The sequence below is a fragment of the Pseudomonas sp. GM50 genome, assembly GCF_000282375.1.
In the GTDB taxonomy this organism is placed as follows: domain Bacteria; phylum Pseudomonadota; class Gammaproteobacteria; order Pseudomonadales; family Pseudomonadaceae; genus Aquipseudomonas.
This window is the reverse complement of record NZ_AKJK01000060.1, coordinates 1-57,671: the sequence shown is the minus strand read 5'-3', so window position 1 is coordinate 57,671 and position 57,671 is coordinate 1. Positions and strand designations below refer to the sequence as shown.

41 protein-coding genes (1 of these 41 running past the window's edge) are annotated in these 57,671 nt (G+C 59.6%); 23 read left to right on the top strand and 18 right to left on the bottom strand.

Going from position 1 to position 57,671, the window contains the following annotated elements:
* Window positions 1-519, bottom strand: the 5' portion of a protein-coding gene (purU, locus tag PMI30_RS14400; protein ID WP_007903852.1) for a formyltetrahydrofolate deformylase. 330 nt of this gene lie to the left of the window's left edge; only the first 519 of its 849 coding nucleotides appear in the window; the start codon lies at window positions 517-519; its stop codon lies off the left edge, out of view.
* A gap of 326 nt (window positions 520-845) precedes the next feature.
* On the opposite strand from purU, the gene mvaT reads away from it, so the two are divergent.
* Window positions 846-1,223 carry a histone-like nucleoid-structuring protein MvaT gene (gene mvaT, locus PMI30_RS14405; protein ID WP_007903853.1) on the top strand — a complete coding sequence of 126 codons (378 nt, stop codon included), beginning with the start codon at window positions 846-848 and terminating at the stop codon, window positions 1,221-1,223.
* Between the two features lie 98 nt (window positions 1,224-1,321).
* On the opposite strand, the gene sbcB is transcribed toward mvaT, so the two are convergent.
* Window positions 1,322-2,752, bottom strand: a complete 1,431-nt coding sequence (sbcB, locus tag PMI30_RS14410) for an exodeoxyribonuclease I (protein WP_008010078.1) — start codon at window positions 2,750-2,752, stop codon at window positions 1,322-1,324.
* 182 nt (window positions 2,753-2,934) lie between these two features.
* Here sbcB and PMI30_RS14415 point away from each other — a divergent pair, with 182 nt between their 5' ends.
* From PMI30_RS14415 to PMI30_RS14450, 8 genes are all read left to right on the top strand, one after another.
* Window positions 2,935-3,660 (top strand): RDD family protein, encoded by a 726-nt coding sequence (locus PMI30_RS14415; RefSeq protein ID WP_008010076.1) that lies wholly within the window; start codon window positions 2,935-2,937, stop codon window positions 3,658-3,660.
* Window positions 3,657-4,634 (top strand): stage II sporulation protein M, encoded by a 978-nt coding sequence (locus tag PMI30_RS14420; RefSeq protein WP_008010075.1) that lies wholly within the window; start codon window positions 3,657-3,659, stop codon window positions 4,632-4,634. The genes PMI30_RS14415 and PMI30_RS14420 overlap by 4 nt, the downstream gene beginning before the upstream one ends.
* Window positions 4,621-6,162 (top strand): DUF4129 domain-containing protein, encoded by a 1,542-nt coding sequence (locus PMI30_RS14425; RefSeq protein WP_008010073.1) that lies wholly within the window; start codon window positions 4,621-4,623, stop codon window positions 6,160-6,162. The genes PMI30_RS14420 and PMI30_RS14425 overlap by 14 nt, the downstream gene beginning before the upstream one ends.
* The gene (locus tag PMI30_RS14430; protein ID WP_008010072.1) at window positions 6,159-7,322 is read left to right on the top strand and encodes a DUF4350 domain-containing protein; all 1,164 of its coding nucleotides are present in this window, start codon (window positions 6,159-6,161) and stop codon (window positions 7,320-7,322) included. The genes PMI30_RS14425 and PMI30_RS14430 overlap by 4 nt, the downstream gene beginning before the upstream one ends.
* Entirely contained in the window at window positions 7,319-8,317 is a 999-nt protein-coding gene (locus PMI30_RS14435; protein WP_008010068.1) for an AAA family ATPase, read from the top strand. Before PMI30_RS14430 ends, PMI30_RS14435 begins: the two co-directional genes overlap by 4 nt.
* A gap of 192 nt (window positions 8,318-8,509) precedes the next feature.
* Window positions 8,510-9,841 (top strand): DUF58 domain-containing protein, encoded by a 1,332-nt coding sequence (locus tag PMI30_RS14440; RefSeq protein WP_008010067.1) that lies wholly within the window; start codon window positions 8,510-8,512, stop codon window positions 9,839-9,841.
* Window positions 9,842-9,978: 137 nt separating this feature from the next.
* Window positions 9,979-10,227 carry a hypothetical protein gene (locus tag PMI30_RS14445; RefSeq protein WP_008010065.1) on the top strand — a complete coding sequence of 83 codons (249 nt, stop codon included), beginning with the start codon at window positions 9,979-9,981 and terminating at the stop codon, window positions 10,225-10,227.
* Between the two features lie 299 nt (window positions 10,228-10,526).
* Window positions 10,527-10,913 (top strand): DUF6124 family protein, encoded by a 387-nt coding sequence (locus tag PMI30_RS14450; RefSeq protein ID WP_008010064.1) that lies wholly within the window; start codon window positions 10,527-10,529, stop codon window positions 10,911-10,913.
* Between the two features lie 146 nt (window positions 10,914-11,059).
* Here the strand turns inward: PMI30_RS14450 and PMI30_RS14455 are convergent, their stop codons facing one another.
* Both PMI30_RS14455 and PMI30_RS14460 read right to left on the bottom strand, forming a co-directional pair.
* Entirely contained in the window at window positions 11,060-11,419 is a 360-nt protein-coding gene (locus tag PMI30_RS14455; protein ID WP_008010061.1) for a PilZ domain-containing protein, read from the bottom strand.
* A gap of 240 nt (window positions 11,420-11,659) precedes the next feature.
* Window positions 11,660-12,043: a tetratricopeptide repeat protein gene (locus PMI30_RS14460; RefSeq protein ID WP_007898326.1), complete on the bottom strand. Its 384-nt coding sequence runs from the start codon at window positions 12,041-12,043 to the stop codon at window positions 11,660-11,662.
* Between the two features lie 191 nt (window positions 12,044-12,234).
* On the opposite strand from PMI30_RS14460, the gene pyk reads away from it, so the two are divergent.
* Window positions 12,235-13,686 carry a pyruvate kinase gene (pyk, locus tag PMI30_RS14465; RefSeq protein WP_008010060.1) on the top strand — a complete coding sequence of 484 codons (1,452 nt, stop codon included), beginning with the start codon at window positions 12,235-12,237 and terminating at the stop codon, window positions 13,684-13,686.
* Window positions 13,687-13,893: 207 nt separating this feature from the next.
* Here pyk and PMI30_RS14470 read toward each other — a convergent pair whose 3' ends face one another.
* The 3 genes from PMI30_RS14470 to PMI30_RS14480 all read right to left on the bottom strand — a co-directional run bounded on the left by PMI30_RS14470 (window position 13,894) and on the right by PMI30_RS14480 (window position 16,873).
* The gene (locus PMI30_RS14470) at window positions 13,894-14,643 is read right to left on the bottom strand and encodes an enoyl-CoA hydratase-related protein (RefSeq protein ID WP_008010058.1); all 750 of its coding nucleotides are present in this window, start codon (window positions 14,641-14,643) and stop codon (window positions 13,894-13,896) included.
* Between the two features lie 195 nt (window positions 14,644-14,838).
* Complete coding sequence (locus PMI30_RS14475; protein WP_008010055.1) at window positions 14,839-15,774, bottom strand: iron-sulfur-binding ferredoxin reductase; 936 nt, start codon at window positions 15,772-15,774, stop codon at window positions 14,839-14,841.
* Window positions 15,767-16,873 (bottom strand): GGDEF domain-containing protein, encoded by a 1,107-nt coding sequence (locus PMI30_RS14480; protein ID WP_032835480.1) that lies wholly within the window; start codon window positions 16,871-16,873, stop codon window positions 15,767-15,769. The genes PMI30_RS14475 and PMI30_RS14480 overlap by 8 nt, the downstream gene beginning before the upstream one ends.
* A gap of 476 nt (window positions 16,874-17,349) precedes the next feature.
* Between PMI30_RS14480 and PMI30_RS14485 the strand changes: the two genes are divergently transcribed.
* The 9 genes from PMI30_RS14485 (at window position 17,350) to PMI30_RS14515 (ending at window position 42,816) form a co-directional block, all read left to right on the top strand.
* Window positions 17,350-18,873, top strand: a complete 1,524-nt coding sequence (locus PMI30_RS14485) for a fumarate hydratase (protein WP_007898341.1) — start codon at window positions 17,350-17,352, stop codon at window positions 18,871-18,873.
* A 354-nt stretch (window positions 18,874-19,227) separates the two neighbouring features.
* Entirely contained in the window at window positions 19,228-22,845 is a 3,618-nt protein-coding gene (locus PMI30_RS14490) for a Tc toxin subunit A (protein WP_008010051.1), read from the top strand.
* On the top strand, window positions 22,842-27,692 hold the full coding sequence (locus tag PMI30_RS14495; protein ID WP_008010049.1) for a neuraminidase-like domain-containing protein: 4,851 nt from the start codon (window positions 22,842-22,844) through the stop codon (window positions 27,690-27,692). The genes PMI30_RS14490 and PMI30_RS14495 overlap by 4 nt, the downstream gene beginning before the upstream one ends.
* Window positions 27,689-32,287: a SpvB/TcaC N-terminal domain-containing protein gene (locus PMI30_RS14500; protein WP_008010047.1), complete on the top strand. Its 4,599-nt coding sequence runs from the start codon at window positions 27,689-27,691 to the stop codon at window positions 32,285-32,287. The genes PMI30_RS14495 and PMI30_RS14500 overlap by 4 nt, the downstream gene beginning before the upstream one ends.
* On the top strand, window positions 32,284-35,085 hold the full coding sequence (locus tag PMI30_RS0129720; protein ID WP_008010045.1) for an RHS repeat-associated core domain-containing protein: 2,802 nt from the start codon (window positions 32,284-32,286) through the stop codon (window positions 35,083-35,085). The genes PMI30_RS14500 and PMI30_RS0129720 overlap by 4 nt, the downstream gene beginning before the upstream one ends.
* A 64-nt stretch (window positions 35,086-35,149) precedes the next feature.
* Complete coding sequence (locus tag PMI30_RS0129715) at window positions 35,150-38,047, top strand: RHS repeat-associated core domain-containing protein (RefSeq protein WP_008010044.1); 2,898 nt, start codon at window positions 35,150-35,152, stop codon at window positions 38,045-38,047.
* Window positions 38,048-38,123: 76 nt separating this feature from the next.
* A complete protein-coding gene (locus PMI30_RS14505; protein WP_032835478.1) occupies window positions 38,124-39,884 on the top strand; it encodes a sensor histidine kinase in 1,761 nt (586 codons plus the stop codon).
* Window positions 39,884-41,218 carry a sigma-54-dependent transcriptional regulator gene (locus PMI30_RS14510; protein ID WP_008010039.1) on the top strand — a complete coding sequence of 445 codons (1,335 nt, stop codon included), beginning with the start codon at window positions 39,884-39,886 and terminating at the stop codon, window positions 41,216-41,218. The genes PMI30_RS14505 and PMI30_RS14510 overlap by 1 nt, the downstream gene beginning before the upstream one ends.
* Before the next feature lie 278 nt (window positions 41,219-41,496).
* A complete protein-coding gene (locus PMI30_RS14515) occupies window positions 41,497-42,816 on the top strand; it encodes an MFS transporter (RefSeq protein WP_008010037.1) in 1,320 nt (439 codons plus the stop codon).
* 117 nt (window positions 42,817-42,933) lie between these two features.
* On the opposite strand, the gene PMI30_RS14520 is transcribed toward PMI30_RS14515, so the two are convergent.
* Complete coding sequence (locus tag PMI30_RS14520; protein WP_008010035.1) at window positions 42,934-43,689, bottom strand: COG4705 family protein; 756 nt, start codon at window positions 43,687-43,689, stop codon at window positions 42,934-42,936.
* 215 nt (window positions 43,690-43,904) lie between these two features.
* On the opposite strand from PMI30_RS14520, the gene PMI30_RS14525 reads away from it, so the two are divergent.
* Window positions 43,905-44,108 carry a hypothetical protein gene (locus PMI30_RS14525; protein WP_008010033.1) on the top strand — a complete coding sequence of 68 codons (204 nt, stop codon included), beginning with the start codon at window positions 43,905-43,907 and terminating at the stop codon, window positions 44,106-44,108.
* 223 nt (window positions 44,109-44,331) lie between these two features.
* Complete coding sequence (locus tag PMI30_RS14530; RefSeq protein ID WP_008010031.1) at window positions 44,332-44,961, top strand: flavin reductase family protein; 630 nt, start codon at window positions 44,332-44,334, stop codon at window positions 44,959-44,961.
* Here PMI30_RS14530 and PMI30_RS14535 read toward each other — a convergent pair whose 3' ends face one another.
* Window positions 44,962-45,192, bottom strand: coding sequence for a hypothetical protein (locus tag PMI30_RS14535; RefSeq protein WP_008010028.1), 231 nt, complete (start codon window positions 45,190-45,192; stop codon window positions 44,962-44,964). It lies immediately after the preceding gene.
* Window positions 45,193-45,233: 41 nt separating this feature from the next.
* Entirely contained in the window at window positions 45,234-45,587 is a 354-nt protein-coding gene (locus tag PMI30_RS14540) for a putative quinol monooxygenase (protein ID WP_008010026.1), read from the bottom strand.
* A gap of 427 nt (window positions 45,588-46,014) precedes the next feature.
* On the opposite strand from PMI30_RS14540, the gene PMI30_RS14545 reads away from it, so the two are divergent.
* A complete protein-coding gene (locus PMI30_RS14545; RefSeq protein WP_007898362.1) occupies window positions 46,015-46,944 on the top strand; it encodes an AraC family transcriptional regulator in 930 nt (309 codons plus the stop codon).
* 127 nt (window positions 46,945-47,071) lie between these two features.
* Here the strand turns inward: PMI30_RS14545 and PMI30_RS14550 are convergent, their stop codons facing one another.
* From PMI30_RS14550 to PMI30_RS14575, 6 genes are all read right to left on the bottom strand, one after another.
* Complete coding sequence (locus PMI30_RS14550) at window positions 47,072-48,127, bottom strand: ABC transporter ATP-binding protein (RefSeq protein WP_008010024.1); 1,056 nt, start codon at window positions 48,125-48,127, stop codon at window positions 47,072-47,074.
* A 17-nt stretch (window positions 48,128-48,144) separates the two neighbouring features.
* A complete protein-coding gene (locus tag PMI30_RS14555) occupies window positions 48,145-48,993 on the bottom strand; it encodes an ABC transporter permease (protein ID WP_008010021.1) in 849 nt (282 codons plus the stop codon).
* Window positions 48,990-49,898 (bottom strand): ABC transporter permease, encoded by a 909-nt coding sequence (locus PMI30_RS14560; protein ID WP_008010019.1) that lies wholly within the window; start codon window positions 49,896-49,898, stop codon window positions 48,990-48,992. Before PMI30_RS14560 ends, PMI30_RS14555 begins: the two co-directional genes overlap by 4 nt.
* Window positions 49,899-50,166: 268 nt before the next feature.
* Entirely contained in the window at window positions 50,167-51,270 is a 1,104-nt protein-coding gene (locus PMI30_RS14565) for an ABC transporter substrate-binding protein (protein WP_008010017.1), read from the bottom strand.
* 218 nt (window positions 51,271-51,488) lie between these two features.
* Complete coding sequence (locus PMI30_RS14570; RefSeq protein ID WP_008010015.1) at window positions 51,489-52,937, bottom strand: aldehyde dehydrogenase family protein; 1,449 nt, start codon at window positions 52,935-52,937, stop codon at window positions 51,489-51,491.
* Window positions 52,934-54,571 carry a 5-guanidino-2-oxopentanoate decarboxylase gene (locus tag PMI30_RS14575; RefSeq protein WP_008010013.1) on the bottom strand — a complete coding sequence of 546 codons (1,638 nt, stop codon included), beginning with the start codon at window positions 54,569-54,571 and terminating at the stop codon, window positions 52,934-52,936. Before PMI30_RS14575 ends, PMI30_RS14570 begins: the two co-directional genes overlap by 4 nt.
* Window positions 54,572-54,730: 159 nt before the next feature.
* On the opposite strand from PMI30_RS14575, the gene PMI30_RS14580 reads away from it, so the two are divergent.
* The gene (locus PMI30_RS14580) at window positions 54,731-55,612 is read left to right on the top strand and encodes a LysR substrate-binding domain-containing protein (RefSeq protein ID WP_008010011.1); all 882 of its coding nucleotides are present in this window, start codon (window positions 54,731-54,733) and stop codon (window positions 55,610-55,612) included.
* Window positions 55,613-55,726: 114 nt separating this feature from the next.
* Here PMI30_RS14580 and PMI30_RS14585 read toward each other — a convergent pair whose 3' ends face one another.
* Entirely contained in the window at window positions 55,727-56,341 is a 615-nt protein-coding gene (locus tag PMI30_RS14585) for an NAD(P)-dependent oxidoreductase (protein WP_008010008.1), read from the bottom strand.
* A 249-nt stretch (window positions 56,342-56,590) separates the two neighbouring features.
* Window positions 56,591-57,472, bottom strand: a complete 882-nt coding sequence (locus PMI30_RS14590; protein ID WP_008010007.1) for an MBL fold metallo-hydrolase — start codon at window positions 57,470-57,472, stop codon at window positions 56,591-56,593.
* Between the last annotated feature and the right edge of the window lie 199 nt (window positions 57,473-57,671).

The following is a 57,671-nucleotide window of genomic DNA, read 5'->3' as shown; positions in this document are numbered from 1 at the left end:
CTGCATGTAACGGGCAAGTACCACCACTTCGGCCTCGTGCTGTTTAACCAGACGCGAGACTTCGGCGAAGGCCGGCTCCTTGTTCTGTGGATTGACCGGGACATGGTAGTAAGGAATACCGTGCCACTCGACCATGCTGCGCAAATCATCATGGTTGGAAATCACGCAGGCGATTTCACAGTCCAGTTCATCGCTGTGCCAGCGGTGCAGCAAGTCGGCCAGGCAGTGGGATTCGCGGCTGGCCATCAACACCACACGTTTCTTCTGCTCGGTGTCGGTGATGCGCCAGTCCATCGAAAACTCTTCGGCAATCGGTGCAAACGCTTCGCGAAAGGCTTCGATACCGAAAGGCAGCGAATCGGCACGAATTTCGTGACGCATGAAGAACCAGCCACTGAGATTATCCGAGTGATGGCTCGCTTCAGTGATCCAGCCGTTATGTGACGCCAGAAAGTTACTGACTTTAGCAACGATGCCGACGCGGTCCGGGCAAGCAATCACCAGCCGAAAAGTGCGCATGAGGGGGAAACTCCAGAACTTCGCAAAGGCCGCTATTCTAGCGATTGTGCAGCAAAACTGCAGTATTGATGACGTATGGCTTTGCCCGCAGGGCCGGTACAGGTTCTGCAAGCACCTGGCTGCCCCACGCGATGGTGTTCTTTGGGCAATCTTCAAGAGGTCAACTGTGAATATTTGTGACGCTATTTAACTGTCCCTCCAATGTGTGTCCTGTTCCGCAACTAATTTAAATAAAACTCCGGTTAAATGTTTACTTGATGAAACACCCTGACTATTATTGTCGCACTGTCACCCTGTCATCCAGCGCCCAACATAAGGTAGTCCCCATGTCCTTGATCAACGAATATCGCGCCACCGAAGAAGCTATCAAAGAGCTGCAAGCCCGTTTGAAGAATCTGTCCCAAGACGACAAACTGCAAACCGAGCTGGAATTCGAAGGCAAACTGCGCACCCTGATGGGCGAATACTCCAAATCCCTGCGTGACATCATCGCGCTGTTGGATCCAGAGTCCAAAACCAAGGCTCCACGTGGCGGCGCAGTAAAAACTACCGGCACCAAGCGTGCTCGCAAAGTTAAACAATACAAAAACCCGCACAACGGCGAAGTCATCGAAACCAAAGGTGGCAACCACAAGACTCTGAAAGAGTGGAAAGCCAAGTGGGGCGGTGACGTGGTTGAAAGCTGGGCTACCCTGCTGGGCTAAGCCGCAAGCGTGTCGCAGACTGATCCGCGACCAAAAGAACGCCAGCAAATGCTGGCGTTTTTTTATGCCTGGAATTCAAGCGCAGCTTATTCTCGTTTTCAAAGACTCAAACGTTTGCGTAATGCCTGGACATGATTCTGCCATTCATCCAGAACCTCTCGCTGAAACGATGTAGCACTAGTCATCAATTGAGCAGCCACCTCCAGAAAACTATCCAGCGTATTTGGCGCGCCCCACTCAGGTGCACACAAACGTTTCTGACAGAATATTCGCCAGCGTTCTTGCTCTTCCAGGCTCAACGTATCGGGAAAGTTGCGTGCACGATAACGAAACAATAATTCAGGCAAACGCTCATCATCGAAAGGCCACTGTTCTTGTGCTAATTGCGCAGGGTCGGCGGCTCTGACTTGCTCACATAGACGCCGGTCCCGATCACCGATAAAACCGTCGTATAACTGTTGCTCGGGGTCTTGGCTCGGAGAAAAATCGTCGCGGGCGTAAATGTCTGACACTTTATCTCGCCAAACTTGTTGTGCGTCACTTAGCCGCAGCGCCCGCTCCTGATAAAGCGCCATGTCCAGCCCCAAACGTTGCTGATCCAAAGGACGAAGTACCGATAACGGCGCCACTACCGGGCACTTGTTGATGTGTATGAGCTTGAGCGGCACCGGCAGTTCACCTTCGGCCAAGTCATCGCGCCGGGTATAAAGCCGCTGACGCAAGGTTTCGGCATCCAGGTCGAGCAACCCCTGAGGGTCCAGGTGCAGGTCACAGACAATCAGCGCGTTGCGATTACGGGGATGCCAGGCCAACGGCAGCACCACACCCACATAGTGGCGGGCCGCCGAAAAGCGCCCGGAAATATGCACCATCGGTTGCAACAGCCGAATTTGATCCATCACCTTTTGTTTGCTGCGCAATTGAAACAGCCAGTCATACAACTTCGGCTGTTTTTCCCGAATCAGACGCGCCAGGGCGATGGTGGCGCGAACATCCGACAGCGCCTCGTGTGCATGCCCGTGATCGATGCCATTGGCGGCCGTCAGACGTTCGAGTTTGAGTGTCACCCGCCCTTCGTCGTCCTTGGGCCAGACGAGGCCATCGGGACGCAAGGCATAAGCTGCGCGCACCACATCGATCAAATCCCAACGGCTGTTGCCGCCCTGCCACTCTCGTGCATAAGGATCGAAAAAGTTTCGATACAGGCTGTAGCGGGTCATCTCGTCGTCAAAACGCAGCGTGTTGTAGCCGGCCCCACAGGTGCCGGGCGCCGCGAGCTGGGCATGAACCCGTGTCATGAAATCGGCTTCGCTCAAACCTAGCTCGGCCAGACGCCCGGGCGTAATACCGGTAATCGCGCACGCCGCCGGATGAGGCAGGATGTCGTCACTGGGCTGGCAATAAAGGTTGACCGGTTCGTCTATTTCATTGAGATCGAAGTCGGTGCGAATCCCCGCCACTTGCAGCGGGCGGTCGCAACGGGGGTTGATGCCAGTGGTTTCATAGTCGTACCAGAAGATCGAGGTCACGGGTTGTTCCTGAACTGAAGACCGGCGAAGTCTAGGCGCACACATACCGCCCCGACCAGAATCTTGTCATTCAATCATCTCTGGCCACTCACTGTGCAATACATAGTTATGTCGTTTTCCCCCAAGAGGCTGCTAGCATCGAACGGAGATCGAATCCGGACCAGGCCACATCAAGGTTGCCCATGCTCGAGACCACAGCACTGCAAAGGAACGCGACGCTGGCCCCGCCACTGGACACGCGGTATCACGTCGAAACGCCCGAAGGCATCGACTTGCCGCTGCGCCCGGCCGGGTTGATGGTACGTGCGCTGGCGTTCGCCATCGACCTGGGCCTGCGCGGGGTGATTGTGGGCCTGCTGTTTATTGTGTTGGCGTTCCTGGGGAAACTGGGCGCCGGGCTGGGTTCTATTCTGCTGTTCGTGGTGAGCTGGTGGTACATGGTGCTGTTCGAAGTGCTCAATCAGGGCCGCTCACCGGGCAAGCAGTGGATGGGGTTGCGCGTCGTTCATGACGATGGCACGCCGATCGGCTGGTCCGCGTCCTTGCTGCGCAACCTGCTGCGGTTTGTCGACATGTTGCCGTTCGGCTACTTTCTCGGGGCGATCAGTTGCCTGCAACACCCCTCCTTCAAACGCCTCGGCGACCTGGCCGCCGGTACGCTGGTGATCTACCGCGAACAACCGCTCACCCGACCGCAACTGCCCGACGTCCCACCGCGGCGCGCGGCCTTCGCGCTGACGCTGACCGAGCAACGCGCCATCCTCGGGTTTGCCGAGCGCCAGGGTGAACTCTCCGAGGCGCGGGCCAACGAGCTCGCCTCGATACTCGCGCAACCGTTGCAGGTATCGACGCCACAGGCGAGGGCCGAACTCAATGGCATCGCCCGTGGACTGTTGGGCCCCACATGAAGCAAAGCCTTTTCGAAAGTCGCCACAGCGCCGAATGGGAGCAGTTTGCACTCATGCTTGAACGGCTGGAACGAGGCCGGAGCGCCTCAGGAGTCGCCAGTTTCCCCAGCGACTATCGACGGCTCTGCCAACACCTGGCCTTGGCTCAGGAGCGCGGCTACAGCAGTTTCCTGATCGATTCATTGCAGCAACAGGTCCTGCGCGGGCATCAACAGCTTTATCGGCATCGCAGTCGACTGGGTGCCAACGTACTGAGTTTCATCCTCGCCGATTTCCCGCGGCTGGTGCGTGAACAGTGGCGTTTCGTGCTTGCCGCCAGCCTGATGTTTTTTGCCAGCCTGATCGGCTTCGCGTTGCTGGTGTATCTGTTCCCCGACCTGGTCTACAACCTGATCCCGGCCGAGCAGGTCAGTGAGATGCAAAGTATGTACGACCCGGTCGCCGGCCACCTGGGACGTTCGGCCGAACGGGCGGCCAGTGAAGACTGGGTAATGTTCGGTTACTACATCATGCACAACATCGGCATCGCTTTTCAGACCTTCGCCAGCGGTTTGCTGTTTGGCCTGGGCAGCGCGTTTTTCCTGTTCTTCAACGGTTTGATGATTGGTGCGGTGGCCGGGCACCTGACGCACATCGGCTATGGGCAAACCTTCTGGTCGTTCGTGATCGGCCATGGCGCCTTCGAACTGAGTGCCATTGCCCTGGCCGGCGCCGCCGGCCTGCAACTGGGCTGGGCGTTGATCGCGCCGGGACGTTTGCCCCGCGCCGAGGCCTTGCGACTGGCGGCGCGCAAGAGCGTGTTGCTGATTTGTGGGGTCATGCTGTTTCTGCTGATTGCGGCGTTTATCGAAGCCTACTGGTCGTCGCGGACCGGGCTCGCGCCGCTGACCAAATACCTGGTCGGCGCGGTGCTCTGGTTGTTGGTGGCGACTTATCTGCTGTTTGCCGGACGGACTCGCCATGCGCCTGAGTGATGCCAGTGTGGTGATCCGCCCGCGCACGACCTGGGAAGCCATGGACCTGGGAGTGTTGCTGAGTCAGCGTCATCGACGCCTGTTGATGACCAGTTGGGCCATCATGACCTTGCCGATCTTCGCCCTGCTCACCTTGCTGCTGTGGGATTCACCCTCCCTCGCCGTGTTCCTGTTCTGGTGGCTCAAGCCGGCGTTCGATCGGCTGCCGCTGTACATCCTGTCCAAAGCCATGTTTGGCGAAACGCCCACGCTGAAACAGGCCCTGCGCCAATGGCCGCGCTTGCTCAAGCCACAATTGCTGGCCAGCCTGACCTGGCGCCGCCTGAGCCTGAGCCGCAGTTTTCTGATGCCGGTGGTGCAACTCGAAGGTCTGGCGGACGAAGCACGCCAACAACGTTTGCGCGTACTGCTGCAACGCAACGCGGGTGCCGCCCAGTGGCTGACGATCATCGGCGTACATCTGGAAACCGCGCTGTGGATCGGCTTGATGGTGCTGTTCTACATGCTCTTGCCGCAACAGGTCGAACTCGACTGGGGCTGGCAGACCTTGATTACCGCCGCCACCCAGGACTGGCGCTGGCTGGAACACCTGACCAATACCTTTTACGTTCTGGTGCTGATTGTCTGGGAACCGATTTATGTGGCCTGCGGTTTCAGCCTTTATCTGAACCGGCGCACGCGGCTGGAAGCCTGGGATATCGAACTGGTCTTTCGCCGATTGCGCCAGCGCATGACCAGCTCGGTCGTCACGCTGCTGCTGGCCGCGATCCTGTTGGTGCCGACGGTGCAAAGCGTCTGGGCCGCCGAACCGGTTATCTCACCGGACTCTGCGCGCCTGCTCGACCAGCCACTGACCAGCAAGGCATCCCGGGACAGCATCAAGGCCATCCTCGATCAACCACCCTTCAAGAATAAGGAAACGGTCACGCGCTATCGTTTTGGCGAAGACAAACCCGCCCCCGATACTGCGGGCGATGGTCAAACGCCCGCTTGGCTGAAGGCGTTGTTCAGCTTGCTGGACAGCCAACGTTTCGGCGTATTGGCCAACCTGATCGAAGTGTTGCTGTGGAGCACAGTGATCGGCGTCATTGGGCTGTTGATCTGGCGTTACCGCGACTGGCTGCGGGCCTTTGTCAGCCGCCGCCCCACATTAAATCGCAAAGTCGCGCGGTTACCGCAGCAGGCGTTCGGCCTGGACCTCAGCCGCGAAACCCTGCCCGCCGACATCGCCGCCAGCGCCGAAAGCCTCTGGCAGACCCATCCCCGTGAAGCCCTCGGGTTGCTCTATCGCGCCCTGCTCAGCCACTTGCTGCACGACTTCAACATGGCGCTCAAACCCGCCGACACCGAAGGCGAAGTTCTTCAGCGCGTCGAACAACTGCGACAACCGGCCTTGCTGGCCTTCAGTAAAAACCTCACCGGGCACTGGCAAAACATGGCGTATGGGCATCGATTGCCCCCCGCGCATTTGCAACAGGAACTCTGTGACGGCTGGCGCACGTTGTTCGGCCCGGGAGCGGTCCGTTGAACCGGCGTTTGTGGCTTTCGGTCGGTGCGTTCATCGCTCTGCTGGTGGGCGCACTGAGTGTTTACCTGTACTTCAAGGCCATACCCTATCCAGCAGAAATTGATCACGGTCCATCGCCCGAAGCCCAGGCCAACCCCTATCTGGCGGCCGAGCACTTTCTGCGCAAACAGGGCCTGACCGTCAGCCACGCCAACAGCCTCGATATCCTGCCGACCCTTGAACCCCATCAACACAGTCTGTTGTTGCTCGGCGACCGCTCGAACATGTCGCCGCGACAGGTGGATCAGGTGTTGAACTGGACTCGGGCCGGTGGACGTCTTTTATTCGTCGCCGAAGCCCTGTGGGATGAGAAGACCGGCCAGAGCAATGACCTGCTGCTCGACCGGGTGCAGGTGCACCAGTTCCTGAGCAAAGACCTCAAGGACCCGCCACCCGATCTCCTCGATGACCCCTACCCCAAACTGACCAAGCTCTACCTGGAAAACGAGGAGGCGCCGGCCTACGCCGGCTTCGATACCGCGTTCCACCTCGACGACCCGAAAAACCTCGCCCAGGCCTGGGCCAACAGCGGCAAGGCCACGCACATGATGCAGCTCAGTCACGGGCTGGGTTCGATCACCGTGGTCACCGACGCCGACCTCTGGAAAACCCCGGCCATCGACCAGTACGACAACGCCTGGCTGCTGTGGTACCTGACGGCCGACACCGACGTGACCCTGCTGTTCAATACCGATCACGACAGCTTGCTGACCTTGCTGTGGCGCTACTTTCCACAAGCCCTGGTGGCCCTGATCGCCTTGATCATTTTCGGGTGCTGGCATGTTGGCGTACGTAACGGCCCGTTGCTGGAGCCGGCCACGAGAGCCCGCCGCCAGCTTCAGGAACACCTGCGTGCCAGTGCCGATTTCATGCTCCGTCACAACGGTCAGCACAGCCTGTTGCAAGCCTTGCAACAAGACATCCTGCGTCGTGTCCGTCACCGTCATCCCGGTTTTGAACAACTCGGCGTTGCCGAACAATGGCTGGTGCTCGCACGCCTGACTGGCCAACCCACACGCGCCATCAGCCAGGCCATGAGCCCGCGACCGAAGCAGCGCCTGCCCAGCGCTGAATTCAGCCGTCAGGTCGCCCACCTGCAAACCTTGAGGAACGCCTTATGAGTGAGATTGAGCCCGGCACACAGACCCACGCCGCCCAGCAGCGCCAGCGCGCCAGCCAGTTGGCCCAAGCGGTAAGGACGGAACTGCAGAAAGCCGTGATCGGCCAGAACATCGTGATCGACGATGTGCTCACCGCCCTGATCGCCGGCGGCCATGTGCTGCTCGAAGGCGTGCCGGGGTTGGGCAAGACGTTGTTGGTGCGTGCCCTCGCTCGCTGCTTCGGCGGTGAATACGCACGCATCCAGTTCACCCCGGACCTGATGCCCAGCGATGTCACCGGGCACGCGGTGTACGACTTGCAAACCGAGCAATTCAAACTGCGCAAAGGGCCGTTGTTCACCAACCTGCTGCTGGCCGACGAGATCAACCGCGCCCCGGCGAAAACCCAGGCGGCGTTGCTCGAAGCCATGCAGGAACGCCAAGTCACCCTCGAAGGCCGCGCCCTGCCCATCGCGCAACCGTTCATGGTACTCGCCACGCAAAACCCCATCGAACAGGAAGGCACTTACCCGTTGCCGGAAGCCGAGCTCGACCGCTTCATGCTCAAGGTGCGCATGGACTACCCCGATGCCGAGCAGGAACTGGACATGGTGCGCCAGGTCAGCCGTTCGACCCGTGCCGACATGCTTGATGTGCAACCGTTGCGCACCGTGTTGCAAGCCAAGGACGTGCTGGCCTTGCAGCGCATTGCCAGTGATCTGCCCTTGGACGATCAGGTACTCGATTACGCCGTGCGCCTGGCCCGCACCACTCGTACCTGGCCGGGGTTGACCCTCGGCGCCGGGCCACGCGCATCAATCGCCCTGGTACGTTGCGCCCGCGCCCGGGCCTTGTTGCGCGGCGGCGAATTTGTGATTCCCGATGACATCAAAGGCTGCGCGCTGGCCGTTCTGCGTCACCGTGTGCGAATTGCCCCGGAGCTGGACATCGAAGGGCTGGAAGTGGATCAGGTGCTCAAGCAACTGCTCGATCAAGTGCCGGCGCCGCGGCTGTGACCGATCCGTGGCGAGGGGGCTTGCCCCCGTTGGGTTGCGAAGCAGCCCCAAAAGCAGTCAACGCGTACTGTCAGTGAGAACGCGTCTATCCGTTTTACGACTGCTTCGCAGCCGAACGCGGGCAAGCCCGCTCGCCACAGAGGTACTGTGCCAAATGGTTGAATGTAGCCCTTATCAAGGAGTCGCGACGCCATGAAACCCACGCGCCTGCTACTGATCTGGCTCGCAGTCCTGCTGGCCATCGGCATCGTGCTGGGCGCATTGCGGGCATTGGACATCGAGGTTCCATCGAGCCTGTTGTCGATCAACTGGGGATTGCTGTTAGCGCTGCTGGCCCTGGCGACACTCGACGCCATCCGCCTAAAACGCCAGCCCTCGCCTCGCGTGCAACGGCAAATGCCCGGCAGCCTGGCGCTCGGTCGATGGGGCGAAGTGCGACTGGAGGTCGAGCACGATTTTGCTCAACCGCTGAACGTACACATCTTCGACCATGTGCCGCACGGCCTGGACTTCGAACACCTTCCATTGTCCGTCGAACTGCAACCCGGCCAACAGAGCCAGATCGGCTATCGCCTGCGCCCACTCAAGCGCGGCCACTTCACCTTAGACCACTGCGAAATCAGCCTGCCGAGCCCAATGGGCCTATGGTCAGGCAAACGTTTACTGAACGTAGTCGACAACACCCGCGTCTACCCCGACTTCGCCCGCCTCTACGGCGGCCAACTGCTGGCGGTGGATAACTGGCTCAGCCAGCTCGGCGTGCGCCAACGCCAGAGACGCGGTCTGGGTCTGGAATTTCATCAACTGCGCGAATTCCGCGAGGGCGACAGCCTGCGTCAGATCGACTGGAAAGCTACGGCACGCCAGCGCACACCGATTGCCCGTGAGTATGAGGACGAGCGTGATCAGCAGATCATTTTCATGCTTGATTGTGGGCGGCGCATGCGCAGCCAGGACGGCGAACTTTCGCATTTCGATCACGCGCTCAATGCCTGCCTGTTGCTCAGCTACGTCGCGCTACGCCAGGGCGATGCAGTGGGCCTGAGCACCTTCGCCAGCCATCAGCCGCGCTACCTAGCCCCGGTCAAAGGCACTGGTCAACTCAACGTGTTACTCAACAGCGTTTACGATCTCGACAGCACACAATGCCCCGCCGACTATCTGGTCGCCGCCAACCAGTTGTTGGCCAGACAAAAACGCCGGGCACTGGTGGTGCTGGTGACCAACCTGAGGGATGAAGACGACGAAGAATTGCTTACCGCCGTCAAACGGCTGAGCCGTCAGCATCGGGTGTTGGTGGGCAGCCTGCGCGAAGAGGTGCTCGACAGTCTGCGGCACGCGCCGGTACAAACATTGCCCGAGGCGCTGGCCTATTGCGGGATAGTGGATTATATGAATGTACGGGCAGAGCTCCATGAGCAGTTGAGTGCTCATGGTGTTCCGGTGCTGGATGCTCGGCCCTCAGAACTGGGGGCCGAGATGGTGACGCGGTATATGGGATGGAAAAAAGCTGGAACGATGTAATGGCCAATCCCATACAAAATAGTCATGTCACGATATGAATATGATGTGCGAGCACGTATGACTAGCTCCCACCCCAGAGTAATTACGAGAAGCAGTCCCACCCACCAATCTGATAGCTCTATCACAAGGAATCAATCATGGACGATGCAAAACTATTCGCTTCAGTGCTAACGCAGATCAATGAGAACCAACTGGCATTGTGTGCCGCTGTAGAGGAGCTATCGAATTGGGTGGCGCAGCAAGGGGCTGCCGAAACAGCGGATAACATCCGATGCGCCTTACAAACGCTAGATGTAAACCAAGATTTTATCTCTTTGGCACTTATTTCTATCTCCACCGATTTTAATAATTCACAGATCCCCAAAAAGCCTGATCTTAATGACTAGCTAACCTTCAACATTTGTAGATTCTCCTAGGCATTACCCGATGTTCCTGATCGTGTAGTAACGAGGGGCAATAAGCTATGCCATGTAAAAACTGACGTTAATGGCCGGTAATCTGCTTGTTGTCCTCTCCCATCAGGCTTCGCGAATAACTGCGCTAATGACTACAGAATGAAGCGCATCTGCCTACAAATATCAGCGACCAGTCTGATTGTGGGTGATGTCCGTCCCGACATAAGGTTCTCCTATCGCCGCCCTTTCGTTATTTCCGAATCGGTGGCAGCCCCAACAAGGAGTTAACCGTGATAACGCCCCGACCCAACCCACTCAAAACCACCTCCAGTTCGCCCTACAGCACCCTCGACTCGAAAAAACTCCACGAAGCTGCCGACAGGGCCCTCGATCACTATCTCAAACGGGAAAACACTAAACCGTGCTTTGCCGAAGAACGCACCACCGAGGAACGATCCATGAAAATGTTCACCGTCGTACCCGATGCAAACCCCGAAGCCCTCATCATCCAGACCTACGAAACCTTTTCCTCGGTCAGCATTCTGTTGCTCGATCTGGCAGAAAGCCTGGACGACAAGCAGCGGCATCTGGCGATGGCGATTTATCAGATGAGTGAGATGGGGTTGATGCTGGCGGAGCGGTCGCTGGATATCGAGCGGGCGATCAGCCCGGCCTGACCTTTAGATGTCGGGTGTCTGTACTGACGCCATCGCGAGCAAGCCCGCTCCCACAGGGATCTTCGGTGACCACACAATAGGTGAACACCGCCGAAACTGTGGGAGCGGGCTTGCTCGCGATGGCGATTATGACGCCGCCGCAGCCTTCAGGCCGAGGCAGGCAACGGCTGAAAACTGAAGTACTGTTTCAACGCCCCGACCAATTGCCCATATTCCGGCGGTGCCCGTTGCAGGCTGAAGCCGGCGTCGTAGTGGTGGGGGGTTGCGTCCTCGTGACACCACAGACAGCAGGCGTTGAGGTCGATGACCTGCTGACAATGGCCATCCATGGGGATTTTCAGGCGCAGATTAAAGTCGGCGCCCACCATCATCGGCAACTGGCTGATCAACATCAGCCCGTCCTCGGACAAATTGCCCAGAAAGCCAATGGGCTTGTCGGTGACGCTGTTGAACACTTTGAGAAAATACGGCAGTTGATGCCGCTCGATCCGGCGGTCAGTGAACATGCTGATTTCGCTACGCAAGGCCCTTAAGCAGGGCCGCACTAATGCTTCGGAACGGGCCTGCTCTATTGCTTTATAGGCATAAGCCGCGCTCTCCCCGATCCTGGTGCGACAGTCCGTCCATCCGCTGTCACTTACTGCTGCCGATCACAGGTGTTACCTCGATTAGAAACAAGGTTCTAAACCGATTTATTCGACTATAGCTCACCGCCGCCGGTCAGCCAGCCTTTGAATACCCTTCAATCAGAACCGGGTCGGGCTCACGACCGCCGCGCTACGGGTCGGGTAATGCCCCAGGCTCTGCAAGGTTTCCAGGCGGGCACGGGCGCGGTAGGCGTATTCGCTTTGCGGGTACGAGGCGATGATGAACTGGTAAGTCTGGACCGCGTCGACAAACATTTTCTGCCGTTCCAGGCACTGGCCGCGCATCATCGACACTTCCGGCCACACATAAGGCCGCGCACGGCTGGCGCGCTCGACCTTGGACAGCTCGAGCATCACTTGCTCGCAGTTGCCGCGCTCATAGGCGCTGTAGGCATTATTCAAATGATGGTTCATCGACCAACGGGTGCAGCCCGTGACGCTGAGGGCACTGATGGCAAGGGCGGCAATGAGCACGAATCGCATGGGGGATCTCCTGTCTTGAGCTCTGTATCGACCCATCAGCGGAAATCTTCAGGATGGCTTGCTGCAAAGTTGTCGTGTTCAATAAAGAAAGCAATCACCAGGTTCTTCATGAAAAAGTAGTGCAAACGAACAATGACTACACCCAAAGACCATAGTAGCCTCTGCTTGCGCTTGAACTCAGGAGTCTTTGCATGTCCGTCCGTCGTACCAAAATCGTCGCTACCCTTGGCCCGGCCAGTAACTCGCCGGAAGTTCTCGAACAGCTGATTCTGGCTGGCCTGGACGTCGCCCGTCTGAACTTCTCCCACGGCACCCCCGACGAGCACAAGGCTCGCGCGAAGCTGGTGCGTGACCTCGCTGCCAAGCACGGCCGCTTCGTCGCCCTGCTGGGTGACCTGCAAGGCCCGAAAATTCGTATCGCCAAATTCGCCAACAAGAAGATCGAGCTGAAGATCGGTGATCAATTCACCTTCTCTACCAGCCATCCGTTGACCGAAGGCAACCAGCAAGTGGTCGGCATCGACTACCCGGACCTGGTGAAAGACTGCGGCGTGGGCGACGAGCTGCTGCTCGACGACGGCCGCGTGGTCATGCGCGTCGATACCGCCACCGCCACCGAGCTGCACTGCACCGTGACCATCGGCGGCCCGCTGTCGGACCACAAAGGCATCAACCGTCGCGGCGGCGGCCTGACTGCACCGGCCCTGACCGAGAAAGACAAGGCCGACATCAAGCTCGCAGCGGAAATGCAAGTCGACTACCTCGCGGTGTCCTTCCCGCGTGACGCCGCCGACATGGAATACGCCCGTCAACTGCGCGACGAAGCCGGCGGTACTGCCTGGCTGGTGGCGAAGATCGAACGCGCTGAAGCCGTGGCCGACGACGAAACCCTCGATGGCCTGATCAAAGCCTCCGATGCGGTGATGGTTGCCCGTGGTGACCTGGGTGTGGAAATCGGCGACGCCGAGTTGGTGGGCATTCAGAAGAAAATCATTCTGCACGCACGCCGCCACAACAAAGCGGTGATCGTCGCGACCCAGATGATGGAGTCGATGATCCAGAACCCGATGCCGACCCGCGCCGAAGTCTCCGACGTAGCCAACGCCGTGCTCGACTACACCGACGCCGTGATGCTCTCGGCCGAAAGTGCTGCCGGTTTGTACCCGCTGGAAGCCGTACAGGCCATGGCGCGCATCTGCATCGGCGCTGAAAAGCACCCGACCGGCAAGACCTCCAGCCACCGCATCGGCAAGGAATTCACCCGTTGCGACGAGAGTATTGCGCTGGCGACCATGTACACCGCCAACCACTTCCCGGGCGTCAAGGCGATCATCGCCCTGACCGAAAGCGGCTACACCCCGCTGATCATGTCGCGCATCCGCTCCTCGGTGCCGATCTATGCCTACTCGCCACACCGCGAGACCCAGGCGCGTGCGGCAATGTTCCGTGGCGTGTACACCATCCCGTTCGATCCGGCTTCGCTGGAGCCGCATGAAGTCAGCCAGAAGGCGATCGACGAGCTGGTCAAGCGTGGCGTAGTGGAAAAAGGCGACTGGGTCATCCTGACCAAGGGCGATAGCTACCACACCACCGGCGGCACCAACGGCATGAAGATCCTGCACGTGGGCGACCCGCAGGTCTGAGTGATCGCTCGCTGAAATACAAAAGCCCCGCCATGTGAATGGCGGGGCTTTTTGGTTTTTGAGCCGAAAGTTGTGTTGCCTGGGCGGGCCTCATCGCGAGCAGGCTCGCTCCCACATTGGCCAGAGTTGTTCACAAATCATGTGACCACCACAAAACCCTGTGGGAGCGAGCCTGCTCGCGATGGCGTCAGCCCGATCTCCACACATTCAATGCCTGTTGATAAACCCCGACAACGCCGCCATCGCTTCCGGCGAACGCAGCCGCTGGGTGAACAACGCACCCTCTTCTTCGATCACCTTGCGCAACTGTTCCCGATCCGGCGCTTTCATCAATTGCTTGCTGATGCGCACCGCCTCTGGTGGCAGCGATTCAAATCGCAACGCCATCTCCCGCGCCTTGGCCAACACCGCCTCGCCACTGTCCAAGGCTTCAGTCGCTATCCCCCACGCCGCCGCCTGTTCACCACTGAAACCCTCGCCGAGCAACAACAACTGCGCGGCTTTGGCATGGCCGAGCAAGCGCGGCAGGATCAGGCTAGAACCGAACTCCGGGCATAACCCGAGGTTGACGAACGGCATACGCAGCCGGGCGTCGGTGCTGACGTAAACCAGATCGCAATGCAGCAGCATCGTCGTGCCGATCCCCACTGCCGCGCCGGCCACGGCGGCGATCACCGGTTTACGGCACTCCAGCAAATTGAGCATGAAGTGGAACACCGGGCTGTCGAGGTTGCCCGGGGGTTGCTGAAGGAAATCAAGGATGTCGTTGCCGGCGGTGAAACACTCAGCGCCACCGGTGATCAGCACCGCATTGATTTCAGGGTCGGTATCGGCTTGCTTCAAGGCCTCGGCCAGGTGGCTGTACATGGCGCGAGTCAGGGCATTTTTCTTCTCGGGGCGATTGATGCGCAGGGTCAGCAGGCCGCGCTCGCGTTCAAATCGGATGGTATCGGGCATGGTGAGTCCTGATCTGAGAGGGGATCAACTGTGGCGAGGGGGCTTGCCCCCGTTCGGCTGCGAAGCAGTCGTAAAACCGGCACGCTCGGTTTGTCTGATACACCGAGGTGGCGTCTGTTTTTAGGGGCCGCTTCGCAGCCCAACGGGGGCAAGCCCCCTCGCCACAGCAAGCCCCCTCGCCACAGAAATCAGCGCTCAACCACGGGGTAGAAAGACATCCGCCAGCAGTTGATTGCGCGGCAAACCGGCCAGGTACAGGCGCCGGGCAAAGGCGTCGACGCTGTCGGGGGCCCCGCAGACTAAGGCCAGGGTTTGCCGCGAAACAAGGCGCAGTTGTGCCAAAGCCGCGGGCAACTCGGCCGCCGTCCACAGCTCGACGCTCAGGTTCGGACGGCTGGCGGCCATGGCTTGCAGGGGTTTGGCCAGATAATGCTCACCCGCATCATGGGCCAGGTGAATGACGCGGATGGGGCCCTGGTGATCCTGACGCAATGCTTCGCGCAAAATACCGAACAACGGCCCCAGACCGGTCCCGGACGCCAATAACCACAGCGGTCGGGTGTGCCAGTCCGGGTCGTAATGCAACGCCCCGCCGCGCAACTCGCCGAGGCGGATCGGATCGCCGATTTTCAAGCGACGCGCCGCATCACTGAATGCCCCCGGTTGGCGGCAATCGAGGTGAAACTCCAGAAATCGGTCTTCCTGCGGCAGACTGGCCAGGGAATACGGCCGCGCCACCTGACCCGCCCACAACACCAGATGTTGCCCCGCCTGATAGCGCAACGGTCGCTCGCAGGTCAGGCGTAAACGCAAAACGCTGGCGCTCAGCCAATCGCTGGCGGCCACCTGCGCAGCAAGACCATCACGCAGCGGGTCAAAAGTTTCGACTTGCAAATCGTCGATCAGCTGGCACTGACAGGCCAGCCGCCAACCCTGCTGACGCTGCTCATGGCTCAAGGCATCGGGACGATTGTCGCTGGGCAAGCCTTCGACACACTTGACCAGGCACGCATGGCAACTGCCGGCGCGGCAGCTATAGGGCACCGATACGCCATTCTGATTCAAGGCATCGAGCAGGTTGCTCCCCGCCGCCACCGTCCACTGGCGTTCGCCGACCCGCAGCTCAGGCATCGACATTCTCCCAGGCCGCCGCGCAACGGTTACGGCCGTCACGCTTGGCGCGATACAGCGCTTGATCGGCGCGGTGCAAGGCGTCATCCAGATCGTCGCCAAGCGCCAACAAGGTCATGCCCGCCGACAGGCTGAGGTGGCGCACATCCAGGCCGATCAACTCGACATCCATGAAGGCAATGCGCAACCGCTCGCAACATGCCGTCAGGCGCTCGGCATCGCAATCAGGCAACAGCACCACGAACTCTTCGCCGCCATAGCGGGCCAAAACATCGCCATCGCGCAGGCAGGCAGTGGCCACCCCGGCGAACGCTTGCAACACCTGATCGCCAGCGGCATGGCCGTGAACATCGTTGATGCGCTTGAAGTGGTCGAGGTCGATCAACGCCAGGCCATGCACCACATCAGCTTCCATGGCGTTCAACTCGCGGGAGGCCAGGCGCAGGAAATGTCGGCGGTTGAACAGCCCGGTGAGTTCGTCGGTCGCCACCAGGCCTTCGAGCTGGCGCATCATTCCGCGCAGGGTGTCTTGATGCGCCTGCAGGGCGAACCGCCGCTGACGCATACGCTGGCGCGACATCTGGACGTAACGGGCGTAAAGCACCAGCCACACGAGCACCACAAACAGCACGCACACCTGCAACAGGGCCAGCGTCGGGTCGGGCAGCTGAAAGTGGTAGCCCTCCCACAACGTGATGGCGCTGAAACTGAAAAACACCAGCAACGCGCATCGCGCGAAAGCCGTGCGCGAAAGATGAAACAGCCCGAACAACAGAATCAGCGGGTAAAACACCAGAAACGCGCCGCGAGCCTCGTCCAGATGAGCGATCAGCCAGGTTTGCCAACCCAGCCCCAGCAGTATTTGCACTTCGGTCAGGCTCGGGTCGGAACAGCGCAGGTTGCGACCGCTGGAGAACACCGCGAACAACGCCGCCTGGCTGAGCACCACCAACGCGCTGCCGATCGCCATGCCGGCGATGGATTCATCGTAATGGCCGGTGAAAAACGCCAGCCACAGCAGTAGCAAAGCCAGGGCGTAGGTGCCAGCTGCGAGGGCAAAGCGTTTGAGCAAAAGCCGCTGGATGGCGTTATGGGTCAATCGTGGATTCACCGTGGGAAAGGGGGCTGATTGAGTGTCCTACTCTACAGGCCGGATGCCACTTTAGTGGCGAGTCTGATAAATGACCATTCAATTTTCGGGGCAGAAAACTGGCGTCAAAGCCATGACCCGGACTCGGGATAATCCTGTGGTGAGGGGGCTTGCCCCCGTTCGGCTGCGCAGCAGTCGTAAAATCTGCCAATGCGGTGTGTGTACCTGAAAGAATGTCGGGGAGCGCTTCGCACTCCAACGGGGGCAAGCCCCCTCGCCACAGGCAAGCCCCCTCCCCCACAGGCAAGCCCCCTCGCCACAGAATCCGGTGCGTGTACAGGCCTGCGAGGCGCGGTATACTGCCGCGCCTTTTTAGCGTCGCGCCAGCATGCCCGGCGTGCCTTGAAAGGTGCTTGCAACCGACCGATGCACCCAAGCTGCAAGCACCTTATTGAATGTTCCCGTCTTTTAGAGGAGCGCGACTCATGACCGTGATCAAGCAAGACGACCTGATTCAGAGCGTTGCCGACGCCCTGCAATTCATTTCCTACTACCACCCCGTTGACTTCATCCAGGCGATGCACGAGGCCTATCTGCGTGAAGAATCGCCGGCAGCCCGCGATTCCATGGCGCAGATCCTGATCAACTCGCGCATGTGCGCCACCGGCCACCGCCCGATCTGCCAGGACACCGGTATCGTTACCGTGTTCGTACGCGTGGGCATGGACGTACGTTGGGATGGCGCCACCATGGGCCTGGACGACATGATCAACGAAGGCGTGCGCCGGGCTTACAACCTGCCGGAAAACGTCCTGCGTGCCTCGATCCTCGCCGACCCGGCGGGCGCTCGCAAAAACACCAAGGACAACACCCCTGCCGTTATCCACTACTCCATCGTTCCGGGCAACACCGTGGAAGTGGACGTGGCGGCCAAGGGCGGCGGCTCCGAGAACAAGTCGAAAATGGCCATGCTCAACCCGTCCGACTCGATCGTCGACTGGGTGCTGAAGACCGTTCCGACCATGGGCGCCGGCTGGTGCCCACCCGGCATGCTCGGCATTGGCATCGGCGGCACCGCCGAGAAAGCCGCCGTCATGGCCAAGGAAGTGTTGATGGAATCCATCGACATTCACGAGCTGAAGAAGCGTGGCCCATCCAACCGTATCGAAGAGATGCGTCTGGAGCTGTTCGAGAAGGTCAACCAACTGGGCATCGGCGCCCAGGGCCTGGGCGGTCTGACCACCGTGCTCGACGTGAAGATCATGGATTACCCGACCCACGCCGCGTCCCTGCCGGTGTGCATGATCCCCAACTGCGCCGCCACCCGTCACGCACACTTCGTGCTCGACGGTTCCGGCCCGGCCTCGCTGGAAGCGCCACCGCTGGACGCCTACCCGGAAATCGTCTGGGAAGCCGGTCCGTCGGCCCGTCGTGTCAACCTCGACACCCTGACGCCGGAAGAAGTGCAGAGCTGGAAGCCGGGCGAAACCGTCCTGCTCAACGGCAAAATGCTCACCGGTCGCGACGCAGCGCACAAGCGCATGGTCGAGATGCTGAACAAGGGTGAAACCCTGCCGGTAGATCTGAAAGGTCGCTTCATCTACTACGTCGGCCCGGTTGATCCGGTGCGCGAAGAAGTGGTTGGCCCTGCCGGTCCGACCACCGCGACGCGGATGGACAAGTTCACCCGTCAGATCCTCGAGCAAACCGGCCTGTTGGGCATGATCGGCAAATCCGAGCGCGGCCCTACCGCGATCGAAGCGATCAAGGACCACAAAGCTGTTTACCTGATGGCTGTTGGCGGCGCGGCTTACCTGGTGGCGCAAGCCATCAAGAAATCCCGCGTGGTGGCTTTCGCCGAACTGGGCATGGAAGCGATCTACGAGTTCGACGTTAAAGACATGCCTGTGACTGTTGCGGTCGACAGCAAGGGCGAGTCGGTACACATCACCGGTCCTGCCATCTGGCAGCAAAAGATCAGTGAAAGCCTGGCGGTGGAAGTGCAGTAAGCGCTTGCTTCGCAGTAAAAAGGGCGATCCTTCGGGGTAATGCCGGTCAGTTAAGGACAAATCGGACCTGTAGGAGCCAGGCTTGCCGGCGAAAGCGCACTTAAGGACGCCTTCGCCGGCAAGCCTGGCTCCTACAAAAATCGGTTTGCTCGCACAACTGACTGGCATTGATCCTTCGGGGTCGCTTTTTTTATGTCAGAAGGTTTTCAGTTGGCAATTAAAAACTGCCAGCGCTGATCAAATCATTCTAAAAAACCCCGCCGAACTGTCAGATATGACAGGTTACGCCACCTCCACCAATCGCTAGTTTAACTCCTGCAGCCTTATTCCCTTTCCAGGCAGGAGTTCACTTGAATGGACGAACAAAATCCCACGTCACTGGCCACGTTGATCGCGCCTGATAACGTCGTGCCCCGAAAAGGCCTCGTGACATTCAAGGTTGCCTTGCAACAACTGAACTTCACCTCTGTCTTCGACGTCATCCGCGAGCCCAAGGCTGTCTTCGTCCGCAAGATCGGCCAATACAGCGATGCCGATGCCGGTCAGGCCTATGACAACGCGATGTCGTATGCCGTACAGATCGGCCGGTTGTTCCGCGAATACCAGACCTCGACCGGCAAGACAGGAGCGTGGAGCGGCCGCACCGGCATCCGCTCTCTGATCAGCCTCGGCGCGACGTGGCAAAACCTGTTCGAAGAAGAGTGGGACGACTTCTGTTCCGTCGGTGCGATTGCTGCCGTTGATTCACCGGTCGCCTATGCCAGCCACTTGTATCGCTTCATTGGCGAGATCGAAAAGCTGAGCGCACCAAAAGAGGGGGAGAAGGACAAGCGAGTGCTGCTGGATAAACGCCGTCCCGATCTGAAAACCCTGCTCATTGATGAGCACAGTACGTTTACACCCATATCGATGCTGCGCATCGTGATCGATACGCTGAGCAAAAACGTGCGAGCGTATCTGGATACCACAGAGGACAAGGATAAGTCGCTCTATGAAGTCATGGCCGATCGGCGTTACCCCTTCACGTTCCCCTACAATCTGTACCATCAGCAATGCCTGCTGGGTCTCGCCGATAAAAAGCTGCGTCCGGGCGAACTGAACTACCGCATCAGTCCCCTGCTGCCCCTCGCTCGCAAAGCAGATAATCAATACGGTCAATGGCAGAACAACAACAGCACTCAGGCACAGTGCCTGCTGTCAGGGTTAAGCCCGCAGCAGCAGCAATTGTTGATTGCGCCTTCGTTGTTTACAACGTTCTATCTGGGGCGCGATGAGCTGACCAACGGATGGAAGGGCCCCCACTCAAGCATCATCCTGCCATTACAGTCGTGGCGTTCGGCCTATCTGGTGCCATCGTCACAACCCGCTATCACTTCCGTTGATCCATCGGCGACGGCAACGACCAGCACTTCTGTCGGTACCAACGTTGCGCTCACAAAATTCTCAAAAACGGACGCTTCAGACGTTCCCGTGTCACTGAACTTGAACTCGGCCAATGCCCTGATCGCGACAGATTTATGGCAAGTGAATCACCTTCATGGTGTGGTTGCTGCTCGCCGATTGTGTCTTTCGATCAAAGCCACGGAAGTGTTGCCATCGGACAATGAAGGCTACAGTGCCTCCTTCCACTTGATCACAGCCCCCCATGACACGGCGGGGACGGCATTGGCGCCACTCAAACAAAGTTTCACGCTCACTCTGGATAGCACTTATCAATTCACCGCGGCGCAACAGGGTTTTTTCGAGCAATCCTATGGTGTGACGGTTCATTCACCGAACACATCGCTGCTCGCGGAATTGCCGACGTTCATGCAGCACACCGGCCTGAACGCTGAACATGTGGAAATGCTGTTGTCCCGGCGCACGCATGCTGTGCGCCTGTCACCCAATGTTCCGAGTACCAGCGATCAACAATCGGGGACGCCCATCCCACCGCCTAATGGTGAAAAAGCACTGCCCTACCCGCACGCCTCCCATTACGGCGCCTGCTACGTCAATGGCACCGGCTCGGGCAACTACGACAGTCTTGATGCCCCCACCGCCGAATCCATACAAAAAGACCAATTCGATAACGCGATGGATCTGGTGCAACACACCGTCGGTGATCTAACGAGCTGGCACATCACCAAGACTTCCCCCGATCGCCTCGATCGCCTGCAACGCATGATTCGCCTGCAACGCTGGCTCGACATTCCTTTCGCGCAACTCGATACCCTGGTCATCAGCGCCATCCGCGCCGAAGGTGCAAACAACCCGGGGTTGGAGCTGAACACCAATACCCTACGCACGGTGGGTGTGTATCAATACCTGAACGACAAGTACGGCATCGCGGCTGAACAGTTCGCCGCCTTCCTGCATCACCTGTCGCCTTATGCCACAGGCAAGCACCTGCCGCTGTTCGATCAGGTGTTCAACCGCGTGCAACTGTTCGATACACCGTTGGTGCTGGACCAGACGGCGTTCACCGTGGATAAGCCGAATCCCGCGTCCCAGAAAACCCTTCTGCAACTGTGTGCCGGCCTGGGCCTGCAACCAAGCGAAGACGCCTTGTTTCTGCTGGTTCGGCAAACGCTGAAGCACCTGGAAACGCTCAAGCGCGACCTGCAAACCCTCTCATCGATTTACCGGCAGGCGCGTGTCGCCCAGCTATTCGGGTTATCAGCCGCCGATACCCTCAACCTGGCGCACTTGCTGGGTGGCGACGCTTATCGCACTTGCCTGAGTACCGGCCTATTGGCCGCGCGCAACACAGAAACCGACCTTACCCCCGACATTCTGGACGTGTTGATGCAGATGGACTGGGCCGTGGACTGGCTCAAGGATAGCCAGCAAAACGTGCCGCAACTGCGCCATCTGCTTGGGCTTGATACTGACACCTCGCCAATGCCAGTCGAACTGCTGGCGCGTCTGGTCAGGTTCCAGAGGGACAGTGCGAACACTGTGGTGACCGCGCAGCAATTGAACGCCCTCGGCCTGCCCATGCACGAAGACAATGCAGACCCGAACAAACCCGACCCCGGCGTGGCGATCGACTGGTTCAAGGTGCTGCAGGACGAAAAAGGCGCAGCGGCCAAACAGCCCTTGATTGATCCGCAGGGGTTAGTGGTTGCACTGCCGCTGGAACAAGCCAACGATCCGCTGGATACATTGGCGGCCATGCTGAGCATTGTTGTCGGTCGATTGAACCTGAAAGCAACGGGCCTGAAAGAACAGGTCGTGGAGAAACTCCACCGGTTTGTGGCCAGCACGCTCGAACGTCAGGTGGGCCTGATCAGCAACCTGTTACACGACACGCAGAAGTTATCCAAAGAGCGTTCGCTGGCGGTGATTGCATGGGCCGGTACGTCGGTCAACGCATTGTTGAACGAAGCCCTGAAAAACCCGGATGCACCGTCGCCGGCGCTGATTGCGCTCTATGTGGACATCTCGCGCCACGCCGAGGCCAGCCAGACCCTGAAAATCAGTAACGATGCCCTGACCCTGTTCCTGCTCAACCCAAGCTGGCTTGGCCCCGCCAACGAGGCGTCGACAACACCCGCCCTGGCCCAGGTGTACTTGCTGGAGCGCTTCGGCCACTGGTGTCGCACGCAACACCAGCCAGAGAACGTGTTGCTGGGCTACTTCAACCTCGCCAATCCGCCGGCGTCGGCACTCAAGAACAAAACTCTGCGCCAAACCGCCAGCGAAAGCGCCAACGCCGCACTGGCCCGTTTGCTGGAGTGGGACGAGCAGCAAATCCAGGTATTGACCGACACCCTGCCAGCCAAGCGCGCCACGACCATGGCCCACGTGGACTGGATCCGTCGCTGCCAGGCCGGCAGCCGAGCCAGCGGCTTATCCAGCGATGGCCTGTTGCAAAACACCGCCCTGACCGCCCAAAGCCCGTTCGCCAACTGGAAACAAGCCGGCGAAACCATCATCGCCGCCAGTCGCCCTCAAACCACTCTCGCTGTGAGCCAGGAGCAATCATGACCACTGCCATCGAAAAACAGCTCAATGAAGCCCGGCGAGACGCCTTGCTGGCGATGTATCTGCACGAAGCGGTGCCCAACGACCCGACCCTGATCGACCTTGAGCTGAGCCACCAACTCGAAACAGCCAATGACATCTATGAATACCTGTTGCTGGACGTTCTGGTCAGCCAGGACGTGCCTACCAGCCCGGTGGCCTGTGCCATTGCCAGCATGCAGCAGTACATCCACGGTGTGTTGCTGGGCCTGGAGCCGGAACAGAGCGCGGCCAGTCTTTCCGAGGAACAACGGCGCACCTGGCGGCTGGAAAGTAACCAGTACGCGCTATGGGCCGCGGTGCAGCAACTGCATTATTTCCCGTCGATCTACATGGACCCGACGCTGCGCCTGACCAAGACCGACAGCTTCGAGCAGTTCGAAAACGACATCAACCAGAACCGCATCCAGCCCGAAACGGTGCAAACCGCGGTACTGGCCTACCTGGCGCGCTTCGAGGAAATTGCCAACGTGCGCTGCGTCAACGGCTACATCGACGGCGAGAAATTCGCCAACAACGTGTATTACTTCATTGGCAAGTCACCGGCAGAAAACACCTGGTACTGGCGCACGCTGGACATGGCCAATCGGCCGGTCGTAGGGCCGGCGCGTGATCCCCAAGATCCCCCCCTTAAATATGACAAGCCACTGCCCGACGCCTGGAGCGACTGGAAACGCGCCAACGTGCCGATCTCTACCAAGGCCATCGAGCATTCAGTGCGCCCGGTGTGGTTCAACAAGCGCCTGTTCGTGTTCTGGGCCGAGGTGACGACCACCGATGAAAATGCCATGCCGCCATCGCCACCACCGGCGGATGGCCAGCCTGCGCTACCGAATTCGAAGGCCAATCCGATGTTTCGCCTGTATGGCGCGTACAAGAAATACGACGACACCTGGAGTACGCCGCAGGTTTACATCGAGAGCTACAGCACCACCGCGCAAACTCGCGAGATGGATCCGAACTTGCTGGAACAAGGCACCGACACCATTGCAGTGTGGGATCACTCGACCACACCGGAATCGTTGTTTCTGGCGTTGTATGCGGACTACCACGCCGGCACTGGTTCGGAAAACGGTGGCAATGACAGCTACGGCTTTTTAAGAACCGTGCGCATCGATATGAATTTCAACAAGACGCCGATGTTTCCGGCGGTCGGTTATGTGGAGGCGCCCAAGAAGGCGATTACCAACATTGAAGAGGGGCATGTGCGGATGGTGTGCCATCTGTTTGCCCATGAAGCGACAGGGAGAAGCCGGTTTCAGTATTGGTTGCCAACGGGTCGCCAGGAGTTCGGCACTGTCACGCCCTCATCTCCTGGTGATACAGCCAATACTTGGAACTACAAAGGCTGGCAGAACCGGATCCGCAACGAAATCGACTCGGTGCGGTACTCGCGGGAAGACTCGGCCATTTATATTGATTCCCGGTTGGAGCACGGTTTTCCACACACAACCACCATTTCCATTTCAATGAAGGCACAGGGGACTGTACTTCTAAAACTGACCTTGGTTGTCGACAGTTCATCTACCGCCAATTGGCTGAATCTGCTGGAAGGCTCAACTATCGAAGCAACGGGTACTGATTTTTTTAACCAAGGCCGAGATTTTTACTTCACCGAAGCGGAACCCAGAACCCTTAACCGATTGATTGTTGAATTAGATGCAAAAAGTGAGTTTGAGCTGCCAAAACTGGCCCAAGGTGAGACGACGGCTCTTGTTAACAAACGGATGCACAAGGATGTGCTGGCATTGCTACTGCAAAATCATAGCCCCATGTACCCTAAAAAAATTTTGGCGTTCAAGAGGACGCTCAAACTCGACAGTATGGACATCACCGGTATAGATGGCCCCTACTACTTTCAGCACGTAATCCTGCATCCAAGAAACGTTACGGAAGTCCCAAAAACACCTGCTGAAATGCTTGAGATGTACCAAGGCAGTATCGCCCCTTCCATAGACAAGGACGACATTCTGTCGACACGGATCCCCATCGATCAGGAAAACCTTCGCCCTGACACATGGCCTGTTGAGTGGCCAACAGGCCATGTGTCCATCCCGCTGATCCACGGTGTCTTCGTCCACCGACTTGTATTTCAGGAGGGCCGCTTCGGTTATGCCTACCAGGGCAGCGCCTTGAAAATGATCTCGGTCGGCTGGCGCGAGACACCTGACGTCACGCCGCAAACCGCGCCCAGGATCGATCATCTGGAAAGCCCAACCCTGGGCACCGCCGAATTCATCGATTTCTACGGTTCGTCCATTCAGCACAACGACATAACGAAGAACAGTGAGACCAAGATCGACCGCGCCCCAATCCGCATGAACACCACCTTCGCCCGCAACCTGATCCATCGGGCCGAAGCCGGCATGGATGAACTGCTCAGTTGGGGAACACAGAAGCTCGAGGAGCCGCCGATGTCGCCCGATCTGGGGGCGGAGCCCATGGATTTCACCGGCGCCTACTACCTGTATTTCCTGGAGCTGTTCCTGTACCTGCCATGGTTGGTCGCCCATCGCCTGAACCTGGAACAGCAGTTCGATGAGGCCGAGCGCTGGTTGGGGTACGCATTCGATCCGATGCGGCAAAAAAGTAAGAAGGGCAACCCGCCTTACTGGAATGTTGTGCCGATTGCGCCGGAGAAGGCCACCCAGGGTTCAGCAGAACCGAGCCATGCCGCGCTGTGGCCCAACGATCCCCACCAGATCGGCTTGAGTCACCCGGTGCATATCCGCAAGGCACTGTTTCTGCTCAGCACCGATATCAAGCTCAATCGGGCCGATCATGCCTACATGCAACTGACCCCGGACAGCCTCACCGAAGCCAAACTGCACTATGTGCATGTGCTGGATCAACTGGGGCCTCGTCCGGATGTAAGCCAGGTCAACACCTGGCAGCCAATCACCCTGAAAACCCTGAGCGACGCCACCAATCCCGAGCTGCGCCGGTTCGAACAAAACCTGTTGAACCCCCAACAGCTGGTGCTCGACCACCCATTGCCAACCTTCGGCGGAGCACACACCAACATCGTGCCTTACGTATGCCTGCGCCCGTACGCCGAAGATCCGTCCCTGCCGACGGTGGACAACCCACACCTGCGCCTGCCATTCAACCCCGAGTTGATCATGCGCTGGGATCACGCCGAAAGTCGCTTGTACAACCTGCGGCATAACCTCGACCCGGCCGGTAAACCGCTGCACCTGCCGCTGTTCGCCACGCCACTGGATCCGCGTGCGCTGCTGGCGGCTTACGGGCAGGGCTTGTCGGGGTCAAATTTGGGGCAGTTCCTCAACCCCGATATTCCGCCGTATCGCTTCAGCGTGATGTACCCCTACGCCCTCAATGCGGTGGAGCAGGTGATTCAGTTCGGCAGCACCCTGCAATCGCTGATCGAGCGCAAGGAACAGACGCAACTGCTGGAGATGCAACAGCAACAGGCCTGGACCCTGGCGCAGAGTTCGCTCGATGTGCAAGTCCAGGCATTGGAGATCGACAAAACAAATAAGACGGCGCTGCTGGCAAGCAGAAGCGTCGTCCAGGGACGGCTGGAGTATTACAGCAAGCGGGTTGAGGAATACATGAGCCTGACGGAGTTGGCAGCCTCCAGTCTTCCATTGATGGCAAAGGTGCTCACTGGCACCGCAGCGGCTGCCCGGGCATACGGCGAGGCGATGAAAACCTCTCCCAATGTCGGCGGTGTGTTTACCGCCGTCGGTTTGGGGTTTATCTCCGGGGTGTTGTTTGGTGGCGGCCAGCGACTTGAAGGCACGCAGGAAGCGGCAGGAACCTGGAGTTCCAATCTGGCTGACGCGGCCAACAAGGGCAGTCAGTCACTGTTCATGACTGCCAGTTTTCAGAACCGTCACATGGAATGGAAACAGGCCATGGATCAAGCCACCCGCGAAACGGCGCAAATCGACGCACAACTCGACGTCTGGACAGCGCAGCACAAGGCGACTTCCCTGCAAGTGACTTACGCCAGAAATACGCTGAACCAGTCCAAAAAAACCTACGAATTCCTCACCAGCAGCGACCGCTTCAGCAAATCCCAAACCTACGACTGGCTCATCAGCCAACTCGCCGGCTTCTACTTCAACGCCTACTCCTCAGCCCTGTCGTTATGCCAGAACGCCGAAGCGTGCTGGCGCTACGAGGAAGCCGACTATCACCGGCCACCGGCGTTTACCGGCGCCTCCTGGAATGGCAACTATCGAGGGCTGGGGGCAGGCGAATCACTCAAGCAAGGACTGCTCGGCCTGCAAACACAGCATTTGTTGCAGGATGAACGCGATCTGGAAATCAGCAAAACCGTGTCTCTTCAAGCGCTCAAGGCCATGGAGCCGACCTCGACCCTCAACAAAGACTGGACGGGCATCAAGCTCGATCTGGAAAACGGTTCCTGCGAATTCGAGCTTACCCAAGCGATGTTCGACGACGATTATCCTGGACACTATCTGCGCCGGATCAAAAGCATCAGCGTGTCGCTGCCCGGGCTTCTCGGCCCGTACCAGAACATCTGCGCGATTCTGTCGCAGACCTATAGCCGGGTTGAAATGTCCTCGGTCGTCGGCGCCACCCCCAAGGACAACCTGCGCGCCAGTCAGCGGATTGCCCTGTCCACCGGGCACGATGACGCCGGCCTGTTCATGCTCAACTTCCAGGATGAACGTTACTTGCCATTCGAGTACACCGGTGCAGTTTCGAAGTGGTACCTGCAATTTCCCAACCACAACAAGCAACTGGAGATGATCAAGTCGCTTACCGACATCATCTTGCATGTCAGATACACCGCTGTCAGCGGAGGTTCACAATGAACCAGCCGTCAGCACCTCTTGAAATCACCGCCCCTACCCTGCCCAAAGGGGGCGGTGCCATTGCCAGCCTCGGCAGGGGTTGGGGGGCAGTCGGCACCAGCGGCGCGGCGTCGCTGGGGTTGCCGCTGCCGATCACCAAAGCCCCCAACCGCGACATGGTGCCGGCCTTGGCGCTGGGCTACAGCAGCGAGGTGGGCAACAGCCCGTTCGGGATTGGCTGGAAAATGACCGTCCACGCCATCACCCTGCGCACCACCAAGGGCGTGCCGTTGTATGACGGCAGTGATTTGGTGGTTGGCCCCGGTGGCGATGTGTGGATGCCCGAGCGCGATGAACAGGGCGAGCTGATCGTCAGCCCAGTGACTATCGGTGAACCGGCGAAGACGTATCAGGTGGCTCGCTACTGGCCCCGAATCGAAGGCGGTTTCGATTTGATCCAGCGCTATTACAGCGACGATGACCCGGCCGGTTTCTGGGTGATCCGCGGCGCCGATGCCACCGTGCAGGTGTACGGCAAGACCCTCGCCTCGCGCCGGGCCGAAGCCTTGGACGAAAACAACCCGCACAAACCCGAACGGATCGGGGTCTGGTTGCTCGACGAAAGTCTCAACGCCCGCGGTGAGCACGTGGTCTATGAGTACAAGGCCGAAGAGGAGGAACCGGTTGCGCCACAACTGCGGGACTATCGTGCCCAGCGTTATTTGCATCGGGTGCTCTATGGCAATGCCGAAGCCGACCCACAGTTGTATGCCTGGCAGGCCGATGGCAACAAGGGTGTGCAGTTTCATTTTCATCTGCTGTTCGACTATGGCGAGCGCAGCATTGGGTTGAGCGAAAAACCGGTCTACGGCCCTCCCTACTCGCAACCGGACGATCAGTACGGCGACTGGCTGGAACGCAGCGATCCGTTCTGGAATTACGCTTACGGGTTCGAAATCGGTACCCGTCGGTTGTGCCGGCAAGTGTTGATGTTTCATCACTTCCCCGCCGAACTCGGTGAGCACCCGGTGCTGGTTCAACGCCTGCTGCTGCAACACCGCGCCAGTGCGCTGGGTTACAACCATTTGACTGCTGCCCATCTTCAGGCCTATGACAACCGCGGCAAGGTACAAAACCTCCCGCCCATGGAATTCGGCTACGCGCCTTTTGAACTCAAAACCGGGCAAAAGGGCTGGCAGCCATTCCCACAGATGGCAGGCCTCAATGATGGTCAGCACTATCAGTTCGTCGACTTGTACGGCAAGGGCATGCCGGGAGTGCTGCTGCGCACCGACCAGGCCTGGTACTACCGCGAACCATTGCGAGCCGACGCCGGTGGCGATGAGGTGGTCTACGATGATTGGCAGGTCTTGCCGAACATTCCGGTGGCTGACAGCAGCCAACCGATACGCCAGACCCTCAGCGACCTGAACGGTGACGGCAAGCTGGAATGGGGGCTGCACGCACCGGCCTACAGCGGTTTTTTTACCCTCAAGCCTGATCGCAGTTGGTCGACCTACGTGCCCTATAAGGCGTTCCCCACTGAGTTCTTCCATCCTCAGGCGCAATTGGCGGATCTGGTGGGCGACGGTCGCAGCGATGTGGTGTTGATCGGCCATAACAGCGTGCGCCTATACCCCAACCTGGGCGACGACAAAGGGTTCGACAACGGTGCAGATGTCGATCACCACGAAAACGATGCATTGCCCTTACAGAGCAACGCCGAGACCGAAATCGTGGCCTTCGGCGATGTACTGGGCAGCGGCCAACAGCATTTGATCCGCCTGCGCCATGACACGCTGGAATGCTGGCCTAACCTTGGACATGGACGCTTCGGCAAAAAAATCCTGCTCAGTACGCCGACATTCGCCTACGAAAAATTCAACGCCGCCCAAGTTCTGCTGGCGGATCTGGACGGTTCGGGCGCGGTGGACCTGATCTACCTGGAGTCCGAGCGCATCCGGGTGTTCATGAACCACAGTGGCGAAGGCTTCGCCAGCGAGTCCATCGACCTGCCCTGGCCCGAAGGCGTGCGTTATGACCGTCTCTGCCAAGTCAGCACCGCCGACGTGCAGGGCCTGGGTTGCACCAGCCTGATTTTGACCCTGCCGCACATGTCCCCACGGCACTGGCGCTACGACTTCATCAAGGCCAAGCCGTATCTGCTCAACCGCACCAGCAACAACATGGGCGCCAGCAGCCTCGTGGACTATCGCAGTTCGGCCCAGGAGTTTCTGGACGAGGAAAAAGAGCAGCACGACATCGATAAAGACCGGATCGTCGAATCCGGCGTGCCGTTCGCCGTGCACCTGGCCAAGCGCCAGACGCAAATAGACGAGATCACCGGCAATCGACTGACCCAGACCTTCAGCTATCGCGACGGTTACTACGACCCTTTCGAGCGGGAGTTCCGTGGCTTCGGCCTGTTGTTGCAGACCGACACCGAGGCCAATGAAGCAGAACGCGCACGCTCGGGCTTCACGCCGCCCATCCTGGCCAAGACCTGGTTCCATAACGGCAAACAGGTTGATCTGCCGCGAACCGGCTACTACAGCGGCGACGATCAGGCCGTGCCGCTCGGCTCGGCTCGGCTGGAGCGCTATCACGCCCGCGACCGGGCAGCCGAACCGATTGACCCGCCGGATGAAGGCACCGCCCGCGAAATGGCCCGCGCGCTGAGCGGCTCGGTGTTACGCACGGAAGTGTTCGCCGCCGACACGCCCGTGGTGCCTTATGCGGTAACCGAACACCGCTTTCTGATCCGTCTGTTGCGTCCCAAGGGCGAATACCAGCCTTACACCGTCATGCAACCCATGGCGCTGGAGTCGATCAGCTATCAATACGAACCGCAAATGCCCGACGACCCACGCTGCGAGCACACCCTCAATCTGGAATGGGACGAGTACGGTTTCCTTACGCATGCTTTTACGATGTATTACGCCCGCCGCACCACCGAGAACGATGCACCGCCCTTTGCCGATCAGTACGAAAACCAGTGGTGGAGCGACGCCCACGACCCGGCGCAACAGTGCTGGTACGCCACCCAGAGCAAGGCGCAGTACATTCATATCAAGGAAACACAGGCGCGGCGTCTGGGCTTGCCCTATCGCCAACGCGGCAATGCACTGGTACTCGATAAAAACAGGCTGTCCCCTGCGGACATCTGCCATGAAAACCTGCTCGAATGGAGCAAGGACGACGGCGACTGGGCTAAACATTCGGTCATGACAGGTTTGTCCCGGCAGTTTTATATCGACCTCAGCGGGCAACTGATGGAGTCAGGCCAGGCCACGATCGAAGCGCTGGCCGGTTACACGGAAACCGCCGAGCTGGATGCCACGGCCCTGAGCGCCTATGACAAGCTCAAGGACGAACAGGGCAACATGCCCTTCAACCTCAAGGCCAAGCTTGAGTCACCTGAAGTGGGCTACCACATCATGAAGTGGTTCCTGCCCGAGGTTGAGGAGGTGGAACCCGACGATCCAGGTGATGCCAAAAATTACCTGTGGTCCGTGCACCATGGGTTCCCCACCTACCATGGGCTCGACGGTTTTTATAACGTCCGGCAGTTCCGCCAGACCCAAAGCCACGGCGACACCACCGTCACCTATGACCCTTACTGGTGTCTGCCGGTGGCCGTCGAATTACCGGACGGTTGCATCACCCGCACCCTGAACACCGACTACCGATCGTTCCTGCCCGCCGCCATCGAAGATCCCAATCGCAATATCCAGGAAGCCTGCTACAACGCCTTCGGCGAAGTGCTGGTCACCAGTTTCTATGGCACCGAATTGGGCGAGAAGGTCGGCTTTCACTCCTTGCGCAACTACCTGCCGGCCGACGACAACAGCCCGGCCCGGGCCATTGAATTCCCCCGCGAGGCTATCGGCAATTTCGCCAGCGCGATTTTCACCGATCCGTTCAGCTGGATGGGCCGCGTTTCCGGGATCGACCCACCCACCGCCGAGTGGCTGGCCTGGGCCGAAAGCGCAGGTTTTGTACTGCCCGACGGCCACCTGTGCGATCGCGCCCGGCAACACCTGCAGGATCGTGAAGATCTCAGCCCGGACGAACGGATTCTCCAGCATCAGCTCAACACCGCCCAGCGTGAGCCGGTCCACGTCGTCACTCTGCAGGCTGATCGTTATCCCGGCGACCCGGAGTTGCAGATTCGCATCGCCATCATCCATCAGGACGGATTCGCCCGCGTCCTGCAGACCAAGCAAGAAGTCGAACCTGGCAAAGCCTGGGTCGTCGCCGAGGATGGAACGCTCAGACTCAAGGACGACAACACCCCGCTGGAGGCCGAAGCGACACGACGCTGGCGGGTCAGCGAACCGTTCGAGTACAACAACAAAGGCCAGAAAGTACGGATCTACCGGCCCTACTTCGCCGACCAACCCCGGCGCATTCATGACCACTCGTTACGCGAGCACGCTTATTACGACGAGCAGTTTTACGACGCTGCGGGCCGACCGACGCGTACCCTGCTGGCGAAAAAGCCCCTGCGTGAGGAAAAGCAGTACCGTTGCTGGTACGAGATTTTCTTCGATGCCAACGACACCTATGAAGAGGCCATGGCGGAGTGGAACGAAGCTCGGCAGGCCAAAACATGAATGCACAAGTGCATCGCCATACACCGGCGTTGGCCGTCATCGACAGCCGAGGCTTGCCGGTCCGGCAGGTGGCGTACCTGCGGCGCGTGGCGTCGGATCAGCCGGCGGCGCGCATCACCCGTCGCCAGCACGATGCGCAGGGTCGTTGGGTCTCGCAGCAGGATCCGCGTCTGGCGGCGCCGAACCAGACCCGCCTGTACGGTGTGGGTGATGCAGTGCTGTTGCAAGACAGTGTCGATTCAGGCTGGCAGTTACGCCTGTTCGGGTCGGATGGGCAATCGCTGGAGCACTGGGATGGCCGCGGCGTTCATGGGACCGTCGACTACGACCCGCAGCGACGCCCCATCGCCCGCCATGAACAGATGGCCGGGCAGCCCGGGCAAACGATTGAATACCTGACTTACGGCAACAACGCTGCCGGGGTCGCCACGCATAACCAATGCGGCCAGTTGATCCGTCACGACGACAGCGGCGGCACATTGCTGCTGCATGACTACAGCATGCAGGGTGCGTCGCTGCTGCAGACCCGGCATTTTCTCAAGGCGCTCACCTTGCCGGACTGGCCCATTGCCGTCGAGGCCCGCAACGACTTGCTGGAACCGGGCGATGGCTTCAGCACCGCCCACCTGTACACCGCCAGCGGCGAGCAACGGCAGCAAATCGACGCTGCCGGTCATTGCCAGCGCTGGCGTTTTGACCGAGCCGGCCAGTTGCAGCAGGTCGGGCTGCAACCCAAGGGCGCGAGCAAAGAACAGTGTCTGTTGCACAGCGTCGATTACAGCGCCGAAGGCCAGATCCAGACGCAAGCCGCCGGCAACGGCGTGCTCAGCCATGCCGAATTCGACCCGGCGGACGGGAACCTTACTCACCTCAGCGCCACACGTCCTGGCCGCGGCCTGTTGCAGGATCTCAGCTACGCCTATGACGGTGTCGGTAACGTCCTGATAGTGACCGATCACACGTTGACCCCACAGTTTTTTGCCAACCGACGGGTCGATGGCATCAGCCATCTTTTCTACGACAGCCTCAGCCAATTGATCCGCGCCGAAGGCCGAGAAGCCCATGGGCAGAGCATTCGCCCGGAGCTGCCGGACCTATTGCCCAACCCCGGCGACAGCAGTCGCTGGCGGCCCTACACCGAACATTACGACTACGACGAAGGCGGCAATCTGACCCTGCTGCGTCACGACGGCCATCAGCCTCATCGTCGTGCGTTCAATGTCGCCGATGAAAGCAACCGCGCCCTGCCGTGGGACGAACAGACCCTACCGGATCTGGCCAACGGCTTCGACCGCAACGGCAACCTGCAACGTCTGCACCCGCATCAGCAGACCCTGCAGTGGAACGGACAGAACCAATTGCAATCCCTGACCCTGGTCAGCCGCGCCGAAGCCGAAGACGACGTCGAACAGTACGTCTACGACCATCAGCGCCTGCGCATTCGCAAACAGCAGCGCACCCTGGCGTCCGGTGTCACCCATGTGCGCGAAGTACGTTATCTGCCGGGACTGGAAATCCGCACCCGCGACGAACGCGAACAGCTGCAAGTGATCAGCATCCAGGCCGGCCACCAATCGGTGCGCTGCCTGCATTGGGTCAGCGGTCAACCCGCCTACCTCGACAACGATCAACTGCGCTACAGCCTCGACGACCACCTGGGCTCCAGCAGCCTGGAACTGGATCAACAGGCTGAGCTGATCAGCCACGAAGGCTACTACCCCTACGGCGGCACTGCCTGGTGGGCAGCGCGCTCGGAGGTGGAGGCCGATTACAAGACCGTGCGCTACTCCGGCAAGGAGCGTGACAGCTCAGGGTTGTATGACTATGGGTTGCGGTACTACGCGCCGTGGTTGTGTCGGTGGTTGAACCCGGATCCGGCGGGGGATGTGGATGGGTTGAATGTTTATCGGATGGTGAGGAATAGCCCCGTCGTTTTTATCGACGATATCGGTGAGGCGTCAAGGCGTCCCAATGAAAATCGCCACCCAAGAAGAACAACACCTTCTAGGCGCAGTGCTCCCACCGCGCGCCACAATGTAGAGCGCGATCAATCGCCAGACGGATTACCTAGCCCAAGCGGAAGCGAAAACTCCGAAAGAATCGAGCAACTCAGGCGACAAATAGAAGACCTGGATCGAAACAGAACAACCATTAATCCGGCCTCTATTGGTACGCGGATGCTCAATAGTTTCTATGAAAGCCTTGCCTCTAGAGCCACGACCAAATTAATGGCGTTGGGGGGAACACTAGGCGGAATCGTTGGGGCCACTTTCGGTGGGTTCACTCATGCGTTGGCACCCGGACTGCCGATGGAAATCACCGCTAGTAGCGGTACCGCAATGGGTGCTGCCATCGGAGGCTATGTCGCTCACAAATTGTCCGACCATATCAAGGGCCGGGTTATACGCCATCTGGAAAGAAAGTTGGAAAGCCTGGACGGTATCGAACTACCTGATCTGACCGAGGCCGGGAAACAGTTAAATGATTTCAAGGAGTTGACGCTGAGTTATATCAACGAAACTGTAAGGAGCGAGGCAATGAGCGTACTGAATGAGCTCCCCAAAATAGAGCGTCTCAAAGCATTGAAGGCCATTCAGGCAGGTGCGGATCTTGTGGGGACGGCCATCGAATATCACGACAGACTCACGGCGTCCGGAACGAACCTTCAATCTGCTGCATCGACATCGAGTGGCCTAAGTTCATCAACCTCCGGCTCGCACCTTCCAGATTTCCGCGAAAGGCAAATTAGCTCTCTCGATAGACGACTGAAAAGACTAGGTGGTTCCAGTAATGCTTAAAAAGCCAAGAGACTGCCTTATCTATTAAGTTACCAACAGATTTCAATCGAAGAGGAAAAAACTGATGAGCCTCTTGCTGCACCGGCAAACACCGCAACTGACCGCCATCGACAGCCGCCACCTGCCGATCCGTCAGGTGGCCTACTTGCGTCAAACTGCGTCCGACGCCCCTCTCGCACGCATCACCCGACAGCAGTTCGACGCGGCGGGGCGTGGAGTGTGTCAGCGCGATCCACGTTTTGTTGCCGATACCGCACAACCCAATGTGCGCACGGTCTACAGCCTGTCCGAGGCGGTGCTGGGCAAGGACAGCGTCGATGCCGGATGGCGACGAATGCTGCCGGGTGAGGCTGGCGCGGTGCTGGAGAGTTGGGATGGTCGCGCCAGTCATTGGCAGCATGTTTATGACAAACAACTGCGGCCAACGGCGATCCATGAACAAACCCCGGGCACCAACGAACGGGTCATCGAACGTCTCTCCTATGCCGACAACGCCAATGTCTTCGCCGCCCGCAATCAATGTGGTCAGTTGATACGCCATGACGACCCCGCCGGAACACTGCTGCTCAATCAGCAGGCGCTGACCGGCGAAGTGATCAGCCAGACCCGCCGCCTGCTGCCAGAGCAACAAAGCGCCGACTGGCCGATCGCCGAGCCGGCCCGGGATGCTCTGCTGGAGCCCGGCGACGGCCACACCAGCCTGGGACGCTACAACCCGGTGGGCAATGCGATTGAGCTGACCGACGCCGCTGGCCACCGTCAGCACTTCGCCTTCGACCGCGCCGGACAGCTGCTCAGGATCGACCTGACACTCAAGGATCAGCCACTTGCGTTGCTGAAATCCGCGAGCTACAACGCCCAAGGCCAGTTGCAGGCACAGACCGCCGGCAATGGTGTCGTCACCACCGCGACCTTCGAAGCGTCCTCCGGCCTGATGGTGGATCTGAAAGCCGTCAGCGGCGCCAATGTCGTGCAGAACCTCAGCTACCAATACAGCCCCAAGGGTCAGATCACCCAAATCGAAGACCACACCCAGACCGTGCGTTACTTCGCCAATCAGCGGGTCGAACCGCTGCAAACCTACGGCTACGACACGTTCGACCAACTGATACTGGCCACCGGCAGCGAAGTCGTCGGTGCGAGCCTTCGCCCCGGGCTGCCGACCCTGGTGAGCCCGATCGACCCCAGCCGCTTGCTCAACTACACCGAGCATTTCCAGTATGACGAAAGCGGCAGCCTCGACCAGATCCGCCACGAACGCGAAGGTAACCGATACACCCGGCAGCTGCGCGTGGCCGCTACCAGCAACCGCGCCCTGCCTTGGGAAACCGGCGAGCCCGAGCCGGATTTCGACAAACTGTTCGATGCCAACGGCAATCTGCAAAAGCTTCTACCGGGTGCACAACCCATGCTGTGGGATCGCCGCAACCAACTGCACGCCTTGACCACCGTGAGCCGCGACGGCGCGGCCAACGACGGTGAATATTACGACTACGACAGCGCCGGCAGCCGCGTGCGCAAAGTGCATATCGCCCAGACACGCGCCGTCACTCACTGGCGTGAAGTGCGTTACCTGCCGAATCTGGAAATCCGCCGTCGCGACAACAATGAAGAACTGCACGTGATCAGCGTGCAACTGGGCCTGGGCAGCGTGCGCTGCCTGCACTGGGTCAAAGGCAAACCCGCCGGGATCGAAGCCGATCAACTGCGCTACAGCATCGACGATCACTTGCACTCCTGCACCCTGGAGCTGGATCGCGACGGCGCGCTGATCAGCTACGAGCGCTACTACCCCTACGGCGGCACCGCCTGCTGGGCTGCGCGCTCGGAGGTCGAGGCGCACTACAAGACAATTCGCTATTCGGGCAAGGAGATGGATGCCAGCGGGCTGGTGTATTACGGGTTGAGGTATTTGGCACCGTGGATGGGGCGGTGGATTAACCCGGATCCGTTGGGCGAGGTGGATGGGTTGAATGTTTATCGGATGGTGGGGGGGGATCCGGTGAATTACTTTGACGATAGCGGAGGCATGCAAAGTCCCGCTCATAGCCGGCAGAACTCAACAGCATCAAATACTGGAGGCATTCCAATGCAAGCATTGGAGTCAGCCGGCAGCACATATGGTACGCCGACCGGATCCATACGAAGAACAACTTCAATTACCGTTCAAAACACCGGTGCAGCAGCACCTGCCACCCAACCAACATCAAGCGTATTCGCCAGCGGCGAACGAGTTCGCTATACCGATAGGCTTGGCAGCTGGTTGTATACAAGCTTGACCCAAGGGGCATCTTCCGCTGCAGCAGGAATCGCCAATTGGTCTCCTGTCACACGATCCCAACTCGGCACTGCCGGGACGGTTATTTACAATTTGGCGGATGAAGTCAGAATACCTGCCGCGATCAGAGAGGCTCGAAGCTTCATGACATTTGCACTCAGCCCGGCTGGTATGAGCGCAATGAAGGAAGGAGTACAACTTGGAGGACCGATAGGCTGGGGAATATCAATGTTTACTCATTCCTCGCCATTGGAAATGATAGATGTAGATCTCGAAAAAGTTAAAGACAACTCTTCAATGTACTATCCAATGATACAAAGAGCTCAAGAGGATCTGGATTACAGAGAGCAGACACTTGCAAGCCATGACTTCCAAACCGTTTACGACGCCCTCATAGGCATGATTGTTGGAGGTAGCAGTAATTTAGTTCTAGCCTATATCCATCATCATTTGGCCAATCCACTATTTGAAACCGGCATGAGGGACCTATCGAAGTTGGAGCTTCTAGTAACGGCCAGTCGAGCTACGGGAAACGAGGCGACAGGGGCAGAGAAATCGGCATGGCTTGAGCAACTCGACGCTATTGGACTCAAGACAGGCCCCCATCGGTCGGTTGATAGCCTTCGTACCAGAATCAATTCACCGCTAGCGACCGGCTCACGTCGAGGGAGTACAGCCCCGTAATACCTATCGTAACCAACGCCCCGGCGGGCACTCCATGCTATGGTGCCCGCCCCACTTTCCACCTGTCTGCCCCAGCATGCTGCCGACTTCCCGTACCTTGCGTCTGTCGTTGTACACCCTGTTGATCATCGCCGGTGCGGTGCTCGCCGCGACCCTGGCCATCCGCCACGCCGAACGCCAGGCCCTGGTCGAAGACGCCGCACGTGCCAATCAGCAACTGGCGCTGTACGCCAACTCGCTGCACACCCTGATCGACCGCTACCGTGCCCTGCCCGCCGTGTTGGCGTTGGACCCGGAACTGCGTGCCGCGCTAAGCGGTGAAGTGAGCCCTGAACAGCAGCTTGCGTTGAATCGCAAACTGGAAAAAATCAACGGCGCCGCGCAGTCCTCGACCCTGGAACTGCTCGACCGCACCGGCCTGGCCGTGGCCGCCAGCAACTGGCGCTTGCCCAGCAGCTACGTCGGCCACAACTATGGCTTTCGCCCTTACTTCAGCCAGACCCGAACCCAAGGCACCGGACGCTTTTATGCGGTGGGTGTGACCAGCGGCATTCCCGGCTACTTCCTGTCCAGCGCGGTGACCAGCGACAGTGGCGAGTTCCTCGGCGCCATGGTGGTCAAACTCGAATTCCCGGAACTTGAGCGCGAATGGCGTCAGGGCAGCGACACGTTGCTGGTCAGCGACGCGCGCGGGATCATCTTCATCGCCAACCAGCCGGGCTGGCGTTATCGCCAATTGAAACCGCTGAGCGACAGCGACCGCGCCGAGCTCAAAGCCACCCGCCAATACGACAAACAACCGCTGACTCCGCTTGAATATCGTTCGGTGCAGCGCTTCGACGACAACAGCGACCTGACCCGAGTCGAAGGCCCCGACGGGACGGCGGATTACCTCTGGGAATCGCTGCCACTGGCCGCTGAAGACTGGACCTTGCACCTGCTGCGTCGCCCGCAAGTCGCGTTCGAAGACCGCCGCAACGCCGGGCTCGCCGCCGCCGGCGCCTGGCTGACGCTGGTGTTTCTGTTGCTGTTCCTCAACCAGCGTTGGCGCCTGGCCAAACTGCGTCAGCGCAGCCGTGAAGAACTCGAACAACTGGTGGAAGAACGCACCCGGGATTTGCGCACAGCCCAAGACGGCTTGGTGCAATCAGCCAAACTCGCTGCCCTCGGCCAGATGTCCGCGGCGCTGGCCCATGAAATCAACCAACCGCTGACCGCCCAGCGCATGCAACTGGCGACCTTGCGCCTGCTGCTCGATCACGGCCGTGTCGAAGACGCCTACAAGGCGCTCAAACCGGTGGACGACATGCTCACGCGCATGGCCGCCCTCACCGGCCACCTGAAAACCTTCGCCCGCAAAAGCCCCAGCGGCCTGCGCGAACGGCTGGACCTGGCGGCGGTGGTCGATCAATCCTTGCAGTTGCTGGAGGCGCGCCTGCGTGACGAGCACATCAGCACCGTGCTACATCTGACTCGCCCGGCGTGGGTGCGTGGCGATGCGATTCGTCTGGAACAGGTGCTGATCAATCTGCTGCGCAATGCCCTGGATGCGATGCACGACAAACCCTGCAAGCGTCTAGAGATCCGCCTCGAAGCCGATGAACAATTGTGGCGCCTGACCGTCGCCGATAACGGTGGCGGCATTGCCGAAGAAAACCTGGCACAAGTCTTTGATCCGTTCTTCACCACCAAACCGGTGGGTGATGGCCTGGGTCTGGGCCTCGCCGTCTCCTTCGCTATCGTTCACGAAGCGGGAGGACGCCTGAGTGTCGATAATGGCGAAAACGGCGCGGTGTTTACCCTGACGTTGCCCATTGATCTGGAGGTGCCTGCCTGATGCTCAATTCGGTGATGGTGGTCGATGACGAAAGCAGCATCCGCAGCGCTGTCGAACAGTGGCTGAGCCTGTCGGGGTTCGAAGTGCAGCTGTTCAGTCGCGCCGACGAGTGCCTGGCGCAGTTGCCGAAGCATTTCCCCGGGGTGATTCTCAGCGACGTGCGCATGCCCGGCATGACGGGGCTGGAGCTGCTGGCCGAAGTCCAGCGCCGCGATGCCGACTTGCCGGTAATTTTGCTGACCGGTCACGGCGATGTGCCTATGGCCGTCGAAGCGATGCGCGATGGCGCCTACGATTTCCTCGAAAAACCCTTCAGCCCGGAAACCCTGCTGAGCAGTCTGCGTCGGGCGCTGGACAAGCGCCGGCTGGTGCTGGAAAACCGTGCCCTGCATGAGCAGGCGGACAATCGCGCCAAACTCGATGCCACCCTGCTGGGGGTGTCCCGTGGCTTGCAGACGTTGCGTCGGCAGGTACTGGACCTGGCGACGTTGCCGGTCAACGTGCTGATCCGTGGCGAAACCGGCAGCGGCAAGGAATTGGTTGCCCGTTGCCTGCACGACTTCGGTCCGCGCGCCGACAAAGCCTTCGTGGCGCTGAATTGTGCGGCGATTCCCGAGCAGTTGTTCGAGGCCGAACTGTTCGGCCATGAGAGCGGCGCGTTCACGGGCGCCCAGGGCAAACGCATCGGCAAGCTCGAATACGCCGACGGTGGCACGCTGTTTCTTGATGAAATCGAAAGCATGCCGCTGGCCCAGCAGGTGAAACTGCTGCGGGTGTTGCAGGAACAGAAACTTGAGCGATTGGGTTCCAACCAGAGCATCCACGTGGACTTGCGGATCATCGCCGCGACCAAACCCGACTTGCTGGATGAAGCCCGGGCCGGACGCTTTCGCGAAGATCTGGCCTATCGCTTGAACGTCGCCGAGTTGCGTCTGCCGCCGTTGCGTGACCGGCGTGAAGACATTCCCCTGTTGTTCGAGTTCTTCGCGCAAAGTGCTGCCGAGCGTTTGGGTCGCACCTTTGCGCCCTTGAGCGGGCCGCAACTGAGCCATCTGCTGAGCCACGACTGGCCGGGCAATGTGCGTGAACTGGCGAACGTCGCCGAACGACAAGTGCTGGGCCTCGGCGAACCGGAACCGGCGGGGATCGACCCCGGTCAGTCACTGGCAGCGCAGCAAGAGGCCTTCGAAGCGCATTGCCTGCGCGCGGCACTGACCCGGCATAAGGGTGATGTGAAAGCGGTGCTTGAAGAGCTGCAACTGCCGCGCCGTACCTTTAATGAAAAGATGCAGCGGCATGGGTTGAGCCGGGAGATGTTTTTGCAGGACAGCTGATCAACAACCCGAACAACCGGACCTGTAGGAGCGAGGCTTGCCCGCGAAGCTTTTGGCGGTCTTGATGGCCTCTTCGCGGGCAAGCCTCGCTCCTACAGGGGGCCGGTTCGTGCGCGGAAATCCGCTCGTTACTTTGTGCGCAATAAGCGGATTTCCGCTCAACAAAACCTGCTACCCCCTCTAAACCGGCCCTCCTCCCCTTGGCACAGCTCCTGCTATAGCTCCAGCAGGCTGCGTTTACACGCGCTCCACAAAAACAATTAAACGAGGATCCTTCAATGGATAACTCCAACACCCTGCCCCTTGGGTCGGCTGCCCTGCCGGTCAAAGAAAAAACCACTGCCAGCCGGATCAAATCGATCTTCAGCGGCTCTGTCGGCAACATGGTCGAGTGGTACGACTGGTACGTCTACGCCGCGTTCTCCCTGTATTTCGCCAAAGCCTTCTTCCCCAAAGGCGACACCACCGCACAACTGCTCAACACCGCCGCGATCTTCGCCGTGGGCTTCCTGATGCGCCCGATCGGTGGCTGGCTGATGGGTCTCTACGCCGACAAGGCCGGTCGCAAACGTGCGTTGATGGCCTCGGTGTACCTGATGTGCTTCGGCTCGTTGCTGATCGCCCTGAGCCCGGGTTATGAAACCATCGGCATCGGCGCGCCGATCCTGCTGGTGTTCGCCCGCCTGCTGCAAGGTTTGTCGGTCGGGGGTGAGTACGGCACCTCGGCCACTTACCTCAGCGAGATGGCGACCAAGGAACGTCGCGGCTTCTACTCCAGCTTCCAGTACGTGACGTTGATCTCCGGCCAGCTCATCGCTTTGGGTGTGCTGATCGTGCTGCAAAACGTCCTGACCACCGAAGAGCTGTACGCCTGGGGCTGGCGCATTCCGTTCGCCATCGGCGCGCTGTGTGCCGTGGTCGCGCTCTACCTGCGTCGTGGCATGGAAGAAACCGAGTCGTTCACCAAGAAAGAGAAAGCCAAGGAAAGCGCCATGCGCACCTTGTTGCGCCATCCGAAGGAACTGATGACCGTGGTCGGCCTGACCATGGGCGGTACGCTGGCGTTCTACACCTACACCACGTACATGCAGAAATACCTGGTGAACACCGTCGGCATGAGCATTTCCGACTCCACCACGATTTCCGCGGCTACGCTGTTCCTGTTCATGTGCCTGCAACCGATCATCGGCGGGCTGTCGGATAAAGTCGGTCGTCGTCCGATCCTGATTGCCTTCGGTATTCTGGGGACGCTGTTCACCGTTCCGATCCTGACTACCCTGCACACTATCCAGAGCTGGTGGGGCGCGTTCTTCCTGATCATGGCGGCGCTGATCATCGTCAGCGGCTACACCTCGATCAACGCCGTGGTCAAAGCTGAACTGTTCCCGACCGAGATCCGTGCATTGGGCGTTGGCCTGCCGTACGCACTGACCGTGTCGATCTTCGGCGGTACTGCTGAATACATCGCGCTGTGGTTCAAGAGCATCGGCATGGAAACCGGTTATTACTGGTATGTCACGGCGTGCATCGCGGTGTCGTTGCTGGTGTACATCACCATGAAAGACACCCGCAAACATTCGCGGATCGAGACGGACTGACAGCAAAATTGATGGTGGCTGTTAAGGCCCCATCGCGAGCAGGCTCGCTCCCACAAGGGTCGGTGTACACAGATCCAATGTGGGAGCGAGCCTGCTCGCGATGGCCGCACCTCGGTCTCAAGACAACTCGGGAGCCACCTGCTTCCCAAACTTCCTCTGGGCAATCGAAGCCCCCGCAATCATCACCACCAGAATCCCCGCCAACACCAGCGACGAGCCGATGGTGCCGAAATCCAGGCCGCCCTTTTCATGGGGTTTGGTCAGGAAGTCACCCAACGTTGCGCCGAACGGCCGTGTCAGCACGAACGCTACCCAGAACAGCAACACCGACGAAATCTTCGTGAAGTATTTCAGCAGCACCACCACCGCAATGGTCGAACCGATCAGCAGCGCACCACCGGCAAACCCCAGGCCCGAGTCGTCGGCCAGGTAATCGCCGAGTGCCGTGCCCAAGGTGTTGGAAAACAGAATCGCCATCCAATAGAACATCTCGCCACGGAAGGTCTGCACCTTGGTGACGTTCAGCGAATCGCCGCTCAAGCGCCAGGCCGCGAAAATCCCCAGCAAAATGGCAATCAGGATCATCGACCCCGTGGCGTAGCCCAACTCAAGGGTGCGGTCCATGAAGTCGGACATGGTGGTGCCGGCCGTGCTGGTCGACAGAATCACGATCCAGTACAGCACCGGCTTGTAGGTTTTGGACATCAACTGCGTGATCAGTGTCAGCACAAACACGCTGATCAGGATCAGCGAGCTGATGGCGTAACCGACGTTGAGGGTCATCGACAGCAGATCCCCCGCGGTTTCCCCCAGGGTCGTCGCGCAGATTTTCATGACCCAGAACGCCAGGGTGATCTGAGGAAGTTTATTCATTCAAGGTGAGCTCCAGTGTTCATGGCGACCGTTTCTTCGGGTTATTGGCCGTTGCGCAGACTGGCGATGGAGCGGTGAAAAATAGGTAAGTGCTGTATGAAAAATCCGTCACTCACGCAAAAGAACGCGAGTAATCGCTGGTTAATGCCCAGAACTCACCCTGCACCCGTCTGATCAATTCATCGCGATGTGCAAACGAACCTGGAGTAACCACCATGAAAACCCGATTGATCCTTGCCCTGACCCTCAGCGTGCTGGCCGCCAATACCTATGCTGCAGACGGTTACGACCGCACCGGTTCCGCCGCTTTTACCGCTGAAAGCAGTTCCGCTGTCGCTTCCAATGGCAACGACCGCACCGACGCGGCCAAAGTCGCTACCGACGGCGCCGATCGCACCGACGCCGCCCGCACCAACTGATCCCTGCACGCAACACCACAGCCCGGCTTTGGCCGGGCTTAGTCATTTCTGGAGCAAAGCAAAGAACCTGCTCGCGATAGCAATCTGTCAGTCACCTCCTTGTTGACAGGTAGACAGCCATCGCGAGCAGGCTCGCTCCCACATTGGGCTCATCGCTGGAAATTACCCGCTTGCCCTTGCACTATGGCGATCACTGCGAACAACGCCCTCAGGAACCCCTTCCATGCCCGACGACATCCATTTCTACGAACCCGCCAACGGCCACGGCCTGCCACATGACCCATTCAACGCCATCGTCGGCCCGCGTCCTATCGGCTGGATTTCTTCCCAGGACGCCAACGGTCGCCTGAACCTGGCGCCCTACAGCTTTTTCAACGCCTTCAACTACATCCCGCCGATCATTGGGTTTTCCAGCGTCGGGCGCAAAGACAGCCTGAACAACATCGAGCAGACCGGCGAATTCGCCTGGAACCTGGCGACCCGCCCACTGGCCGAGCAGATGAACCAGAGCTGCGCCATGGTCGGGCCTGAGGTCAACGAGTTCGAATTGTCCGGGCTGACCACCGTTGCGTCGAAAATCATTCAGGTGCCACGGGTTGCCGAAAGCCCGGTGTCCTTTGAATGCAAGGTCACGCAGATCATTCAGTTGCAGCGCGCCAACAAGGAAGTAGTGCCGAGCTGGCTGATTCTCGGCGAAGTGGTTGCCGTGCACATCGCCAAATGGCTGTTGAAGGACGGGGTGTACGACACCGCCGCGGCAGAACCGATTCTGCGCGGCGGCGGGCCGGCGGATTATTTTCAGCTGGGGCCAGAGGCATTGTTCAAGATGTTCCGCCCGGGGGCAGTCAAGTAATTACCAGAGCAGATCGGCGTCTTCTTTAACGTCTTTGAGGCGGGTCAGCTCTTTGGCTGCGGCCTCGTCGGCTTCGTGAGCGGTCTTGAAGGTCTGGCCTTCCAGCACTTTGTGAAAAGTCGGGGCACCGGAACCGCCGAGGGCTTTGACGGCAATCGCGGCGTGGTAACCGCCCTCGCCCGGTACTACTGCTGAAACGGCTTCGAAGTGTTCAAAGGCTTTGCGTGCCATGTCGCGGATCCTGGCTAATGGAGAATTGCGCCATTAAACCCTCAACCGGCGAGTTTGTGTACCGCTGCCTGGGACTGGCCAAGGGCCTGGGCCGCCGAGACATCCTTGAAGGTATGGAAATCCAGGCTATTGACCACCAGTTCTTGCACCAGCTCGGCAAAAATCTGCATCGCCGGGCTGCCGAAGTAAGCGGTCATGGCCTGTTGGTTGGTCCAGAAACCGGACACCAGCCACAGCTCGGGATCGCATTGCGAGTGTTGCAGGGCAAAGCTCAGGCAACCCGGCGCGTTGCGCGACGGCTCGATCAGGGCGCTCAGGCGTGCACCGAGTTCTGCCGAACGCCCGGCGCGGGCGCGGACGAAGGCCATATGACTGACGGGGATTTGCGTAGACATGTTCAACCCTCCCAGGTCATCCAGTGGCAGCCGGGGACGGGCTGCGACAGGATCCAAGATTAGGCGGCGTGTCGCAGTCGCCGTTAGTCGATTCCTGCCGACGCATTGCACAATCCTGCGAGACTTGGCTCAACACTTGTAACAACCGGTAAAACCCGTCACACCACTGTCACACGAGCTTTGTGTAGGAGCTGCCGAAGGCTGCGATCTTTTGACTTCTGTTTTTAAGATCTAGAGATCGCAGCCTTCGGCAGCTCCTACAGGGGGAGGTTTGCGTCAGCCGTTGCCCATCTGCGTCACGTCATGACGGGGCGACACCCGAAGCCCATGCAGAATCAGGCAAGCTTTTGGCAGGATGTGTCTACCGCTGTCCCTTGCACAAATTTAAGCTCAGCCCATTACCAACGCGTCACCGAGGATGCCCTGCATGTCGTCGCTCGATCACTTTCAAGCCCCGCTGGATGCCGACATGGAAAAACAGCGCGCGGAACTGGCCGCCCTCATCCGCCGGAACACGATGGAGGATGGCACTTATGCCACCGCCGTCGGTTCGCTGTTCATGTCGCGCCACAGTCAAAACCATGACTTCGCCCCAGTGCTGGCGCAACCGGCCCTGTGCATCATGGCCCAGGGGCGCAAGGAAGTGCGGCTGGCGGATGAATACTTCAATTACGACCCGCTGAATTACCTGGTGGTGTCGGTCTCGATGCCTTTGAGCGGGCGAGTGGTGAATGTCTCGCCCGAGGAACCGATCCTCGCCGTGCGGCTGGACATCGACCCGGCGGAAATCACCGCACTGATTGCCGACGCCGGCCCCATTGGCGTACCCACACGGCCCACCGGCCGCGGCCTGTATGTGGAGCAGATCGACACGGCAATGCTCGATGCCGTGTTGCGTCTGGCGCGGTTGCTGGATACACCCAAAGACATCGCCATGCTGGCGCCGCTGATTCGCCGGGAAATTCTGTATCGGCTGTTGCGCAGCCAGCAGGGGCATCGGTTGTATGAGATTGCCATTGCCAACAGCCAGAGCCATCGCATCAGCCAGGCGATCAAATGGCTCAACGGCAATTATGAGCAACCGTTGCGCATTGATGATCTGGCGCGGGAAGTGAACCTGAGCGTGTCGACATTGCATCACCGGTTCAAGGCGATGACGGCGATGAGTCCGCTGCAGTATCAGAAGCAGTTGCGCCTGCAAGAGGCGCGGCGGTTGATGCTCGCTGAAGGCCTGGAAGCTTCGGCGGCGGGTTATCGGGTGGGGTATGAAAGCCCTTCGCAGTTCAGCCGGGAGTACAGCCGATTGTTTGGCGCGCCGCCGCTCCGGGATTTGGCGCGGTTGCGGTTGAGTGTATAACAGGATTAACACACAACCCGTAGGAGCGAGGCTTGCCCGCGAAGGCGATTTCATATTCAACATTAGTGTTGGCCAATAAGACGCCTTCGCGGGCAAGCCTCGCTCCTACAGGTACAGTGGTGTTTTTTTAGGCGCTCAACACGCGGCACGCCTCAGCCGGCAACGTCACCGACACCGGATTGCCAATGCTCAACCCAACCCCCTGACACGGCGTGCTCAACGCGGTAAACGACACCCCGGAACACTCGACAGTCGTTTCAATCGTCGCGCCGATATCGCGCACAAACGTCACCTTCCCGAGCAAGCGATTACCCGCCGTGGCTTGGGGTTGCGACAATTGCAGATCCTCAGGGCGAATCAGCATTTTCACCTTCTCCCCCACCACAATGCTGCTGCAGATCGGCACTTGCAGGGCATCGCCACCGGGTAGCCCGACCTTGCCATTGCCCAGCGCCGTGGCCGGGAAAATGTTGCCCGAACCAATAAAGTCCGCGACGAATTCATTGGCCGGATGCCGATAGATTTCAATCGGCGTACCCACCTGCTGCACCCGATGCTCACCCAGCACCACCACGATGTCGGCCATGGTCATGGCTTCGCGCTGGTCGTGGGTAACCATGATGGTGGTGATGTTCAAACGTTGTTGCAGCTGACGGATTTCCACCTGCATTGACTCGCGCAGCTTGGCGTCCAGCGCCGACAGCGGCTCATCGAGCAGGAGGATTTTCGGCCGCGAGGCAATCGCCCGGGCAATCGCCACGCGCTGACGTTGCCCTCCAGAGAGTTTCGCCACCGGCCGATCAATCATTTCCTGCAGCTGGATCAGCTCCAGCAACTCCACCACCCGCGCTTGTTGATCAGCCTTGCTGACCCCGCGCAGTTTCAGCGGATAGGCGATGTTCTCCCCCACCGTCATGTGCGGAAACAGCGCCAGCGATTGAAACACCATGCCGAAATTACGCTGGTGCGCAGGCGTATGGCCGATGTCTTCACCGTCCAGGCGAATCTCGCCACCGGTCAGGGTTTCAAGCCCGGCGATCATCCGCAGCAAGGTGGTTTTGCCGCAGCCCGAAGGGCCGAGGAAACACACCAGTTTGCCCTCGGGCAAATGCAGGTTCACATCCTTTACCGCGCAGGCCGAGCCGTAATGTTTCTCGACGTTTTCCAGAATCAAACCAGTCATGTGAATCACCTCAAGAATCAGAACGAAACGCCGCCTTCGCCAACCAACTTTTCCAGCGCCCAAATGAGCACGAAGTCGATCAGCACGATCAGCACGGCAAACGAGAAAACGGTAGGGTCGAGCGAAGACACGGTGCGGCTGTACATCCAGATCGGCACGGTCATGACGTCGATGGTGTAGAGGAAGTAGGTCACGGTGAATTCGTTGAACGAGACGATGAACGCCAGCAGCATGCCCGCCAGAATCCCCGATTTCATCAACGGCACCACCACATCGACAATCGCCCGAGTCGGTGAAGCACCGAGCATCTGCGCGGCCTCTTCAACTTCGCTGCCGATGGAGAGCATCGCCGCGGTGCAGTTTTTCACCACGAACGGCAGCGCCAGGATCACGTGGGCAATCACCAGCCGCGAGGTGGTGATCTGGAACGGCAGGCTGTCGAACACCAGCAGCAAGGCCAGGCCCAACACCACCATCGGGAACACCAGTGGCAGCGACATCAATTGCAGCGCCACGGCCTTGCCGCGAAACTCGCAACGGGTCAGGGCATAAGCTGCCGGCACCGCGATAATCGTGGCGAAAACCATGGTCAGGCAGGCCACCATCAAGCTGGTGGTCATGGCTTTGCCAAGGCTCAGCACATCGCTGGAATCCGGCGACACGAAGGTGTTCCAGGCGGCTTTGTACCATTGCAGGCTATAGCTGCTGGGCGGGAAGTCGAGGTTCGACGCACCGCTGAACGACATGACGATCATGGTCAGGATCGGCAGCACCGCCAGCAGCAAAATGAAGCCTGACAGGATGCCGGCGAACTTGCCGGTATCGCCTGGCAGCAGCGAATGGCGCTTCTTGATCAGGGTGCTCATTGGGAAGCCTCCAGCATGCGCCGACGACGGCCAGTGATGTATTCGGACAAGGTCATGATCGCCAGGGTGGTAACGATCAGCACCACACCGGCAGCGGACGCGGCGGGCCAGTTCATCAGCGGGGCGATCTGGTCATGCACCATCACCGCCAGCATCGGCACGCGTCGACCACCGAGCAGCAGCGGCACCACGAAGCTGCTGGCGTTGTAGGCAAACACCAACGTCGCGCCAGTGATAATCCCTGGCAAACTCATCGGCAACACCACTTGGCGGAACACCTGCAAGCGACTGGCGCCGAGGGTGGCGGCGGCTTCTTCGTAAGTGCGGGCAACGCCACGCATGGCGCTGGCAATCGGTAGCACGGCCAACGGGAACGCGGTTTGCACCAGGCCCATCAACACGCCGTTCTGGTTGTAGAGCAGCATGATCGGCCGCTTGATCAGACCCAGGCCCATCAGCGCCTGATTGAGCATGCCGCCGGGGCCGAGGATCACCAGCCAGCCGTAGCTTTGCAGCAGCAGGTTGACCAACAAGGGCAGCAGCACCGCCGCGAGGAAGATCCGCCGCACAAACGGTGAGGTCAGCCGCGACATGGTGTAGGCCACCGGGATCGCCAGCAACACCGCAATCACCGCGCTGATCAGCGCCAGGCGCAACGTCAGCAGCAACGATTTGAGGTAATAAGGTTCCAGCAATTGGGCGTAACTGGCCAGGCTGAACCCGGTCCACTCCGCGCCTTTGGTACCGACGCTCATGCGCAGTACCAAGAGGCTCGCGGCAATCAGCACGCCGAGAAACAGCATCGACGGCGAGAGGAAAAGCCAGGCGCGCGCCGTCGGTGAGACACCCCGGTTGACGCGCACGGGGGCGGCGCTTACCGGATGGGTCAGAGGTTGGTGTTCCATAGCAAGGGTCTCGTCAATGGAAAGCAGCTGAACGAACACAAGACTTGAAACCACGTTGAACCCTGTGGGAGCGGGCTTTGTGGCGAGGGGGCTTGCCCCCGTTCGACTGCGAAGCAGTCGTAAACCATTTCATGCGGTGCACCTGATGCACCGCGATGACAGGATTCAGGGCCGCTTCGCGCCCCAACGGGGGCAAGCCCCCTCGCCACAAAAGCTCGCTCCCACATTGGATTTGTGGTGTCTCAGAAGGCTTGCGTACGCCACTCGATCAGGAAGAAAAGATTTCCGTGTAACGACGAATCCATTGGTCATGCACGGTGGCCAGGAAGGCGTTGTCGTGCATGATCGCCTTCTCGGCAATCTGCTCCGGCGTGAGGATGTACGGGCTCTTGCGCGCTTCGGCGGAGATGATCGCCTTGGCGTTGACCGGGCCGTTGTAGATATCTTCGGCCATCTTGCCCTGCACCAGCGGGTCCAGAGAGTGGTTGATGAAGGCGTAGGCCAGGTCGGTATCGCCCGGACGATTCTTCGGCATCACCGACAGCATCAGATCGGTGTAGAAGCCTTCCTTCATGCCGAACGTGGCGCCCAGACCGTAGGCCGGATCGCGAATCTGTTTCGGGAAAAACGCCGGCGCGTACAGGCCACCCATGTCCAGCGAACCGGTGCGGAACAGTTCTGCGATCTGGTTCGGGTTTTCGCCCAGGGTCACGACGCGATCTTTCAGCTCGGCGAGTTTCTTGAAGCCTGGCTCGATGTTGTGTTCGTCACCACCGGCCAGTTTGGCCGCGATGATGATCAGGTCCATGGCCTCGGTCCAGTTCGGCGGCGGCAGGAAGATGTTCGGCGACAGTTCCGCGTCCCACAGGGCGGCATAGCTGTCCGGCGCTTCTTTGATGGTGCGGGTACTGTAGACCAGGCTGTTGCACCACAGCAGGTAACCGATGCCGTGACCGTTGGCGCCAGTGCGGTATTGCTCCGGCACGTCGATCAGGTTGGGGATGCGGTTGAGATCGGGTTTTTCCAGCAGGTTGGCGGCGGCCAGACCTTCGGCGCCGACGCCGGCCAGCGTGATGATGTCGTACTGCGGACGATCACCGCCGGCCTTGAGTTTGGCAACCATTTCCGAGGTGCTGCCGGTGCGGTCAGCGATGACCTTGCAGCCGTACTTGGCTTCGAAGGTTGCAGCGATGTTGCGCAGTGCCGCAAGGCCGGTGTCATCGGACCAGGTCAGCAAGCGCAGGGTCTTGCCCTGGAAGCGTGTGTCGCTGGCATTGGCCTTGATGAACGGCATGCTCATGGCCGCCGCAGCCACGGACGCCACGCCCACGGTTTTGATGAATTGACGTCTGTTCAGATCGTGCTCGCCCATGAAGGACTCCCTTTGTTTTTTTAAGTATGAGGTTGGTCGCAACCCTTGCATCCGCGCGGTCAGATCAGCTCCAAGCCCCCGGTTTCAAAGGGCAAGAGCGGCGCCGACAGCTTCATCCTGAGGTCGTGCAAAACACCTGACTATCGATAAAAACTCATTGAAGCCATGACGCTGGCGCATGCCTCATCACGAGGCATGCGCTCACCTTTTTCGTGCTGTCAGACGGCCCGAATCACGTGTTTGATTTCCTGGAAAGCCTGCAAACCCCACGGCCCCAATTCGCGGCCGATGCTGCTCTGTTTGTAGCCACCCCAGGCGGTCTGCGGGAAGATCACTTGCGGCGCGTTGATCCACACAAGCCCCGCCTGCAAAGCGTTGGCGACCCGATCGGCCGCTTCGGCGTCGCGCGTGACCACGCTGGCCACCAGGCCAAACTGGCTGTCGTTGGCCAAGGCAATCGCCTCGGCTTCAGAGCTGAAACTGCGTACGCAGATCACTGGGCCGAAAATCTCTTCGCACCACAGCGCACTGTCGAGGGGCACATCGATGAAAATGGTCGGCTGCAAAAAATAGCCGCGTGACAGATCCGCCGGGCGATTACCGCCGCAGATCAGCTTTGCGCCAGCGCTCAAACCGCGATCGATGTGGCCCAGCACACGTTGGTATTGCGCCTGATTGACCAGTGCGCCCATTTCCACATTCGGGTCGAACGGGTCGGCCACACGAATGGCTTCGGCGCGCGCCTTCAATCGCACCACAAATTCTTCCGCCAGCTCATCGGCAACCAGCACGCGGCTGGTGGCGGAACACATTTGCCCGGCGTTGAAGAAACCACCGCCACAGGCCACTTCCACGGCCAGTTCGATGTCGGCATCGGCGAGCACCAGCAGCGAAGATTTGCCGCCCAATTCCAGGCTCACACCCTTCACGGTTTCCGCCGCCCGCTGCATCACCTGCACGCCCACCGCGTTGCTGCCGGTGAAGGAAATCTTGGCGATGCGCGGGTCAGCCGACAGCGGCGCGCCAACAGCCAGGCCGGTGCCGCAGACCAGATTGAACACACCGTTTGGCAGACCTGCTTCGGCAATGATCGTCGCCAGTTCCAGCTCTGGCAGCGGCGTCACTTCCGATGGTTTGAGCACCACGCAGCAACCGGCGGCCAGGGCCGGGGCGAGTTTCCAGGCGGTGGTGACCATCGGGAAATTCCACGGCACGATCAGCCCCACCACACCGCACGGTTCACGGCGCAAACGGGCACTGAAATCATCGCTCGGCAACGCCACGGCGCTGTCTTGCTTCGCGTCCAGGCCTTCGGCCAGCTCGGCGTAATACTCGAAGGTGGCGATCACGTCGTCGACGTCGATGGCCGCTTCGAACAGCGGTTTGCCGTTGTTGCTCGACTGCAATTTCATCAACTGCTCGCGACCGGCCTGCACGCCCGCGGCGATTCTGCGCAAGATCGCCCCGCGCTCGGCGCCGGTGGTTTTCGACCACTCTTTGAAAGCGTTGGTCGCCGCCGTGACGGCCTGATCGACAGCGTGTGCATCGCCACCATTAACGGTGGTCAACAGGGCTTCGGTCGCCGGGTTGATCACGCGCAGATGTTCGTGGCCGGCGGCCCATTGGCCGTTGATGTACAGGCCATCCAAAGTAGTTGGAAAACTCATTTCGACACCGCCTTCATCCACTGGGTCTGATCGATTTCAATCAGGGTCGGGCCTTGGCGATCGGTGGCAAGGCGCAATGCATCACGCAATCCGTCAACACTGCTGACCGCCTCGGCCGCGCAACCCAGGGCCTTGGCCACACCGATGAAATCCGGGGTGTAGATGTCCACGCCCACCGGCTCGATGGCGCGGTTGACCATGTATTTCTTGATCTCTTCGTAGCCCTGGTTATTCCACAGCAGGACGATCACTGGCGTGCGTGCTTCTACCGCGCTGGCCAGTTCCGGCAGGGTGAATTGCAGGCCACCGTCGCCGATCAGACACACCACCGGAGGGCGTGCGCCGCCTTCGACGCTGCCACCGAGCCAGGCGCCAATCGCCGCCGGCAAGGCGTAACCGAGGGTGCCGTAACCGGTGGACGAGTTGAACCAGCGGCGCGGGCGCTCCGGGTTGAAGGTCAGGTTGCCGGTGTACACCGGTTGGGTCGAATCGCCGACGAACACCGCGTTCGGCAATTCATGCAAAACGGTTTCCAGGAAGCGAGTCTGGGCCAGCGTCGGGGTGTCCCAGGATGCGGCCAATTCATCGCGCAAACGCGCGGCACGTACCTGGCCCCAATCATTGCGACGCTCGGCCAGTGACTTGTGGGACAGCGCACTCAGCAAGGCCTGAGCGGCGTTGCGCGAGTCGGCCACCAACGCGACTTTCGGCGGGTAATTACGCACGGTCTGGTCAGGGTCGATGTCCACGCGCAGTAGCACGCCAGGAATTTCGAAGCCACCGGCAAAGGTGACGTCGTAATCGGTTTCGGCCAGTTCAGTGCCGATGGCCAGCACCACGTCGGCCTCGGCGACCAGCGCGCGAGTGGCTACCAGGCTTTGGGTCGAACCGATCAGCAGCGGGTGGCGGGATTCGAGCATGCCCTTGGCATTGATGGTCAGGGCCACCGGCGCGTCCAGCAGTTCGGCCAGTTCAGTCAGCTCGGCCGCGGCATCGATAGCGCCGCCACCGGCGAGAATCAACGGGCGCTTGGCACCGGCCAGCCAGTCGGTCATGCGGCTGATCGCGCTGGGCGAAGCACCGGCGCGGTCGATGTTCACCGGCACGCTGGCGAGCAAGTCATCGGCCTCTTCGACCAATACGTCCAACGGGATTTCGATGTGTACCGGACGCGGACGGCCAGCCTGGAACAACGCGAAGGCGCGAGCCAGGACGCCCGGCAATTCAGCCGCCGACATCAAGGTATGGGAGAACGCTGCCACACCGCCGACCAGTGCGCTCTGGTTTGGCAGCTCATGCAGCTTGCCGCGACCGCCGCCCAATTGGCTGCGCGATTGCACGCTGGAAATCACCAGCATCGGGATCGAGTCGGCGTAAGCCTGACCCATGGCGGTGGTGATGTTGGTCATGCCAGGGCCGGTGATGATGAAGCACACGCCCGGTTTACCGCTGGTGCGAGCGTAACCGTCAGCCATGAAGCCGGCGCCCTGTTCGTGACGCGGAGTGACGTGGTTGATGCTCGAACGGGCCAGCCCGCGATACAGCTCCACGGTGTGTACCCCGGGAATGCCGAACACCTGCTCGACCCCGTAATCTTCGAGTAACTTGACCAATACTTCGCCGCACGTCGCCATGTCTTTGCCCTTTTTGTTCGTTTGAGACGCCGGGCCTGCGCAGTGTTTATGATGGGTTGGCAGGTCCAGGGATGGCCTCATTGGAACGGGCGACACGTAGCCGCAACAATGGATAAAAAGTCATACTAGCCATGTCCTCACGTCATACCTTGGATCCCAATGAAACGATTGCCTCCCCTGCCGGCGCTGCACACTTTTCTGATCACCGCGCAGTGCTGCAACTTCACCCGGGCCGCCGAACAACTGCACATCACCCAAGGCGCGGTGAGCCGGCAGATCGCCGGGCTGGAAGATCATCTGGGTTATGAGTTGTTCATTCGCCAGGCGCGGGGCTTGAGCCTGACCGCCGAAGGACGGGAGTGGCTGCCACGGGTGCAGCAGATTTTCGGCCTGATCGACGAGGCGGTGGAGCAGATCGGCGAGAAGCGCGAAACCCTGCAACTGAAAGCCCCGACCTGTGTGATGCGCTGGCTGTTGCCACGCCTGTTGCAGTGGCAAAAGGAACGCCCGGATGTGCCGGTGGAATTGACCACCACGGTCAAACACGGGGTGGATTTTCATCGCGAGCAGTTCGATGCGGCGGTGATGTACGGCCCGCCGCCGGACAGCTCACTGGCCTCCCAGCATCTGTTCGATGAACAACTGACGCCGGTGTGTTCCCGACCGATGCTTGAAGGGCCGATGGCTTTGCAGACACCGGCCGATCTGCAACAGCACTTGTTGCTGCACCCCACCCGCGATGAACGGGACTGGAACGCCTGGCTGAAGGCTGCGGATATTCGGCTGAGCAATGTCGGCAAAGGGCAGCATTTCGAAACCCTGGACCTGGCGATGTCGATGGCGTCCCAGGGGACGGGCGTGGCGATTGGCGATTGGTCGTTGATCGGCGATGACCTGAGTGCCGGACGGCTGGTCATGCCTTTTGACCTGAAGGTGAAAACCGGGTTGGCGTATTACCTGGTGTTCCCCGAGAAACCTGCGCCTTCGCCGAAGTTACGCGAATTGATGGGGTGGTTGGTGGAGCAGGCTCAATCGCGGTGAGCCCTTCGCGAGCAAGCCCGCTCCCACATTAAATCTCCAGTGAACACAGTATTTGTGTACGACGTAGATCAAATGTGGGAGCGGGCTTGCTCGCGAATGATTTAAGCAGCGCCATCAATACCCGACAGTAAACCGCTGGCGGGAATGCTTCGGCGTTTGCACTTCATCAAGCAATGCAATGGCGAAGTCTGCAAAGGTAATCCAGCTGCGGCCTTCGGCACTCACCAGCAAGTCATCCTTACCGATTCGAAACGTACCCGTGCGCTCACCTTCGACGAATTCCGCCGACGGTGACAGGAAGGTCCAGTCCAGGTCCTGTTCCTGACGCAAGGTATTCAGGAACGCGGCACCGGCGCTGGCCTCTGCCTTGTATTCCTCCGGGAAACCTTCGCTGTCGATCACCCGAGAGCCATTCGGCAGCAACAGCGATCCGGCACCGCCGACAACCAGCAGACGCTTGACCCCGGCCTTCTTCACCGGCTCGATGACCGCGCTGGCGGGGATGGTGGAGAAGTGCGCCGCGCTGATCACCGCATCATGCCCGGCCACGGCGGCTTGCAATGCAGCAGCGTCGAGCACGTCGACGTTTTTGCTCACGACACCGGCACGCGGGGCGATTTTCGAGGTGTCGCGGGCGATGGCAGTAACGCTGTGACCGCGACGCAGGGCTTCTTCCAACAGTTGGCTACCGGCACGACCGGTGGCACCGATGATTGCGATGTTGCTCATGACGTTTCTCCAGTTGGTTTGGGTGAATCTGTATTTATTTGTATGGCACGGGGCTTTTGTGACTAGGTGTTTTTTTGTGGCTAGATGAGCTTTTGTGGCGAGGGGGCTTGCCCCCGTTGGAGTGCGAAGCGCTCCCCTACATTCTTTCAGCCGCACCGTATGCTCAGGTTTCACGACTGCTGCGCAGCCGAACGGGGGCAAGCCCCCTCGCCACAAAGCACCCTCGCCAAAAATGTTGTGCTCAGCGGATTACCACTTCATCTCGCCCTTGGCGACTTTGGCGCTCAGCTCCAGCGAGCTTTCTTCGCCCAGGGTCGGGTAGCGTTTTTTCATCGCGGCGATCAGTTCGGCGGCGTCTTTCGCCTTGGCGGTTTCTTCGTCGAAAGCCTTGATGTAATCGGCAGTGAACTGCACCGCCGCCAGAGAACGAGCGCTCTCACCAAGGTAGTGACCCGGCACGATGGTCTTCGGCTTCAGCGCTTCAATCGCCTGCAGCGTCGTCAGCCAATCGGCATGGGATTGCGGGGTCTGGGTGTCGGCCATCCACACGTGAATGTTCTCAGCGACCACCACGCCACCGACCACAGCCTTGATCGACGGGATCCACACAAAGCTGCGATCCGGCTGCTTGCCGTCCAGGCCGATCACCTGCAATTTCTGCCCTTCCAGCATCAGGCTGTCGCCCTTGAGCACCTGCGGCACGATGGTTTTGTTCGGCACGTCGGCGCCCATTTTCGGACCCCAGAACGCCAGTTTGCCGTCGACGGTTTTTTTGATGTGATCAACAGTCGGTTGCGAGGCCAGCACTTTGGCTTTCGGGAACGCTTTGGTCACGGTGTCGAGGCCGAAGTAGTAATCCGGGTCACCGTGGCTGATGTAGATGGTGGTCAGTTGCTTGCCGCTGGCGCGGATTTTTTCCACCACCTGTTCGGCCTGGGCTTTGCCGAATTGCGCGTCCACCAGAATCGCTTCCTTCTCGCCGCTGACCAGCACCGAGGTCACCGGGAAGATCGCGTTGGTGCCAGGGTTGTAGACGTCCAGCGTCAGGGTCGACGCCGCAGCGGCATGGGCCGCGAAGCCAAGCGCGGCGGTTGCCAGAAGAATGCGTTTGATTGAAGTGAAGCCGATCATCTGTTGCTCCGTTGTCCGAATGCCATGCTTGGCGATGGGACAGAGCTTAGTTGCCCGACTCGATACAAAAAATGCGATGCTTGAACATAGTTTGTTTCTGAAAGCGGGCAAATCATGGATCGTCTACAAGCAATGCGCGTGTTCGTCACGGTGGTGGACCTGGGCAGCCAATCGGCTGGCGCCGATCACCTGGACCTGT

Excerpts from the sequence above, each read along its gene's own strand:
- mvaT (WP_007903853.1), top strand. The coding sequence starts at position 846 with ATGTCCTTGATCAACGAATATCGCGCCACCGAAGAAGCTATCAAAGAG.
- PMI30_RS14415 (WP_008010076.1), top strand. The coding sequence starts at position 2,935 with ATGCTCGAGACCACAGCACTGCAAAGGAACGCGACGCTGGCCCCGCCA.
- PMI30_RS14420 (WP_008010075.1), top strand. The coding sequence starts at position 3,657 with ATGAAGCAAAGCCTTTTCGAAAGTCGCCACAGCGCCGAATGGGAGCAG.
- PMI30_RS14425 (WP_008010073.1), top strand. The coding sequence starts at position 4,621 with ATGCGCCTGAGTGATGCCAGTGTGGTGATCCGCCCGCGCACGACCTGG.
- PMI30_RS14435 (WP_008010068.1), top strand. The coding sequence starts at position 7,319 with ATGAGTGAGATTGAGCCCGGCACACAGACCCACGCCGCCCAGCAGCGC.
- PMI30_RS14440 (WP_008010067.1), top strand. The coding sequence starts at position 8,510 with ATGAAACCCACGCGCCTGCTACTGATCTGGCTCGCAGTCCTGCTGGCC.
- PMI30_RS14445 (WP_008010065.1), top strand. The coding sequence starts at position 9,979 with ATGGACGATGCAAAACTATTCGCTTCAGTGCTAACGCAGATCAATGAG.
- PMI30_RS14455 (WP_008010061.1), bottom strand. The coding sequence starts at position 11,419 with ATGTTCACTGACCGCCGGATCGAGCGGCATCAACTGCCGTATTTTCTC.
- PMI30_RS14460 (WP_007898326.1), bottom strand. The coding sequence starts at position 12,043 with ATGCGATTCGTGCTCATTGCCGCCCTTGCCATCAGTGCCCTCAGCGTC.
- pyk (WP_008010060.1), top strand. The coding sequence starts at position 12,235 with ATGTCCGTCCGTCGTACCAAAATCGTCGCTACCCTTGGCCCGGCCAGT.
- PMI30_RS14470 (WP_008010058.1), bottom strand. The coding sequence starts at position 14,643 with ATGCCCGATACCATCCGATTTGAACGCGAGCGCGGCCTGCTGACCCTG.
- PMI30_RS14475 (WP_008010055.1), bottom strand. The coding sequence starts at position 15,774 with ATGCCTGAGCTGCGGGTCGGCGAACGCCAGTGGACGGTGGCGGCGGGG.
- PMI30_RS14485 (WP_007898341.1), top strand. The coding sequence starts at position 17,350 with ATGACCGTGATCAAGCAAGACGACCTGATTCAGAGCGTTGCCGACGCC.
- PMI30_RS14490 (WP_008010051.1), top strand. The coding sequence starts at position 19,228 with ATGGACGAACAAAATCCCACGTCACTGGCCACGTTGATCGCGCCTGAT.
- PMI30_RS14495 (WP_008010049.1), top strand. The coding sequence starts at position 22,842 with ATGACCACTGCCATCGAAAAACAGCTCAATGAAGCCCGGCGAGACGCC.
- PMI30_RS14500 (WP_008010047.1), top strand. The coding sequence starts at position 27,689 with ATGAACCAGCCGTCAGCACCTCTTGAAATCACCGCCCCTACCCTGCCC.
- PMI30_RS0129720 (WP_008010045.1), top strand. The coding sequence starts at position 32,284 with ATGAATGCACAAGTGCATCGCCATACACCGGCGTTGGCCGTCATCGAC.
- PMI30_RS0129715 (WP_008010044.1), top strand. The coding sequence starts at position 35,150 with ATGAGCCTCTTGCTGCACCGGCAAACACCGCAACTGACCGCCATCGAC.
- PMI30_RS14505 (WP_032835478.1), top strand. The coding sequence starts at position 38,124 with ATGCTGCCGACTTCCCGTACCTTGCGTCTGTCGTTGTACACCCTGTTG.
- PMI30_RS14510 (WP_008010039.1), top strand. The coding sequence starts at position 39,884 with ATGCTCAATTCGGTGATGGTGGTCGATGACGAAAGCAGCATCCGCAGC.
- PMI30_RS14515 (WP_008010037.1), top strand. The coding sequence starts at position 41,497 with ATGGATAACTCCAACACCCTGCCCCTTGGGTCGGCTGCCCTGCCGGTC.
- PMI30_RS14520 (WP_008010035.1), bottom strand. The coding sequence starts at position 43,689 with ATGAATAAACTTCCTCAGATCACCCTGGCGTTCTGGGTCATGAAAATC.
- PMI30_RS14525 (WP_008010033.1), top strand. The coding sequence starts at position 43,905 with ATGAAAACCCGATTGATCCTTGCCCTGACCCTCAGCGTGCTGGCCGCC.
- PMI30_RS14530 (WP_008010031.1), top strand. The coding sequence starts at position 44,332 with ATGCCCGACGACATCCATTTCTACGAACCCGCCAACGGCCACGGCCTG.
- PMI30_RS14535 (WP_008010028.1), bottom strand. The coding sequence starts at position 45,192 with ATGGCACGCAAAGCCTTTGAACACTTCGAAGCCGTTTCAGCAGTAGTA.
- PMI30_RS14540 (WP_008010026.1), bottom strand. The coding sequence starts at position 45,587 with ATGTCTACGCAAATCCCCGTCAGTCATATGGCCTTCGTCCGCGCCCGC.
- PMI30_RS14545 (WP_007898362.1), top strand. The coding sequence starts at position 46,015 with ATGTCGTCGCTCGATCACTTTCAAGCCCCGCTGGATGCCGACATGGAA.
- PMI30_RS14550 (WP_008010024.1), bottom strand. The coding sequence starts at position 48,127 with ATGACTGGTTTGATTCTGGAAAACGTCGAGAAACATTACGGCTCGGCC.
- PMI30_RS14555 (WP_008010021.1), bottom strand. The coding sequence starts at position 48,993 with ATGAGCACCCTGATCAAGAAGCGCCATTCGCTGCTGCCAGGCGATACC.
- PMI30_RS14560 (WP_008010019.1), bottom strand. The coding sequence starts at position 49,898 with ATGGAACACCAACCTCTGACCCATCCGGTAAGCGCCGCCCCCGTGCGC.
- PMI30_RS14565 (WP_008010017.1), bottom strand. The coding sequence starts at position 51,270 with ATGGGCGAGCACGATCTGAACAGACGTCAATTCATCAAAACCGTGGGC.
- PMI30_RS14570 (WP_008010015.1), bottom strand. The coding sequence starts at position 52,937 with ATGAGTTTTCCAACTACTTTGGATGGCCTGTACATCAACGGCCAATGG.
- PMI30_RS14575 (WP_008010013.1), bottom strand. The coding sequence starts at position 54,571 with ATGGCGACGTGCGGCGAAGTATTGGTCAAGTTACTCGAAGATTACGGG.
- PMI30_RS14580 (WP_008010011.1), top strand. The coding sequence starts at position 54,731 with ATGAAACGATTGCCTCCCCTGCCGGCGCTGCACACTTTTCTGATCACC.
- PMI30_RS14585 (WP_008010008.1), bottom strand. The coding sequence starts at position 56,341 with ATGAGCAACATCGCAATCATCGGTGCCACCGGTCGTGCCGGTAGCCAA.
- PMI30_RS14590 (WP_008010007.1), bottom strand. The coding sequence starts at position 57,472 with ATGATCGGCTTCACTTCAATCAAACGCATTCTTCTGGCAACCGCCGCG.